Below are 57671 nucleotides of genomic sequence, written 5' to 3'. Positions count from 1 at the left end.
GGATACGCCACAAGTACGGGGAGCGCTCCAATAAAGATCTGGGTAGCCCGCAGTGAGCGCTCCGATAATCTTTTCACCTCTGTCGGATCAATACCGATTCTGGTATAATCCAGGCTTTTCACGAGCGATTGAATCATGGTGGCCAGAGGTTGAATATCCGCTTCCATATAGATCATGCCGTCAAACCAGGAATTCCAGTGACTCACGATGGAAAATAGCGAAAGCGTCGCAATGGATGGCATGGAAATGGGCAAATAAACGGTAAACAATATCCGGGCGTGGCTTGCGCCGTCAATCTGCGCCGCTTCGTCCAATTCCTTCGGGATCCCCCGGAAGAAATTCATCATCAGCACAACGTTAAAAACCGCAACTGCCCCCGGCAGAACCAATGCCCAGATCGTATTGCGCAGTCCTGTTTCATTTACAATAATATAAGTAGGGATCAAGCCCCCGTTGAACAAAATGGTGATGACAAAATACCACGCATAGACCGTTCTTCCTTTGAAAAAGCTGCCCTCTTTAGACATGGGATATGCCGCAAGAAGACATAGCAGCATGCTGAGCGCCGTTCCGAGCACCGTTCTATATACGCTGATCTGCAGAGCATGCAGAAAACTGGGACTGCCGAACGTTCTCTCATAGGAATCCAAATTGAATCCGATCGGCCAGAACGTAACCAGATTCGCGGTCGCCGCAGCATTCGAGCTTAACGAAACAGCAAACACATGCACTAACGGCATGACGCAGACCAAGGAGAGAATCGATAGAAATACGATATTGAAGCCGTTGAATATCCGGTATAGAGGATCTTTACTGTACACGCTGCTTCCCTCCTTTAAAAGATGCGGTAATTGGCATATTTGGTGGCCATACGGTACGTTACCGCAATCAGAATAAAGGAAACGACTGATTTGAACAGTCCCACCGCTGTCGCAAGACTGAACGCTCCCTGCTGCAATCCGACCGCGTATACATACGTATCGATGATTTCTCCCTTATCCGCAACCAGAGGATTAATCATGTTAAATACCTGATCAAAGCCTGCGTTCATGATGTTTCCGAGCGACAATGTCGCAATAATTATTCCCACAGGCATGATGGAAGGCAGTGTAACGTGAACGGTTTGCTTCCACCGGCTCGCACCGTCGATTTCCGCCGCTTCATAAAGAGAAGGATTGACGCCCGCAAGAGCGGCAAGATAAATTATGGTGCCGAATCCGAACTCCTTCCAGACATCGCTGAAAATCATGGTAAAACGGAACCAGTCGCCATCACCTAGGAAAAACACGGCTGGCAGTCCGATGCCGGACATGAACTGATTGATGAGCCCGGATTGGGAAAGCATATCGGTCAGTATCCCGGCTAGGATGACCCATGACATAAAGTGAGGAAGATATACCAACGACTGAATGGTTCTTTTGAAGAACATAATCTTGACTTCGTTTAATAGCAAGGCAAACACCAGCGGCGTAATCCAGCCTAAAATCATTTTACCGATTGCGATAAATAATGTATTCCAAATAATCGTAATGATTTCTTCATTTGCGAACATGCTTTGAAAGTGCTCCAATCCCACCCAATCCGAATGAAAAAAACCTGTATACGCCTTGTAATCCTGAAAGGCAATCATAATTCCGCCCATCGGTATATAACTGTACACAAAAAGCAGAATGACCGAGGGCAGCAGGAACAAATGAAGCTGCCAGGTGCGCGTCCAATTCATCCGCTGAGAAAGGGTTTGTCTTGCCGGGCTTTTCATCGTTGCAGGTATAACAGGTTCACTCATTGCGATCCGCTCCATCTTCGAATATCATTGTCCGCCCATAATTCGCCGGACCTCTAGAATTTTGAATGCGGGCGGATTGGGACAGAAGCGCCCCACCCACCGCATTCAAAGATCCGCAGCCTTCATTCTTTTACGGCTGGTACCACTCATTTACCTCTTCCGTAATTTTATCTCCGCCCTGCGCCTTCCAGTCTTCCACGAATTCGTCGAATGCGTTTACGTCCGCTTTATTGTAAATAATTTTCAAAAACGTCTCTAATTCCATTTTTTTGAGCAGCGTCCACTTCTCACCCATCGTTTCCGTTGGAGCGCCAATGAATTGGTTTCGCCGGGCGATATTCGGCTGAGACAGAGCGGCTGTAAAGCCGTCCACCACCAATTTGCCCGTTCCGGCAGCCAATTTTTTCTCGTAGACGCTTTCGATCTGGCCTTTTGCCACACGTTCATAAATGCTCGGTCCTTGAATCATACCCGGCGGCGTATTCCCGGAACCCAACAATTGATAATTTCCGATCTCCGTAGTTGGTTTATCCGGGAAATCCCACTGCGGCTTCCCGTCGACCATAATGTAATCGTAGCCTTCGGCATAGCCATTGGCGAACGGGCTGTTCGGATCCTCCAGTTGAACTCCCAGGCTGATATCCCAATAATGGAACGCGGCATCCATATATTCAAACCCTTTGCGGAATACGTAGGTGCCATAAGAAAGAGCGGAACCTGTCCGTCCGATCGTTCCATCGACGCCCGAAGGCAGCGGATACGGTTTCACTACCGCGCCAGGCACATTCACTTCCGTATCGGATAGCGGCCAGCCTCCCATCCATCCAGGGCCGAAGAGCATACCGGCTTCACCTGATGTAAATAGAGAAGCAGCCTTCTGCTCGTCATGCGCTCCGAATTCCGGATGAATGTAGCCGCTTGCATAAAAGTCTTTTAATTTCAGCAGACCATCTTTTACAGTCGGTTGAACGGCGCCGTAACGCAGTTTCCCGTCTTCCCCTTTATCCCAGATATAGGGCTGGGTTTGACCGAACATGAAGTGCACATCCCCCATATACCCGGCAAGACCGTTCTTACCCGAGAAAGCCAGTGGCGTTTTGTCCGGATATTTCTGCTTGAACGCTGCGAGAGTCGCCTCTACTTCTTCCAGAGTCGTCGGCGCTTTCATGCCTACAGCATCCAGCCAGTCCTGCCGGACCCACATAATCGGGTCGCCGACGATGCCGTCGGAAATTTGCGGCAGGCCCCATTTCTTGCCGTCTTTTTCTACATAACGCCAAACCTCCGGGTTTTTCTCATAGGATTCTCTCATGCGGTCCGTAGCATATTTTTCATATGCCTCGTCAATCGGCTCCAGCCGTCCGGCATCGATCAACTCGTTCATCAATACCGTATCCGAAATATAAAGCACGTCGGGCAATTCTTCGCCGCTTGCAAGCGCCAAGCGGATCTTAGTCGCCAGGGCGTCATTCTGGTCCGTTAATAACCACTTATATTTAAGTGTAACGCCCATGTTGTCTCTCAACCAACGACTCATCGGATTATCCTCCGGCGTATCGCCTGGAAGGAGTGTATCGCTTTCGCGCAATGCTTGTGCCGATGTAATCGTCACCGGTGCTTCGTATTTTTTAAACATGTACGATTCCGTCCCGGTGGAATTCCCTTCAGTTGTGCCTTCGCCGTCAGAATTCCCGGTTGTTGTGCCGGTCCCGGATGGGGCAGGAGTCTCGCCGGTATCGATATCTTCTGCCTTGTTGTCCCCCCCGGTGCATCCTGCAAGCAACAAGATGACCATTGTAAACATCATCGTTAATGACAACCACTTGCGAATATTACTCATGCAAATCCTCCTTTGTTTTGAAATGGTGTACTCTTAAATTATGGAACAGTCCGTGGAGGAATAAAATGATGGGATGTTCAGAAAGATGAACGGCAATTCAGGAGATGATTTACGTTAGTCGGGCCGGCAGCGATAATTTTTGGGTGTGATGCCGTAATACTTTTTAAATTCCCGGATGAAATGCTGAACGCTTTGATAGCCGACTTTTTTGGTAATCTCGTAAATCTTCATATGACTTTCTTCCAATAGTAGACGGGCCTTCTCCATTCGCTCCGCCAAGATAAAGTCGCTTATATTGATCCCCGTCGCTTCCTTGTATATTTTTGATAAGTAGCCCGGATGAAAATAAACATGATCCGCAATTGCGGCAAGCGTAACATTATCTGCCAAGTGCTCTTTAATATACGAATGGATACCCTCGATTATTTTGATATGGGAAGCGGACTGCTCGGTCGGTTGAATATGTTCCTTCAACAGGGAATAGATCAGCATCGACCATTCCTTTAAATGCTGCAGGCTGCGGAACAGGGCCGCACGCCCGGAAATGTTATGATTGCCCGTAATTTCCTCCAGCATCACGCCATTCTTGTGCGCCAGATGGACGAATCCGCCGATGATGTGAAAATAAGCTTCCGTTAAATGGGTGCGGGAGCATGGCCATTTTGTATCTATCTCCTTGAAAATAGATTCCAGTTTGTCGCCCACTCCGCCCATATGATTGGATTCTATGAGCTGCATAAGCGTGGGGGGCTGAATGACCGTTTTTAATGAATCCAGCTTCTGGGGGGGTGGCGAATTCACAGAACTGAAGCGGCTTCCGTTGACCGGCCTACCCTCTATCGGCTCGCCCGGAAACCCGGATTTCAGCAGCGGCAGATTCTGCCGGATCCATCTGTTTTTCTTTACCGAAACACTCGATTCTTCCAGTTGTTCGGTAATTTTTCCGATAACTCTGCAAATTTCTTCATCCCGGACCGGCTTGATCAAATAGTCGACCGCTCTTAGCTCAACTGCTTTCCTGGCGTATTCGAACTGGGCATAGCCCGTAAGCAGAACACATTGAATATGCGGCAGCAGCCGCTGTGCCCGTTCGATTAATTCCAGCCCGGACATTCCGGGCATGCGGATATCCGTCAGCAGAATGTGAATCTGCGTTGTCTTAATGATTTCGAAGGCCTCTACAGCGGAATAAGCCTTATGAATGCTCAGAATGTTCATGGCCTCCCAATGTATAGTGGTGTACATACTATCGACAATATGCTTGTGATCATCGACGATTAGTATCGTATACATCCACTCTCACCTTCCTTCTCCTTAATCTGGCAGCTTCGTTGGGTCCAGGACAATTGTACCTTTAGGCCCCCCAGAGAAGATGCGCCGATCTGCAGCCTGGACCCCTCGCCGAAATAATGAGATAGACGCTGCTGCACATTCCACATTCCCGTGCTCGTTCCTTGCTTCTCCGGCTGTATGACAGAATCGTTTAACCATGCAATTCCTTCTTCGTCTAGACCAACGCCGTCATCCTCCACCGTTATGATGTATTTGCCGTGAAGCCCGATTCCTGTGATCAGGATCGTCCCTTCTCCAAGCTTGGGTTCCAGGCCGTGAACAATCGCATTTTCCACAATCGGCTGAATGAGCAATCTCGGGATTATTAATTCGTTCATGGAAGGTTGCATTTGAATATCGTATACAAACTTGGTTAACTGCAGGTTCATAATGTCAAGGTAAATGACAACGAACGCGATTTCCTCTCTGACACTGGTCACCAATTGTTCGTTATGGGTTACATACTTGTAATAATCCGCCAGACTGTGGCCCATCTCGACTACTGTTTCGGTTTTCTTAAGCTTAGCCATACTCACAATAAACGCGAAGCAATTGTATAAAAAATGAGGATTGATCTGGGACTGAAGCTGCTTCATCATTGCTTCCCTGGATCGGATCTCCGCTACGTACACCTTCTCAATCAGACGCTGAATTTCAGACGCCATCCCGTTAAAGCTTTGAAACAACAGGCGAAAATCACTATTTGTTTCAATTGGCAAACGGGTGGAATATTTCCCGCTCTTGAATTGCTGAACGCCGTTTGTGAGCAGCCTGACGGGAACCTGAATGTGAAAATATAATAATAAAGCGGCGAATATACCCACCAGCATCAGAATCGCAACGGTGGAATAGAACAGATTCCTGCTCGTCGTTAAAGGTTCAATAATTTCCGCAAGCGGAATATAATCGATCAGAGTCCAGTCCATACGCGTGGATGCCATCATGTAGACGCGATATTTTTTACCTTCTACTTCCTGCACCACCGGTTCATTCACAGGAGTGGCATTGTCTAACCTGCTCATGATTTCTTTGGTCACGTTCCGGTTTGAAGAGCTGTTAAGGACATACTGCTCGGGAGAATGATAGTAGAATGGATCATTGATGCCCTCGGTTTTAAACGTGTCCAGCAGCGCGGAGATATTCTCAAGAAACAAATTGATTTCAATTAAATATGGACTTGAAAATGCCTCATGCAATGAAGTATTGGGTTTTAAAAAAATACGGGTCAAAGAGCCTTTCTCGGCGCCGTTCACGGAAATTTTTTGATACGTCCATCCGTTGGCAAGCCTTTTTCCTATCTCATGCTCATCATACTTGACAACCGGTGAATACGAGGAAACGACCGTGCGGGAAGGAGGAAAATAAATGGTAATCCTGCTGTTCCACTTATTGGCGACCGCTCCGCTGAACAGTCCCAGCTTCTCTTCGATCGTTTTGAGGACGACATACCGATCGTACCCGCTATCAGCGGGATAGCGGGTTGCGAAATAGATCATATCAGGATCATTCATGAGGATGATGGAGAAAAAAGAAGCCTGGTCGACCGTGCTATCCAGCTGGTTCAGGTAATATGACAGCCTGTTTTTGTTGACAAGATCGACTTGCTCTCCGACGACGTTCGAGCTTTCCTGCTGCGAAAATGTATAAATCACAATAATCGGCAGCATCAGGACTAGAATGAAAAGGATCGCTTTCGTAATGAGATTCATCTTCTATACCGTGCCTCCAACCTATGCAAATAGCGCATGATACGGCCCACTGCTCCAGTCGTCATCATGCGCTTTTTATATAGCAGAGCTTTACGTACTTGCCCGTGTCCAGGATCAAGCAGGGAAGGGTTTCGATGAGCTGTCTACCAGCCTGCGACCGCACCGTCGGAACGGGGATCGCATCCGCCGGCAAACACGCCCCCGGGCAGGCGCTGGATTATGTTCCCCCTGCCGAAGCCTCCGTTCAATGGAAGGCCAACGGACAACTGATGTCCTTTTTCAAGCAGGGCGCTCACTGTTTCAGGCGGAAGCGCGCCTTCCATGTGAAAGGTTCGCTCGCTCATCCACTGCCAACGGCTGGCATCGAGCGCCTGCTGCGGGTCCATGCCGAAATCAACCATATTCATCACCGTCTGAACATGTCCCTGCGGCTGCATAAAACCGCCAACGACGCCGAACGGTGCCAGCGGCTCGCCTCCCCGCGAAATGAATCCTGGAATGATGGTATGGAAGGTCCGTTTGCCAGGCCGCAGACAGTTGTCATGCGCCGGGTCCAGCGAGAAGTTATGGCCCCGGTTCTGCAGACTGATGCCCGTTCCGGGAATGACCACGCCAGATCCGAAGCCAATGTAATTGCTTTGGATGAGAGACACCATGCTGCCTTCCCTGTCCGCTGTGCAGAGATAAACCGTTCCTCCTTTCGGCGGGCGGCCCGGGGCGGGCAGGAGCGCCTTATCGCCAATCAGCTTCCGCCGCTCGTCTGCATAAGCATCGGAGAGCAGGTCGCTGACGTTGACCTTCATATCACGCGGATCCGTGATAAAGGCCTTGCCATCGGTATAAGCCAATTTGATGGCCTCGAACTGCTTGTGCAGCGTATCCACGGTATACGGCCTATCGAATTCGAAGCCTTTCAGCAGGTTGAGCGCCATTAACGCGACAAGCCCTTGGCCGTTGGGCGGAATCTCCCATACCTCGCAGCCGCGGTACGAAACGGATATCGGTTCGACCCATTCCGGCGCATAAGCCTCCAAATCGCATTTGTGCAAATATCCGCCATGCTCCTTCATGAACCGGTCGATCCGGTCCGCATAGTCGCCTTGATAAAAAGACTTTGCGCCTGTTTCCGCGATACTGCGCAGAGTGGTTCCCATGTCGCGGTAGCGAAACAAGCTGCCGGCTCCGGGCGCTTCCCCCCCGATCGTAAACGTGTCAAACCAGGTCCTCACTTCGGGAATGCCGACTCTGCCGTACATAGCCGCAGCTTGCCGCCATGCAGCTGCCGTTAATGGAGAAACCGGAAAGCCGTTCTCGGCATAAGCGATTGCTGGAGCCATGCTCTCGGCAAGCGGCAAACGGCCGAATCTTCCCGAGAGCTCGGCCCAAGCCGCAGGCGCTCCGGGGACCGTTACCGGAACGACACCGAAAGCAGGCATCGTATTGTGGCCCTTGTTCGTCAGCTCTTCAAGCGAAATGGCCGCCGGTGCGGGGCCGCTGGAGTTGAGACCATGAAGCTTGCCGCCGGTCCACAGGAGCGCAAAGGTATCGCTTCCGATACCATTATTGTTCGGCTCCACCGCAACAAGCGCAGTTGCCGTCGCAACCGCCGCATCGACCGCATTGCCGCCTTTCTTCAGCATCTCCAATCCCGCCTGCGCCGCAAGCGGGTTCGAGGTGGACACCATGCCTTCAGCTGCGTACATCGTACTGCGCCTTGACGGAAAATCGTATGGGGCATTTCGAGCTGTCACGTTAATCTCCCCTTTGTTCAAGGTAATCTACCCTTTAATGGAACCAATTAACAACCCTTTAGTGAAGAAACGCTGCAGCATCGGATAGACCAGCGCAATCGGCAGCACGGTAATTACCGTTACGGCCATCTTCAGCGTTTGAGGCGTCACCTGATTGGCGAACTCGTTCTGCATTTGCTGGTCGCTGCCCGATTGCGCCGAAACCGTCAGGTAAAGCAGATACTGAAGGGTATGGTTTTCAGGAGACATGGCGTTATAGATCTCCGTATCGATGAACGAATTCCACTGCTGCACGGCTGCGAACAGGGTAACCGCCGCCATGACCGGCGCGCATACCGGGAATATGATCCGCCAATACAGATACAGATCGTTGGCCCCATCGATCAGAGCCGATTCCTCCAGCTCCCTGGGCAGGCTTTCGATATAGGTTTTAATAAGAATCATATAGAAAATGACAACCGCTTCGGGAAGGATATATACCCAAAAGCTGCCGGTCAAATGCAGCGTTTGGGCCAAAATATACATCGGAATAAGTCCGCTGCTGAAATACATGGTAAGTACAAAAAACTTGCGGAAAAACTTCACGCCTACAAGGTCCTGACGGGTCAACGCATAAGCGACCATGGAGGTTACGGCAACCATTACAAGCGGACCGATAACCGTTCGCAAGGCGGAAACCAGGATGCCATGCAGCATATCGGGATTCTCCAGTGCCGCGCGGTACGAGTCGGCTGAGAAGCCCGCCGGCCAAAACAACAGCCCTTCGGGAAGCCGGGAGGGCGTACTGAGCGAATAGCTGACAATATACAGAAAAGGGTAAAACATGATAAAAACAAGGGCGAGCATGAAGAGATAATTGGCCGCATCGAACAGGAGGCTGCTTTGCCATCGTTTCATGTTCATCCTCCTTTACATGATGGATTTGCCGGTCGTCTTTCTGGATAGTATGTTGACACCCACGACAATGAGAATGCTGACCAATGTCTTGATGATGCCTACCGCTGTCGCGTAAGAATAGTTCGTTAACTGCAGGCCATTTTTATAAATATACATATCCAGAACCTCCATCTTCGACCAGTTCGTCGGATTCGTAAACAAGAAGTAGAACTCGAAATTGGAATTCAGAATCCATCCGCTGTTAATGATGAGCAGAACGATCAGTGTGGGCAGCAGGTTGGGAATGGTAATATGCATGATTTTTTGAATCCGGGTCGCTCCATCCATATCAGCGGCCTCGTATTGATCCGCATCAATCGACGCAATGGCTGCGATAAATATGACGCCGTTATAGCCGAGCGTCTTCCACAGCATGATGCCGATTGCCAGCAGCCAGGCATAGTTCGGGCTCCCAAGCAGATCCAGTCCTTCATTCAACACGCCGAGATTCACAAGGCTAAGATTGACGGCTCCGGTCGAGACGGCGAACAGCGAGTGCATAATGGCGTATACGATCACCCATGAGACAAAGAAAGGAAAGAATGACAGGGTCTGAACGAGCCGTGAAAACCATCCCGACCGGATCTCGTTGATAAGAACCGCAAACAGGAATGCGGCAATCAGATTTACCAGAAGCATGGATATATTCATCGCAAGCGTATTGCGCAGCAAATAGATATAATCGCTGCTTTGCATCAGAAATGACTTGAACTGATAGAATCCCGTCCATTCCGCTTTCCACAAATTGAGACCGACCCGGTAATCTTTGAACGCCATAATCCATCCTGCCAGCGTGAGGTAACTGAACGTGAAGACGACGATCAGACCGGGGATCAGCATCAGAAAAAGGTACTTCTGCCGTCGAAGCTTTATGATCAGCCGGCGCGAAGAAGCGTATTGCGTTCCTGATTCGAGCAAAGTCGCTTTGGCCATTGGCGCCTCCTTAATAGGATCGACGGGTACCGGATTCGATACCCGCTGTCACCGTTATTCACTTTTACGTTACTGCTTGTACTTCTCCAGTTCCTTCATGCCGTCCGTGTACATCTGATTGTAAGAGTCGATAACCTCTTTCGGATTCAGTTTTTCATAGGCGGCTTTAATATTTTCAAGCATCTTATCAAATTCCGCATCGCTTTCGGTCATGATCAGTTGTGCCGTATTCTTAACCCGCTGATCGATCATTTTCTGCTCGGTCGCGCCAAGCGGGGTCGTAGGATCGATAACGATGCTTGGCGCCAGGCCGATCTTCACTTCCTTGCCGTTCTCGAACCACCAATCCTTCGACGTTTTCCAGCCCATCGCCCTGTAGGCGTCCATAACGCCCTTCGGCAGCAGGTCATCTTTTACCGACTGGATGCTCAGCAGGGAGAAATGCTGGCCATCAGTCGGCGACCCGGCGTTGACCAATCCCAGCAAGGGCAGCATGCCGATACCTTGCTTGGCCGTATAAAGCGGGTCCTCCCTGACGCCTTCTCTGAATGCTTCCGTCGGTACCCGTTTGCCATCCTCGATCGTGTAGTGAACACCTTCGATACCGCTTTGCAGCAGCAGTTGCCCTTCCGTCGAGCTTGCCCATTCAACCAGTTCAAAGATCCGCTCCGGATGCTTCGCGTTCTTGGTAATGCCCACCTGGTCGAAGGCTCTGGTCAAGCCCGACAGATAAATGCGCTCGTCGCCCCGTTCGATCTGCTTCGGCGATTTGATCGGCATATTGATATATTCATATTGCGGTGTCCCGGCATTCTCAAACGCAAGGTTGACCGATGTTGCCAGACCGGCCGAATACCAGACAGCCAGCGCGCGCCCATCCTGCATCTTGGCTACGACCTGATCCACTTTGTCGGTAAAGCTTTCCTTGTCAAAGGCGCCTTCCCGGTACAATTGATTAAAGAAACGGTAGCCGTCGATATTATACTCATTCAAGAACTGGTCGACGAACTTGTTATCGATCGCATCCCACAAGGCGGTCCGGCTGCCAACCTTGATGTATCTGCCGCCCTTTTCGGTCATCGCCGTAGAGATGCCCAGAATGCCGTATGACTCGCCGAATGCAGCAGCCAGGCCAATCGTTTTCTTGCCGTTCGTCTCGGGATGCTTCTTCATTGCGTCCGATATGAGCTTCACATAATCATCGGTGGACAGTATTTCCGGCCAGCCCGCTTCCTCGAGAATATCACGCCGGATCAAAATGTCGTTATTCTCGGGGTTAAGAGAAGCGTCAATGGGCAGCCCGTAGTTCCAGTTGTATACCTTGCCGTTTCCGGCCATTCGCCAAAAAGGGAGCGCATCCTTGTACAAATTGCTGAAGTTCGGCGCACTCCTGATGTAATCGTCAAGCGGGAGGAGCGCTCCGGCAGCAATGTATTTCTCGACAGTAGTCTGTCCCTCTATCCGGAGCAGTTCGGGATAATCGCCTCCGGCAAGCATAAGGTTCAGCTTGTCGATGTAATTGCCGCTGAAAGGCACATACTCGAAGACGATATTAAACTTCTCCTTAATAATTTTGCCGACCGGCGTTTCATCACTGCGTTTAATAACCGATGCAGCCTGTGCGTTTCCACTGTCGATGAAGATCTTGATGGTGTAGAGCTCTCGATCCGCTTCACCTCCCGCCGTCTGCGTTGTTCCTTCCCCGCCGCTCTCAGGCTGAGCGTTTGCTTCCGGCTCGTTCGGGCTCGACGTGCAGGCGGGGAGAAGCAGCACACAGAACGCGAGGAGCATGATCAGTCCGGGAACCTGCCCAAGTTTTTTTGTCATGAATAATCCTCCTTTCGAGTTTACATACCGATTAAGCGATTTTCAGTTCTGCGACATGCCTTCCCGGATGTGTTCAGTACCGGATATTGTGTTCAGTATGTTAAAAATAGTTTAATATGCTGTTTCATCTGATGAAAGAGACCATTCTGAAGAATAGATGTCCGATCTAAAGATGCTCCAGAGGGAGCGCGTGCTGCATCCGATATTGACCCGGAGCCACCCCTTCATGGCGCTTGAACACTTTGAAGAAATTGCGGGTGTTCTCAAACCCGACCATTCTACCGATTTCCGCTACTGTGAGCATTTCGCCGCATGTCAGAAGCTGAACTGCCATGTCCACCCGAATTCGCTGCAGATAGTGGAGAAAGGTTACTCCCCTTTCCTTTTTGAGCAGGTGGACCAGATAGTTGGGATGAACGTTAGCCGCTTCAGCCACCTGCTCCAGCGCAAGATCCTCCGTATAATGCTGGTTGATGTATGCCAGCGCTTTCTGCACGGCTCTGCCTGCCGGCATTTCTTCCCCCGCACTGACGGGCATCTCATCGGGACGCAGCCCGGATTGCGGTTTCGATTTCATTTCCCTTGCAGGATGAAGGTGATCATATACGTTCCGAAGAAGTCTGAAGAGTTCTTCCCTGTTTACGGGCTTGAGCAAATAATCTTCCACAGACAACCGAATTGCCTGCCGGGCGTATGCAAAATCGCTATAGCCTGTCAAAATGGCGAATCGCCCGCACTTGCCAAGCCGCTTGGCCTTGTCGATCAGCTCAAGTCCCGTCATTTCGGGCATATGAATATCCGTAACGAGCAGATCCGGCGAAACGGTCCGCATTTTATCCAGCGCTTCGAAGCTGTCCTCTGCTCCAATGACCGATGAGACTATTTCGATCTGACTGGCTATCATCCGCATCAGCGATTGCAGAATTTCCGGCTCATCCTCCACCACCATCACGATCATGAAGGCATCCCTCCTTTGCATATTCGAATCATGCAGACGGCACCATTATCTCCCCCGCTTTCGAGCAGGATGCCCGAGGAAAAACCGTAATAGCTTTGGATTCTCTGGTGTACATTCAGCAGGCCGATTCCATGGCCCGCGCTGTTGAAATCGGCCTCCATGTTCCCGCTGTCCAACATTCGCCGCAGCTTGTTCAGCCTATCCGGAAGAATCCCCGCGCCGTTATCAGTGATCCTCACCCAATAACTGTCCTCGTCCTGTTGAATGGCGACAGTTACAATCCCCGGTCTCCGGCGGTTGGATATTCCGTGGCGGATGCTGTTTTCGACGAGAGGCTGCAGAATGTATTTCGGACAAGGAACAGACGGCACATCGGCAAAATCGGGCAGATTGTACGACAATCGGGGTCCAAACCTGATGCGCTGGATTTTCAGATAGTTCTCCACATTTCGGATTTCATCCGCAAGTGTGGCATCGGAGCGATTCGGGGAGATGCTGTAGCGAATGAGCTGCCCCAGCGTGCAGGACATATCTTCAATGTCAGCATCTCCATTGGCTTCGGCGCGCGATCTGATCGTCTCCAGCGTGTTGAAGATAAAGTGCGGCTGTATTTGAGCCTGCAAAGCGAGAAACGCCGCTTCCTTTTGTTTGATTTCGGCATTGGCCACCGATTGCACGAGTTCGTGAATACGGCCGATCATCGAATTAAAAGAGGCGGCGAGAAGGCCGATTTCATCCGTGTATATCTTTCCGTCATATAGAGCGGGAATCCGCAAGGGGGTTATCCTCATGTGGCGTGCAAGCTTCAATATCCGGCGGCTTACGGACAATGAAAACAAATAATAGGCGAAGGACAGAATCAGCAGGAGCAGAAAGACGATTCCCAGCATCCCATAACGATATCCGGACTTCAGCCCATACGCATTCTCAACGGGGGTGATAATAATCGCAGACAATTCAAACTCTCGAAGCGGAACTTTGGTGGCGAGCATATCCCTACCTTCGGAACGAAAAAACCTGTAACCGCCTTCCTTTCCAGACAAAACAGCGATCTCACCGCGGATGATGTCCTCGTGCGGACTATTCTGGCTCTGCTCATAAACGGCCTTGCCGGAGGAATCGACCAGGTACAGGCCTCCACCTGTTCCCGGTTTGATCCCTTCGAATGGCTCCAGAATCGAAGGGCCTTTCAGCTCCACCTCAATCAAACCGACCTTGCCGGAAAAATTGTTGTCATATAGTTTCCGGTAATAGTACCAACTGATCTCACTGCTGCTGTCAATCTGGTAATACCATTTACCACGGTCCAGCGGTAAATTGTCATTCGCTTGAAGAGCCGCACGGATATCCCGATCAGATTCCTTCAATGAGATAATCTCAGGCCGGAACGAGAGCAAGCTGTCATCTTCCTTATAGACGGTAATCGAATTGACAATTGAATTTCCCAATGCCGCGTATGAAAGCAATGGACGAATATGGCGGATAAAATGATTGAGCTGCTCCTTCTCTGAACGGATGTCTCCAGACAGAAATTCGATCAGCTCGCGGTTGAATTGAAGCAAAAAGTACAAGGACTGCACCTGTGCCAGCTTCACATCCACATTCGCCGCCACCTGTGCGGCAACTTCCTGCTGATTCATCGCATAACTGTTCTTGATATTCCGGTACATCTGCTGATAGAAGATCCACCCGACGGACAACGTCGGAATGAGGATAACGATGACGTACCCGGTAATCATCTTGCGCAGCAGACTTTGTTTCATCGCCCAGCCTCCCCATTTTGTTTGGCTTCTTCCTTCCCGATATCCGTAAGGAAAAAAACAGGACCTCCGTGAAGGTCCTGTTCCATGGTTTAATCAAAATCAACTGCTCACCCTCTCCCCACGATCGGGGGAACGAAAACAGCCTCATCTTTTGTAAGCGGGCGCAGAAAGTCCAGGTCGCAGCCTTCGTGCGCCTGCAGGACATGATCGGCGAACAGGCGCAGATATCCGCGTGCGTGGACTCGCGACGGCATCCACTCAAGGAGCCGCTCGCGGATTTCCGCATCAGGAACGTCAAGATGCAGCGTTCCCCGCTCCAGATCGACTTCGATCCAATCGCCATTCCGGACGGCTGCCAGCGGACCCCCAACCTGCGATTCCGGGGACACGTGGAGGATAACCGTCCCATAACTCGTTCCGCTCATTCGGGCGTCGCTGATGCGAACCATATCCCTGATGCCGGATTGCAGCAGCTTGCGGGGAATGGGCAGCGCTCCCCATTCCGGCATTCCGGCACCCGATGGGCCGCAATTGCGCAGAACCAGCACGGAGTTCCGGTCGACCTCCAGATCCTCGTGGTCCATTTCATCCAGCATCCGTTCATAATCATCAAATACAATGGCTCTCCCTCTATGTCGGGCCTTGCAGAGAGAGCTCGCGGAGCGTTTGAGCACCGCTCCGTCCGGTGCCAGATTCCCTTTCAATATCTGCACGCCCGCGTTGTCTTTGAACGGCTCATCCAATGTGGAAATAACATCCGGAAGCTCAGATCGATTCGGGTATGAATCGCGGATCGGGGTCCCGAGCGCAGTCAGGCATGATGTATCGAGTAAGGGCAGCAAGCTGTGAATAACTGCGGCCAGACCGCCGGCATGAAAGAAGTCATCCATCCCGTAAGCGCCGCTTGGCTGCAGATTGACGATAAGCGGAATGTTCCGGGAGAGCTGCTCATAGCGCTCAAGAGGGATGGTGATGCCAAGCCGTCCGGCAATCGCTGTCAGGTGGAGCACCGCATTGGTGGAGCCTCCGATCGCCGCCATCAGCCGGATGGCGTTGTCGAAGGCCGCTTCTGTCATCAGCCGGGACGGCGTCAGATTCTCGCGCACCATATCTACGATCCGCTTGCCCGTCTCCTCGGCAGCGGTCTTTCGCCTTGCATGTACGGCCGGTATGCCCGATGTGCCCGGAAGCATCATACCCAGCATCTCCGAGATGCTCTTCATCGTGGAGGCCGTCCCCATAACGGGGCACCCTCCCTGCGTGCAAGAAATACATTTCTCGAGCTGGCTCAATTCCTCCTCGCTCAGCAGTCCGGCTTTATAATCGTCCATATACTTCCAAAGGTCGGTTCCATAGTTGACTGTTTTACCCCTGAATACCCCTGAGGCGCGGTGTCCCGCCGCAAGCTGCAATGTCGGCAAATCGCAGCTGGCAGCACCCATCAGCTGGGCGGGGGTCGTCTTATCGCATTCGCACAGCAGTACGACTCCGTCGAAAGGCTGCGAGCGGATCGTTTCCTCAACATCCATCGCCATCAGGTTCCGATAGGGCAAATCGGAGGGCTTCATGAAATCGGAAGGTGTCGTAATGGTATGAACCTCGATCGGATAGCCTCCGTTCATGAGCACCCCCCGTTTTACGAATTCCACCAGTTCCTTATGGGGAGCGTTGCAGCTGTTCAGATCACTCCATGAATTAAATATCCCGATAATCGGTTTGCCCAGGAATGATTCGGGCGCATGCCCATTGGCGCGCATCGCCGACAAATGCTGGAATCGGGTTTCCACAGAATGATGGTTGAACCATTCCCCGCTGCGCAAATTCATCGTGGCATCCGCTCCTCGACCATAATTTTGGCTGCCGCTGTAACGCTTTCCCCCGGATGCAGAACGCGAAAGCCCGTCAGCTCGGGAGGCAGAGACAGGTTAGGTGCATTGGTAATCCATGTATAGGGCTCAGGACACAAATAGCCCTGATTGGCGTCGTCATTGTAAACAACCCAGTGCTTGAAATAGCTGTCGCATCGGTATATGATGCGGATACCGGAGCTGTCGTCGGTCAGTACCGCCTCGTTGTTTCCGGATCCGGCCGCCATGAATGCATCGTCAAGCGCGTGACCGATCAGGGTTTTCCCCTGCATCAGCTCGTCTGCATAAGGGATGTCCTGCAATTCTCCGGTAGGCAGAAAACGCCCGTCAAGCACCCACTGCTTGACGGCGTTCAGTGAGAACCGGCATTGCGCGATATCTCCAGCCGGTGCAGCCGGAAAGTTGAAGGTCGTATGATACCCAAGCCCCCAAGGGAACGGACTGGCGTCACGGTTCGTAACGGTCGTCTCCATGGTCAATGCATTCCGTTCAACAATGTAGCGGACGCGAATCGTGAACAGATGGGGAAACTGCGACAGAATGACATCGTTCCCGTCTGAGCTGATTTCCGTTTCCAGTATGAGCCGTCCCTCATCCTCTTCGGCTCTAACCAGCTCCCACCGCTTGTCGAACACAAGCCCGTGGGAATGGTTGTGCTCCGCCGGCTCGTTGATTTCAAATTGATAGGTTCTGCCGTTGAACTCGAAGCATCCATCTGCGATCCGATTGGGAGGGAACAGGATCGGAATGCCGTAGAGCACGGGAACCGCTTCATACTCCCCGCGGCTCCCTGGAACCCTGAGCAGCTCAAGCTGCCTGCTTTTAAGCTGCATGGAGACCAGATTGCTGCCCCATCCCGGCACCAGAACAACGGATATGTGCCCGTTTTGCGCTTTGACTGCCGGTTCTCCGTGGAACATGATAGATTCAATGGAATTCACGTAGGCGGTGTCTCCTTTCTACAGAACGCCGTACTTCTCGTAAACGTCCCTTAAATATTTCCCGGCAAGCAGCTCTTCCCGGGTATGATTCTCCCGCGTTGCCTTATCCAGAGCACCGGTCACCACCTCAAGCGCAATGTCTTTGGGAATAATGACCACGCCATCCCTGTCGGCAAATACGACATCGTTCGGATGGACAATGACTCCTCCGCAATCGACAGGGCAGTCATAATCGATGACCAGCCCCCGGCCCCTGGAGTCAACGGGCTTGGTTCCTGTACAGTAAACGGGAAAATCCAGCTCGACAATCATTTTCGAATCACGGATCAAGCCGTCAATGATGGCGCCCGTCGCCCCCCTTACCTTGGAGGCCGTAGACAGCAGTTCGCCCCACAGGCCGTTCTGCGTTGACTGGTTTGTGCAGGCGATGACGACCTCATCCGGCAAAATGCTGTCCACAGCGGCGATTTCCTTCTCATACGGATTGCCGCTGACATGGTAGACATCCACCGCCAGAATCGTTTTGGCCCGGCCGACAACGACCCATTCCTGGTTAAGCGGACGGATGGTTTCCCGCATCGCCTGATTGCGATAGCCCAGGTCATCGAGCGTGTCGCAAATCACTCCGGTATACAGCGACTCGCGCATCCGGCGGAACATTTCCTGATCATTCATTTCGTAAGCCTCCATTCTCTTCTACAGCCCATAATGCTTTCTCATATTGTCCAAATACGGCAGCGACAGCATATCATCGATCAATTCTCTGGCCTGGGTCTCCGAGCGCGTCCACGGGTCCATCATTATGAGTGCGAGCAGGTCATCGATCTTCCCGCTCCGGTAGGCGCAGAGCTCCTGCTCCACCGGGGCGACGCGATCGCGGAGCGCATAATGGATCACCGGCTGCGGCAGCCCTTTCGTCTTGATCCCCTCGACTCCGATTGCACTTACGTAGCAGGGAACCTCCACCTGGAAATCCAGGGGAATGCCGGGAACGAAATTCCCGTCGTTCAAAATATTAAGGATCATAATTCTCGGCACATCGCAGGCGATTGCCTCGATGAACGGAATCATCGGCTCCGTTGAATGCTTCGGCGGAAATGCGTCCGTTACTCTGCGGTCCAGATTATCCGATACATCCTTGATTAGCTTGACGTCGTCGATACCGTGGCGGAAATAGCCCTGATACCACTCTTCCGGATCTTCTCGGTACCGCTTCTCCGTCTCATCATCGGCATGATGCCAGAATGGCCACGCCCCTCCGCCCGGATTGCCCGTATCGCCGATCGGAAATACGCCGAACTTCTTGTATAAATCAATGGCCTTCGGCCCCATTCCGTCGCTGATTCGGCATGTCTTGAAATATGCCTCCGACTGCTCCTCGATCCACTTGTCTAGAATCGGGAACGCATCCTGCCCTTTATACCGGAACTCGGTCAGCCAGATGAAATGGTTAACGCCCGGCACTTCAAAGGTAATGTGCTGCGGATCGAGGCCAAGCGTCCGTGCCACATATCTCACGCCGTTCGAGCCGTGGCAGAAGCCGGCAATCCTGGCCTGCGGGTACTTGCGGCGGAGATAGGTTACGCCGGCCATGACCGGATTGGCCACCAGCATATACCAGGCATCCGGACTGATTTCCAGAATGTCGTTCAGGATGTCCTCCATCAGCTCCAGCTGGCAGTGGTTGATCCAGAATCCTTCATCATGCATCACATGCAGGCTGCCGCCGAAGCGGTAGCCGTGCTTGCGGGCGACAGCCCAGCCGTCCTTCAGCCGCTGATGCCCGCCCACAAGCGCAGCGTTGATAACGAAGTCCGCTCCCCGGATCGATTCCCGGCGGTCCAGCGTCTTTTCCAGCTTCAGCTTGATTCCCGACTCCTCGGCATAACGCAGAGCCAAGGCATAGGCACTCTCGAGACGTCCCTCGTCAATGTCCATAAAGCTGATCGTACTTCCTTCAAGATTGGGCGTCAGGCAAATATCGCGGATCAGACTTAACGAGAACATAGCTGTCCCGGCGCCGATAATACTTATTTTTGCCATGAAATAATCTCCTCCGAGGTTAATAATGAAATAATGGCTTGAAAGTTAAATCGAGGCGGAAGATGCCCCGTCGACATAAAGACAGGAGCCGGTAACAGCGGATGCCTCATCCGAAGCGAGGAACAGTACCGCATATCCCACCTCGCGTGTCGTTGCCATGCGGCCAAGCGGCTGCTGCTGTTTAATGACAGGATACAGCTTATCCATGCCGCCCATGCTTTCCGCCAGCTTCACATTCATGTCCGTCTCCACCCAGCCCGGACAGATTGCATTGCAGCGGATTCCGCGTTCGGCATAAGAGACGGCAATTTCCTTCGTAAGTCCGATAATTCCGGCTTTGGAAGCCGTATAGGCGCCATGGCCGGGCTCGGTCAGCGAGGCCATCACGGAGGAGGTGTTAATAATCGAGCCCTTGCCCCGTTTGAGCAGCTCCGGAATCGCCTTCTTGCACATCAGAAACATCGACTTCAAATTAACACTCATCACATCGTCCCAGGTTTCCTCCGGATAATCGACAATATCTCCGATCGGCATGATGCCGGCATTGTTGAATACAATGTCAAGGCCTCCGAACGCACTCACGGCAGCGCTCACAGCCCGTTCGGCCGTTAGCGACGAGGAGACGTCACCGGCTATGACAATGCATTCCCCTCCCAGCGCTTTAATCTCTTCCGCGGTTTCCAGCAGCTTTTCTTCATTACGGTCAACCAATGCCAGGCGGCAGCCCTCTTCCGCAAAAAGCAGAGCTGTGCCTTTACCAATTCCGGATGCGGCTCCGGTTATGATCGCGGCCTTCCCTTCCAGTCTTCCTTGCCGGTTTGTCATTTTTCTTGCTAACCTCCTCTTACGAATTCACGTCAGTCATTTAATCGCACCGATAACGAGCCCTTTGCGGATGTAGCCCTGCAGCAGGATGTAGATCAGCACCGGCGGCAGCGCTGTCATCAGGAGCCCTGTCAGCAGCAGCGGATAATCGGAGCTGAATCTCCCCAGAATGGTGGCGACCGCAACTGTCATCGTCTTCATCTCATCGGACTGCAGATATACAAGCGGTGTGAGCAAATCATTCCACCAGGCTGTGGCGTTGAAGATGGACACCGTCGCCAGGCCCGGCAGGCTCAAAGGAACGACCACCCTTAGAAGGACCTGCAAATAGCCGGCGCCATCGATCCTGACCGCCTCCAGAATTTCATTGGGCAAGCTGTGCAGCAGCGCCCTGAGCAGGAATACATTTCCCGGGATTGAGGTAACTCCCCAGATCACAATGACAGAAGCGAAATGATTAACCCATCCGAGCCGCGACATGAGCAGGAAATTCGGCAAGATAAAGGTAATGCCCGGCACGGTCATCATCCCGATCATGGTCATGTAGAGTGAATTCTTGAACCGGAAACGCAGCTTGGCGAACGCGAAGGCTGCAGGCACGGACAGCACAAGCGACAGGATCAATGCGCCCCCCACGCTGACGAGCGTATTGCCGAATAATCTTAACAATGAAAAACGGTAATACAGCGCCTGAAAATTATCAAAATAGAACGTTTTTGGCCAAGCGATCGGATTCCGGATAAATTCAATCGACGTTTTCATACTGCTCAGCAGCATATAGACGAGGGGATAAACGGCCACTACAGCAACCAGCGTCAGGATAACAACCAGGATGAAGCGGACGAAACGATTGGACGTACGGTTCATGTAAATCCCCCCTCAATTGCTCACCCTGTCAGAGATTTTAAGCTGCACCCAGGTGATCAGCACGACGATTACGAACAGAAACAGCGAAAGCGCGCTGGCATAGCCCATATTGCCGCTTTGGAAAGCCTGCAAATAAATCATAAATTCGATAGGAGTCGTTTCATAGCCTGGTCCGCCTCCCGTGATGGAATAGACAAGTCCGAACATTCCTACGAATACATAGATGACGTTGATGCATGTAAAATAAAACAATGTGGGGTACAAGAGCGGGATCGTGATCTTGAACAGTCTCTGCCGGAAGCTCGCGCCGTCCATGATGACCGCTTCATATATCTCCCCGGATATGGTGGACATGCCGGACAGAAAAATCAGCGTTCCCTGTCCCAGCGTCTGCCAATAAAAGCAGAAAATCAATATCATGAACTCGGTCGGAACGTAATTCAGCCAGTCGACAACCAGATGACCGAGCCCGATATCTTCAAGCAGTGAATTGACAATACCTTTGCTGGCAAACATCGATTTAATCAGAAAACCGATAACGACAGACGATAGAATAGTCGGCAGATAATATACGGAGCGAAAGAACCTCCACCCTGGAACCTCTTCGAACAGCAGAACCGAAACGATGAGCGACAGAATCAGAATTCCCGGGACGGACAGCAGGAAGATAAGATTGTTCCGGAGCATCAGAAGCAAGTCGCCGCTGTGAATAATCCGGAGAAAATTATCCCACCCGACAAAGCGGGAGCTGACACCGTCCCATTCGGTAAAGCTGTGATAGAACGTGTTGAGAGTCGGGTAGCCGATAAATACGGCCAGCAGTATAAAAGCAGGCAGCAGGGACAAATAGCCATGCAGGCTTTCCCTTCTCAAGCCCATATTGTTCCTCCTTCCGCTGGGCAATGCTCCCTCCCTCCGGACAAGCGGAGGAAGCACTCCCTTCGATTGCTTACCGGCTGCTTTTCAGCAGCTCATCGCGCTTTTGGTCGATCTTGCCCATGAACTCCTCGGCCGTCATTTTGCCTGTCAGCGCGAGCGACTGCAAGGAAGAGATTTCGCTGGTCAGCTCAGCGGGGTATACATTATCCGGCCAGAAAATGGTGCTCGGCTCATTGGCCCACTCCTGCTGCTCGAGAATCAGCGGCTCGGACGCCATCTGCGAAACATCGACATCCTTGACTACGGACAGGCCCGCTTCACCGCTCTCGATTTTGTTGACCTGCTCATCCTTGCTCATCAGAAACTTGATAAAGTCGACGGCCTCCTGCTTTTTCTTCGAATAATTGGTTACAACGAATGTAGCGCCGACTCCGCCAACCCCGCCGTCATGAATGAGGACCTGATCGTTGAAATCGGGAACCTTCATCATACCCAGATCATCCCCCAGCGCTTTGCGGGCGTTGGCGATAGCACCGTTGCCTCCGGCTACCATGGCAACCTGCCCCTGGTAGAACAGCTGCAGGGACTGATCTGACTGGTCGGAAATAACCAGGTCCTTCGCATACATGTCGTTCCACGCTTTGATGATTGGAACGAGCTGCGGGTCGGAGAAATTTTTCTTGCCGCTGACCAGATCCTCAAGACCAGCTGAGCCCACTGTCTGGGCAATCCAGTAATTAGGGATATGATAGAACGTATCCGGATCCTTCAGGCCGAGCGGAGTCACTCCTTTGCTCTTGATCTTGAGAAGCATCTCCTCGAAGTCATTAAAATTCTTCAATGGTTGTGCCTCAAGGTCGACGCCTGCATCGGCTAATATTTTCTTGTTGTACAGGAGCCCGAAGGTCCCGTCTGTCGAGAATGGCACGCCGTATACCTCGCCGCCCTCCTTGAAGCCTTCGGTTCCCGCGTCCCAGCCGACAATCCGGCTTTTCTCCTCCGGGGTAAAATAGCTGCTGAGCGGTTCAAGAAACTGCTTGAACCTCAGCATGTAGGTTCCCGACCAGATGACGGTCATATCGGGACCGTTCTTGGCGATGCCGGCAGTCTGAAACTTGGTGAACAGCTCATCTCCGGACGGCACATCCTGCACTTCGATGGACACCTCCGGGTGCGCGGTCTCATAGCGCTTGATGGCCTGATAGATGTAGAAGTCCTCTTTCTTCTTGGACTTGTTATTCTCGTCCACGGTCGGATATCCCGTATTCCAGAAGACGATGTTCACCTTCTGCTTGGACGAATCGCCATTTGCGCCGGAGCCTTCCTTCGTACCGGAAGACCCTGAACAGGCAGTCAGCGCCAATACAATGACTGAGGAAACGGCTGCTGTCAGAATGGTTTTAAACCTCATGAAATGCTCCCCCTCTTTGAGCGAATATTCAAGATGCTGATGGCGCTATCACCGGAGCAGGCGTAAGGCATCCTTCCACCTGCCACCGGCCACAGATCAACAGCCCCTTGAAGTTATCTTCATTGTAAAGGGCTGCCATCCGGATGAGAATGACAGCATCGGTGTCAGGGCTTATCACATTTCACAGGTTCTTCATGGTACTTGACCATTTTTGCACGAAGCTTGACATTTTTTACAGCGATTGCGATCCTGTGTAATAAGACGGAGCCACGCCTCTTACTTTCTTGAACATCCGGGTAAATGAACTGGGATTCAGATAACCGAGCTTATCGGCGATATCGGTCAAGGACATGCCGCTTTGCATCATTCTTTCGGCCTGCTCCACCTTGGCGGCCAGCACCGCTTCACTGAAATTCAATCCCTTTTCTTCCTTATACAGACGGCTCAGCTGGGCGGGACTCATATTAAATAGAGCGGCGACGCCGTTCAGGCTAATTTCCTCGAAGCTGTGCTCGTCCAGGTACATCTCCACAGCTTCGATCACATATTTACGATGATTGCCCCTCCCACCCCACTTTCCGGCATTTCTGATGCTGCTGCGGATGGCTTCGACGCATGCCGATAACGTACAGCAGTCTGACAGGACAGCACCGGCTCCCTCCCCTTCTTCCTGATCCGTTCGAATCCCCATCCTCTCGCGGATGCGGTTCAGCTGAAACATCACATCAGCAAGCAGATTAAGCAGCAGCGCCGGTCTGGGATACGGCTGCAATTCTGGCAGCATATCCAGCATCCGTTCAGCATCCTCCCATTGAAAACAGCTCAACTGCCGGACGATGTCCCTCTTCCAGGCAAGCAGTGACAAGGGGAGCGCCGGTTCCGGAAGCCTCTCCCGGAAGAGATTTTGTTCCTCATTGTAAAAGGACAGACTGAGCATCTCACGGGCATCTGCGTCGCGCTTGCCCCAGTCCTGCCAGCTTTCGAAGGGTTCACTCGCGGCAATGGTCACGGATAATCCCAGATAACGCTGAACGGAATCGATCAGCATTCCGGCATCGGGCAGCTCCGATTGCCCGGAGGTATGAAGCAGCAGATGCCATCTTCGTTCATGGACATATTCGACGAGGCCAACCACATGGCCGCGGTAAAGTTCTCCCGCGATCGTTTCAACAGCTCGGCCGATCTGGACCAGATCAGCCGGCAGCAGCGGGCTGCCTTGACGGGCTGCCGTATTCATCCGGATAACCCACGCTTGACATCTGCCTTCCGTCAGGATCAATCCGCATTCCTCCAGCTTTTCCCGGAAGCCGGTCCCGCTGCTGTAAACGCCCTCAAGCCATTCCCTCAGCATCGACATTTTTCTGATCTGTCTCAGCTGCAGCAGCTCCGTCTCGTCTTCCCGGACGAGCGGCTGCTTGTTCCGGAGCAAGTCCGACAACCCCAGCAGCATCGTCTGCAGCTCCTCGATCTCCATCGTCGACTTGACAAAAAAATCGCGGACGCCAAGGCGCAGCGCCCTTCTGACCAGCTCGAAATCCTGGTTGCAGGTCAAAATAATAAACTCGCCGTCCGGCCTCAAGTGTTTGACCCGCTCGATAAATTCCAGGCCGTCCATCCTGGGCAGACCGATGTCTACCAAGGCAATATCCGGCAAATGCACGGAAAAAAGCTCCAGTGCCTCCGCACCATCCCTTGCCTCGCACACAACCTCCATCCCGAGCTCCGCCCAGGCAATCATCGACTTGATGCCCAACCGGACCAGAAGATCATCTTCCACAATCATGACTTTCATGCGGATTCACCTCTTTCGCAGATTACGTACGGTATAGTCAGCACTACCGATGTGCCTTGACCTGGCAGGCTGTCAATCCGAATATCGAAGCGTTCGTTGTATTCAAGCCGAAGCCTCTGCTGTATGTTCATGAGGCCGATACCCGATCCCGAGCTCTGCCCCTTGACGGGATCACCCCTGATCAGCTTCTTGACCGACAAAGCGTCCATGCCAACGCCGTTATCCGTGACTGTTACGGTGACATACTCGCCATGTCTGACACATGTCAGCGATATCCGGAAGCTTCCGCTGCCCGCGAAACCGTGAAGGATGGCATTCTCCACGATAGGCTGCAGGGTCAGCTTGGGAATTATCGTATGCAGGACTTCGGGTTCTGCACAAATATCGGTTTCAATGGGCTGAAGCATCCTGTTCTCCTGAAAGGCAATGTAGTTCCGTACGTAAGCCAATTCTTCGCCAAGGGTGCTTCTCACCGACAATGCTTTGTCCAGACAATAGTGCAGCATGCCGGAGAGATTGACGAGCGCCTGGGCGATCGACTTCTCTCCTTTCATCACAGCCATCCAACGTATGGAATTAATCGCATTATGCATGAAATGAGGATTGATTTGAGATTGGAGCAGCGTTAATTTGAGGTTCATTTTCTCCTGTTCGTCGGTTTTTATTTTTTCCATCTGCTCGCCTATGCGGCCCAGCATGTGCTGGAAGCCGGAGAAGAGGATTTCGATTTCGTCGATGCCCCGGTAGCGAAAATTCTTCTGCTCCTCAGCCAGCTTCTCGGGATCGTTGAACCGGAGCTTCCTGACTCTTTTCGACAGATTCAGAATGGGCAGCATGACCTTTCGTGTCAGCAGCTGCAATATCAGCAGAATCAGGACAATTGAGAAAGCCGTTACCGCAAGTGTGTACATCCAGAGCGCTTTGGCTTGCCCGACAAGCATATTCATTGGAGTCATCGAAACCAGATACCATGAGAGGAAGGGGATGTTGTGGGTAGAGCAAAGATAAGTTCGGTGGTTCAAATCCATATGGAAGCTGCTGTACTCTCCGCCATTTGCCTGCGCCTGGACAATAGCCTGGCGGTAAACATTCCTGGCGTCCGGACCGGTATCAACGTTTTCGCCGGCTACCAGTACATCGCCCGATGAATTCCCGATAAAGACCGGCGTGGAGTTATTGAGCTGCAGCTGATTCAGCAGGCCTTGAATGAGCGATTCTCTCATCGCCACAACAAGCAGACCCAATGGCTTGGTGCCGCTGACTATATTTTTGGTGAAGTAGAGGGAGTGGTCGTTCGTCAAATCATGAAAATCATCGGCGACATCGTTATACATTACATCATTATCGTAAGGAATATTGTCGCCATACCATGGAAAACTGCGGACAATCCGCTTGAGGCTTTCGCTTTCCGTATCATGCAGGGGCACACTTCCGTATACACGGCCCGAGCTGCTGATAATCTGAACATCCAGCGGAACTCTCAGACGATACATTTTGGTAAATGAATTGACCCGGTCGCGGATCGCCCTGATCTGTTTGTCCTGGCTGGCATACTGCTTCTGCATGATCTGGTACAGCTGTTCGTCCTGTGAAAGAATGCGGATATAATCGTTGATGTGGTTGATATAAAAGTCCAAATTAAGAGAAAGCGATTCCATGTTCTTGGACAGAGACTGATCGTAGATCGTTTCCGTCCGATGCACGGCGTTCTTGCCGAGAACATATCCCTGCAGCAGCACAGGAATCAGAATGCAGAGCAGCAGTATGGTGAGAGCAGCCATATTCAATCTGCGCTTTTTTTTGAGCATGACGAATCTCTCCTTTTACGTTAACGTAATACCGACCGGACCATTAAGTGCTTCGGAGGAGATGATGTTCTGTATATTAAAATAAATCTTATATGCTGACTATATCTCGAGCTAAAATCGATGTCAAGTTAACTGACACTTATGATGTAAACCCTGGTAAATACCAATAATACGCATTTTTATGAATAGATGATTCGGATAACGCTTCATATTTACAACTTTACTATACTGACTTTTATTCAGTATAATGAATAATAATCTGAATGGCAATTGAAAAGGAGCTCAATTATGGAAAAAAGTACGAAAAAGGATTATTCAGTCCCCGCCCTGGACAAAGCGGTACTCATTCTGCACGCCTTGGCGGAGCAGGGCTGGCTGTCGGCGCTGGAGCTTCATGCTCAACTGAATATTCCCAAATCAACCGTTTTTGTATTGCTTAATTCGTTATCCAAGAGCCGGATGGTCGAACGGCATGCCGACGGAAGATACGGACTCGGGCATGCGACATTTTTACTGGGAATGAGCTATTTCCGTGATCTCGACATCCGCCGGATGGCGAGACCCCATTTGGAAGGCCTTGTCAGCCAAACGCCTTACACGGCTCATCTGGCCGTTCTCGCCGGACAGCAGCCTGTTTATATCGACAAGGTGGAAGGCAGCGGCTTCGTCCGCTTTGCCACCTTCATCGGGCAGTCGCTGCCCCTGCATTTGTCGGGAGTGGGCAAAGCTCTGGCCGCCGGAATGAGCCGGGAACAGGTTGCCAATGCTTTAGAGGAGTTTCCGGATATGCGGGACGCGGAGAAATCCGCTCAGCAGCTCCTTGAGGACGTTCAATTTATCCGTCAGCACGGATTTTCCATTGAAGATGAGCAGATGGAAGAAGGCATCCGGTGTATTGGATCCCCCGTTTACGATTTATCAGGCAATATTGTTGCCTCCATCAGCATAACCTCGTTGTCACAGGATTTGCCCGCCATCAAATTCAACTCGATGGGCCAAAAAGTACGCGAAGCGGCGATTCATATTTCTCAGGAATTGGGCTTCAAGCAATAGCTTCGGCTCCTTCGATCAATGACTTTCCGTTATTTTCTTGACTGAAGCGCAGGCAAAGTCCGGCCCGAACGCAAACAAGGCTCCCGGTTTTAAACCGGCAGCCTGTTTGCGTTTATACTGTTTGCAGCTGATTACCATCGCTCTAATTAATTCTTCTTTGGCGCCAGATCATCCGGCTGCTCGCCCAGAAACTCGCCGAGCCGGTCGAAGCTGCGCTCGAGGTTCACTTTCCGCTCGGCAAAAAACTTCTCATGGCTTTTTTTCATGAGCTGCAGCAGTTTTGTAAATTCATCAACAGAGATAGCTTCTTTCGTACGCATTAAGCCAAGCACGTATTCCAATTCTCCCAGAAGCTTTTGCTGAATGAGAATATTATCGTGAATACGCTTAATCTGCTGGGACACAACCTCGATGGGACTATAGTGTTGTCCGAGCAGCACCGATTTTATTTCTTCCAACGACAAATCCAGTTCCTTGAGCGCCAGAATTTGATGCAAGCGGGATATATCCTCTTCGTTATAAAGCCTGTGCCCGGATTCAGAAAATCCCGATGGGGAAAACAGGTTTATCTGATCGTAATAACGCAACGTCCGGATCGTCAACCCGGTTAGCTTCGCAAGCTCTCCGACCTTCCAAGTTTTGTTCATTATCCTCTCCTTTATTCGCGCTGGACATTTACCGGTATCTTTACTATAAAACATAACGCAGCGTAAGGCACAAGGATTATAATATTTTAGGTAAAAGGATCGGACACTTCATTTTTCTTTTTTGCGGTATCCATTTTTTCATTTAACAGCTTAGCCATTCCTGTACTGCTGGCGGCTGTTGAGTTGTTGTGTTCAGTGACACTATAGTTGTTACCTGCAAAATCCAGTATTATCAAGCTATTTCGGGTTTTTGATAAACTTTACGGGCAACACTTAAAAGTCAATAATTTCCTCTGTATCCTGGAATGCTAGTTCTTAGTCACCATCTTGTCTCAAGATTAGTTTCAACTTGACCGAATTAATGATACGCATCAATACTGGCGATGCTAGCAAAGAGACCCTCGGTCCACTATGTTTGGTACACTGATACCACGTTAATCTGTCCGTTAGCGTAACGAAAATGGAGCAGCCGCGGCCAGTAAACTGCTCCAAGATGTTTTGAACTCCCTCGGTACCCGTTAGCCATACATGCAGCGCAAGCGCTGCACTACAGATGATGAAAATGGGTAAGAATATCTTAGGGCTGGGAAAGGAAGGTCGATAAGCTATGGTGCCTTAGAGCCCATCTGTTAGTCTGACTTGGGCGGCCACGGTGCATCACAGATTGTCGCTCCCTCTCGGGAAGCACTCATGGGAGATTAATCCTACAGAGGCGCTCCTTTTTTGACAAAGGCCAAATCTTAGGCCCTACAGGAATGTTTAGGTTAATGATAAAACCTGGAAAGCCTAGGTTATTAATGCACACTCGATTATCTTCCTGCCGTTTATCAGCTCGGCGTTTGTGCCGACCGAGTCGATGCCGTCGGTCGTTCGCGCCTTTGCCGAAAACCAGTCGGTGACCTCGAACGTGGAGGCTATCCGTGCGCTACTGTCAGGGCAACCTAATTTTCCAGGGAAGTGTATTCTTTATGGTTGCTGGCCGATTTCAATGGACCCGGTTTCAGCTATCATCATTAAGCGGTTTAGACATCTATGATGGTACCGTGCCTCGGTATATCCCCCTTGGGGGTGATGTAAAAATAAATATCAAAAAAAAGCAGCCCCTTCTGCCGCAATTGCGGTGGAAGGGGCTTTCCCTCTTGTCGGGGAAGCTCCGAACTTGAAGCAAAATCTTGTAGTAGTGATCTGGAGATTAGGAGGTTTTTCAACCTTTATTATCATGACGTAGGCTAGCCAAAAATGTCTTCCACCATGAAGCCAGAAAGTACGACCTGAAAGAAAATCCAGATCATATAGCTCCATACGGTCATCTCAAATGCTCAAGCTTTTATTAGTGGTACCTAGCTTATCCTGAGCCAGTTCGATAATCAAAATTTAATCAATATCGAGAAGTTCGAGAATGACACCTAAATCGTCTGTACTTTCCACATAAGCATATTTATCGCCATTTTGAATAAGCGGGAAGCCGAATTCCTCCAGCTTAGCTGCCGTTTCAAGCATTCTGTTCTTCGCCTTAAATGCGATGTGATGGACTCCAGGGCCTTTTGTATCAAGAAATTCCTTCCATGTAGTAGGGTCCTCTGTTGGTTCAATGAACTCTACAACCAGATTCTCCATGTGAAAGAAAGATAGCCTTACCCTTCCTTTCGTGGGCTGCCCCATATAGGTAACCGTATCACTGCCATCTTCATTAGCCATTATAATAGAAGGGGCGGGAACGCCTAATAGCTCGGCAAATCGACCGGTAGCCTTTTCTACATCACGAACGATCATTGCAATCTGACAAACCAGGGTCGTGCCAAGAATAGTGTTTTCCATTTTTCTTCTCCTATCTATTTTTTAATCTAAACAATTGTAAAGTTGCTCTAACTTCTCTTTACCAGACATGGTAAACGTCATGAACCTGTTCCCCTGCAAGAATTTTGCGTGCACGATCAATGTTCCACTGAATGTGATCTTTCAGATCTTCATCCCCTTCAAAGGATAATCCGAATACAATTTCCATCTTGCTTGCATTATAATAGGATCGTTTACGTTCTTCATCCGCATTCGAAATAATAATTTTACTGGAAGAACCGGTCAAATCGATTGCAAGCTGTGCAATTTCTGCCCAGGAAACAAATTTTTTACCCAGCGCCATAAAGGTTTCGTTATTGAAGTCGCTTTCTAGCAGTTTTACGTAAAGTTCTGCAATTTGTCTACCGGAAAGGAACTGAGTGCCATCGAATTTGTTAAAAGTGAGGTCTTCATTCTGAAGAACAGCCTTTGCAAGGTTTAAGAAACGAACATCAGACTGGGATGCGCCGCCTTCATAAGCCGGATTCGAGAAAATATAGCCAGGACGAATAACATTTCTTGCTATTTTGGTTTTGGTTCCGTTAACGCCCTGGCCATTGTAATACCTATTAAAGCCCATCAGATACATTTCGGAAGCAGCTTTGGTTGCACCGTACAGGTTGCCCGGAAGCAGCTGGGCAGTTTCGTCCATGCCGTCGCGCAGATCACCCATTGCAGCAGTAGAACTGGTGTAAATAAATTTATGCAGGCCAGCTCTTTCGGCGGCGTCAGCTAGGAACAGCGTAACTTTGGTATCATGTTCAAGCATTTCAACCGGGTCGTTGCCCCAACCGAGCGCGACATGTATAACAGCGTCACAGCCCTGAAGCGCCTTTTCCATTACGTCCAGCTCAAGGATATTACCCTGTACAAGGGTTATGTTCGGAAGGGTTTGATAATAAGGAATCCGGTCCGGAGTACGGGTAAGCAGTACAATTTCATGACCTGCTGCAAGCAATGCTTTAGTAACGTTTTGTCCGATATTGCCGGTACCGCCAGTGACAAAAATTTTCATAAAAATTCCTCCGCTATATTTGATGTTATCGGGAATATAATCATCGGTGCGCAAAGGGGTCTCTCTATTCCTTCAGCTTGTAGCTGACAAAAGCCAGCTTCCTGCTGTCGGGTGACCAAGAATTGACGTTAATGGTGCCCTGTCCGCCAAACAGCTTGACCAACGTACGGAACTCTCCGCCTGCGCTTCCTATTAAGCGAATTTCTACATTTTTGTTTGCGGGATGGGCGCCAGGAGCAACATCGCCCTTGTGATAACTAATATAAACCACCAATTCTCCGTCAGGGGATACATGCGGGAACCAGTTATTGCTCTCATCGAACGTGATCTGCGTTTGCTCGCTGGAATCGACATTCATGCGCCACACCTGCATAAGGCCAGTTCGTACCGAGTTGAACCATATGTGCTTGCCGTCCGGTGAATATTCGGGGCCGTCATTCAATCCGGATGAATCCGTTAACTGCGTTTCTATGCCACCGTTTATAGGGATGGTGTAGATGTCGTACTCGCCGTTTCGCTCTGCGCAGTATGCCAGCGTGTTTCCGTCCGGTGACCAACCGTGCAGATAGCTGGGGGCCATTGGCGTGATGAGTACCGGGTTGCCTCCCTGCAAGGGGAAAATATAAATACGGGACCGGCCATCCTCGCAGGTATGATGGCTAACCGCGACATGCGAGTTATCGGGCGAAAGCACATGGTCGTTATTGCACCGAATCGCATAACCGGATTCGATCGCTGTACTCTCCCCTGTAGCGAGGTCAAAAGTGTAAAGACGGCCAAAGCTGTTATATACGAGATGCTTGCCGTCGCGGGTCCAATTAGGTGCCTCAATCAGAAAATCGAATTCGGCCAGGACGCTGCGTTCGCCGCTATAAACATCCACCGTTTCCAGGATACTGATCACATTTTTTCCTTCTGTCTTGTGGGGTTCTTTCACTGTATTCATCGTTTAATCTCCCTAGATAAGAAATAGGCTACGCCCGGGGCTTGATGTTCAAATTAACGCCCAAATCGTCCTCGCTGTCGACAATGGTCCAGCTGCTGCCGGGATAATAACCGATCGTTCGCATCTCATATCCCACCTCTTCCAGTTCACCGATAATTGCGTCACGCTTGTCGCCAACCTGGAAGCCCAGATGATGCACGCCGTTTCCATGCTTATCCAGGAACTCTCGGAATGTACTGTCGTGCTCGTCCGGTTCATGCAGTTCAATGACGAAATTGCCAACCCGTATATTCGCGAGCTTGAGTCCGTAAAAAGCGGGTTTTCCGCGATACGTCAAATCAGGGTTGCTGGCAGGAGGATTATTGCGGATCTCAGGCACGGGAATATTAAAAAATCTTGCCCAGGTCTCAGCAGCCTTTTGGATATCTTTAACTACGATTGCGATCTGAATAAAGCCGTCAAAGCTGATGTTGTTCTCCATAAAAATACCTTCCCCATTTCGTTAATTAAGTTATAACGCTTTCATGACGTTCCACATGCCGATCCAGGTAATGTGCGGGACTAAAGGTTCTTTTACAACTCCAATGTGCTCAAATATCGGATATGCTTCTTCATATACTCATCAGCCTTGAAAGCAAACCCAAAGGTATTCTTGATTTGCGAGATATCTATGGGCATGCCCTCAGGCTCGGGACGGCCCTTGTCCTCAAGAAGGATTTGACTTTTGGAACCAAGGAGGTTTACCGCCATTTGCGCGATCTGAGCCCATGTACGGAATTCAGTGCTTACAGCGGTAAAGTAGCCGCGGTCCAATTCATCGGAATGGAGCAAAGCTGAATATACTTTTGCAAGGTCGCCCGCCCAGATGAATTGCGTACCGTCATTCTTGATAAAGGACATGGGCTCGTTCGCAAGGGCGCTTTTGACCATATTTGCAATTTTTCGATCGGGATAGAGAGGCCCGCCCTCCACGCAGGGATTGCCAAAGGTATAACCCGGCCGCACGATATTTGCCTGAAGCTGATACTGAGAGGCAATAGCCAAGAGATAAGCCTCTGTCGCGGCCTTGGTGGCGCCGTAATAAGTCTTTGGCTTTATAAAGCCCCTATCATTGTTGGGTGCCGTGCCAAAGCTTGCGATGGAAGAGGTATAAATGATTTTGTTTACTCCCGCTTCCGCAGCTCTCTGGAACAGGCGAACAGAGGGCATCGTTTCGTTTACTAACATTTCCTCCGCTGACCCGCCCTGCTCCGGCCACGAAAGCGCGATATGGACGCATGCATCTTGTCCCGCAAGCCCTTTAGCGATGGCATTCGCATCGTCCATTTGTCCTGTAACGAAACGGATATGCTCATGACCCACAAAACCTGGGACCTTGTTTGCATTTCTGGCAAGGAGTGTGACCTCATGACCATGCAAAAGCAGTTCCTTGACGACATACGAACCGATAAACCCGGTACCGCCAGTAACAAATACTTTCAATTTTTCGCTCCTTCCTGCATCATTCCTTTACGCTGCCCATCACAAGCCCGGTTGTGAAATACTTTTGCAGGTACGGGTAGATACATAGAATTGGTATCATCGCTAAGAACATTTGCGCTGCGCCTGTGGTGCGGGCGCTAACCATAGACAGATATTTGGATAAATTGCCGCTGAGATCGGTGTTGTTGCGCATAAATTCCTGTGGATTCACGACAACCGTTTGCAAGTATGTCTGCAACGGATAGTTTTCAATATGGTTCATGTAGATCATGCCGTCGAACCAACTGTTCCAATGATCTACAACCGAAAACAGAGTAACTGTCGCGATCGTGGGAATCGAGACCGGCAAAACAACTCTAATCAGCGTCTGCACATGACCCGCACCGTCGATGTACGCCGCTTCCAACAATTCCTTTGGCAGGCTGCGCATGTAGTTCATCACGACCAGCATGCTGAAAACGGGAAGCGCGCCAGGCAAAACAAGAGACCATATGGAATCGATCAATCCGGTATTCCTCACCACCATATACGTAGGAATCAAACCGGCGTTGAAGAGTATGGTCACAACAAAGAACCATGAGAACATACTCCGGGCCCTGAAATCCGCTGTTGATTTCGAGAGAGGATAAGCTGTCAGGATGATCAACAGCAGATTGATCGGCACGCCAATCGCCGTCCGCTGGAGTGAGACCAGAAGAGACATGAAAAACTTCGAGGTGTTCATAATAAATTGATACGAGATTGTAGTAAAGCCAACCGGAAAAAAAGTAACCTCTCCCGCATCGACTGCAACTTTGTCGGAGAAAGATACCGCCAGCAGGTTGATAAACGGCGCTATGCATACAAATGCAACAATTAGCAGGAAAACTGTATTGCAAACTAGGAATATTTTACGTGGTATGGAAGCTTTTATTCTCATAGTCCTACCCTCCACTAGAAGACTCTATATCCTGTGAATTTGTCAGCCAAGTAATAAGACATAATGATAAAAATCATAGATACACCTGACTTAAACAGGCCTGCAGCCGTGGAGAGCGAGTATTGAGCCTGCTCAATGCCCAGTCTGAACACGAATGTGTCCAAAATATCGCCGGTGGAATAGACCACAGGGCTGTACATATTATAGATCTGATCGAAACCGCCGTTGAGGATATTGGCAAGACCGAGCACGGTCATCAGCACGATAATAGATGAAATACCGGGCAGGGTAATGTGCAATGTCTGCCGCCAACGGTTTGCGCCGTCGATAACTGCGGCTTCATAAAGCGCAGGGTTTATGCCTGTAAGGGCAGCCAGGTAAATGACCGATCCGAATCCAAAAGCCTTCCACATATCGGTCACTACCATCGTGCCGGGAAACATGTTCGGATTGCCAAGGAAATAGATCGGTTCAATTCCAAGCTTGGATAGAAGTATATTTACAAAACCCGCGCTCGGCGACAAAAGATTAATAAGGATACCGGATAATATGACCCATGACAGGAAATGCGGCAAATAGACCAGCGTCTGGAAAACGCGCTTGGTAAAAATATTCTTGACTTCGTTGAGCAGCAGCGCAAACACGACCGGAACGATGATGCCTGCAATCATTTTACACAATGCAATAATGACCGTATTTCGTATGACCGGCCATATATTCGGCATTGAAAACAAGGTATTGAAATTTTGAAAACCTACCCACTGTTGGTGTCCGAACATACCTTTTGCCGGAATAAATTTCTGGAACGCGATCACAACGCCGGCCATGGAGCCATAGCTGAAGACAGCCACCAAAACGATTGCGGGGAGCAGCATCAAATACAAGGGAAGCTCTCTTAACAGCTTGTCTTTACGTTTCAGATTTACAAACATCTTTTGTCCACCACCTGTAAATGATTTGGGCCAAGGCCAGCTGCTTCCTGCGGTTCGGATAGACACAGCGCTGGATAGCGGCAAACCTTTTTAATTAACTGAGGCGGAAATATCCCGCCGCAGTCCTTAAATGAGAATGACTTATTTTGCCGGATACATTTTGTCAAGCTCGTCGAGAGTCTGCTGACCGCCCGCCTTCAGCCACTGCTGTACAAAGGTATCGAAATAATCGACAGGCTTAGCGCCAGTTATGATATTGGTAAAGGCTGTGATCGTGAGCGTATCCAGAGAAGCAACATTCGTCAACCACTCATCGGGCCTTTGAATTCCCAGGATGCTCTGGACGATCGCCTTATCGGGAATATACTTGTTCAATACAATCGGCAGAGAGCCTGATTTCGACATCTGGCCCCAGGTACCGAAGGCATTGTCGTCTTTTGCGAGAGATCCATTTTCAAAGCCAGCGATATAATCATATAAGGGCTTTGCGGCGGGGGGCAGGCCGTCAGAGGAGCCTTTGTCGAAGGCTTCCAGCAAAGCAGCTGCGTAAACCTCGCCCGGTTGATCGATAAAGACTGGGGAGAGCCTGTACTGCTCATCCGCCCAGTATTTGAGGTAGTCCTCCTTCGTGGAGTAATTGACAGTCTGATCGTACAGATTGAGTATATTGATGGCTGCTTCGGGATGCTTGAAGTCCGCGCTGACCATCGTCATCTGGCCGACAGCGTTGCTCTCGATACCAATCTTATAATCGTAACCGGACTCCGTGGGAATGGAATACGGATGTACGATAACGCCATCCTTTTTGTAAACATTATTGTAAGGATACCAGGTGCCCCAGTTGCTGCCGTAAGCCATACCGATTTTGCCGCTGGTAATATCTTCAACCAGCGCGGATTCATCTTTGCTGGTAAATTCCTTGTTGATCAGGCCTTTCTTATACATATCTGCCAACAGGGAAAGCGCTGCTTTCATGTTCGGCTGGATCCAGGCAAAAGTCATCTTGGCATTCTCGTCGCGGTAGAACATACTTTCGTCGCGTCCGGGAACGCCAAACGCAGAGACCAAACCAAGAATACTGCCGTGGTTTTGTCTGATCAGATCCTTGTTGAGGGCAAGTCCATACGTGTCGCCATTTATGCCGTTACCGTCCGGATCGCCGGTAGCGAACTTCTCTGCAAGAGCGACCATTTCTTCGATGGTCTTGGGAGGCTGAGAATTGGTGTTCTTCAGCCAGTCCTCACGAATCCATAGGAACGGCGCCTCGTGGAAGTTGTCGTTCATGCGCGGTATGGCATACAGCTTGCCGTTTACCGTAGCGCCATTAAACGAATCAGGAAATCTTTTCTGATATTCCTTGAGCGAATCAGAAGCGTATTTGTTATAGACATCGGTGAGATCGGCCAGCTGTCCATTCTGTGCCAACTGCAGAAAAACATTAGCATCCTGCGTTTTGAATATGTCCGGCAGGTCGCCGGAAGCAATGACGGCATTCAGCTTGTTTTTGTAGGCGTCGGTACTGCTGTCGGCAGAGAAGGCAACCTGGAGATCGATATTGAGCTTGTCTTTGATTAAGCGGCTCCAGCGGTTATCTTCCCAGGTTTCGTTATCAAGGAGCTTTGAAGCTGCCGCCGTTTGAACGGCCCATGTCATTGTCACTGGTTTCTGATATTTCCCGTTAGTGTCAATTTCGGGGGTATTGCTGGTACTGGCTGCATTTTCATTGGTGCTTGGATTGGATCCCGTGGAGGCGCTTTCACAAGCTGAAAAGGTAAGCACCATGAGCGCGGCCACCAGAACGAGCGGTAGAACTCTTCTGGGTTTCATCTTTTTCACGTATAATTCCTCCTTTAATTTGCACATAGAAATTACGTTAATGTAATCTAGATAATAGTTAACTTATTGCCTTTGACGGCTTTGTGTGATCTGTCTTGCGAGGCTAGATCAGCGTGAATCCCCCATGAATGCAGTCGTTGATTACACTCAGGTATCTTCGCAAACAGTAGACGCCAACTACTACGACATCACCCCTCTCATAAGCTGCATCTTCGTAAATGCGTGTTAATTTTTGGAGATAAGAAACCTGAAAACTGCCTAAAAAGAATTATTTTGAACACGTGTTTATTTCGGGATAAAAAATCATAGATTTTTCTTTATAAGTTTCTGGAAACCAGACTGCCCGACCAATCGTGATCTCTTTAAAACCCGTTCGATGCTTTAGCATATCGTTGAAAATTGGCGCGGCGCCGAATGTCCCTTTACCCTTTTTATTGCATCCGTATTCTTGGTTTATCCGGGCTATCTCCTCGTTTTTGATCTTTGCGTTTTTCAATGATGTCAAAGATGTCAGCCTCTTTCGTGAACACGTGTTTATGTACTCATAATACATAGCTTATTAAAGCGCTGTCAATCCTTAATTTATAAAAAAAGGAAACAAACACTATTAATCGGTTCTAATATTTTTTTATAGCATTAACACGTGTTTATGATATAATTGCACAAAATAGAATATTCCGACAAATATAAGGCTGGTATCTGCGTTAGAAATGATATCCCCTTGTAACGGAAGGTGTGAACCCGCATGACAGACGAGCAGTTGTTGGAAGAATTGTTAAAGGAGGAGAAGGAATTACAATTCGATTCAATGAAACGGCACTATGTATCGGGATGAAGATCATTGACCGAGCTAAGATTTATGGCAAATCGATAGTCGATCGTTATTTTCTGGATCCGTCTCGATACGCTCCGTTTAACGGGGCGTTTCCTATAGAGTCCGCTGAGCCGGCGTAATTGGTTCGGTTTCCGTTTCCGGCTTGCCCGGAGATCAGGACCATAAGCTTGTCACTGCGGTTTTGAGACAAGTTATCGACGATCCGCAGTCCAATGAACCGCGGGTTCATCAGCGAATAATCTGACCGAACTAAACTAATTAGCCAATGATTAATACATACACTAGGAGGCATCATGTATAAAAACGACGCAGCGTTCATTCCAATCTTTGACGATAAAACACTCACGGGTTGGCATTTCGTCCCTCGCTTGCCTATTCCCCGCGCCCCCGGCGAACCTGGACCGGATACGACGACCGAGGAATACCGACGCGCCGCGCAAACATCGGGAAAATGGACTGTTGAGGATGGTGCAATCACGGGACGGCAGGATCCGCCCGGATGCGGTTACGGCGGTTATCTCCTCAGCGATGGGGTATACGGCGATTTCGAGTTGGTCTTCGAGGCACATCCCGACTGGCCGGCGGATACCGGCATTCTGGTGCGTGCATCTGCTCTCGGTTCTCAAGGGTTCCAAATCCTTCTGGATCACCGCCGTTCGGGAAATATAGGTGGTATTTACGGCAATGGCATCGGCGGCTTCCATGGCATCAATTTCACCCTCGATGCGAAATACGATGAGCAAGGTAATCCCGTGGGGCTGAGACTGGAAGACCCCGCGACCACCATCGAGCCCATGACACCAGACAAAACGGCACTTCTTGAATATGCGGCAACCGGTGAGCAGTTTCTGTCTATATGGAAGTGGAATAATTGGAATGAATTCAAGATTCGCGTCGAAGGGGCGTCTCCGCGGATCACCGTCCATATTAACGATACGAAGATTTCTGAAATCGATACGGCAACCTTGAAGCACCCCTTGTATAACGCCGCGGCGGTCCGGGATCTGCTCAGTCCGAAAGGACACATCGCCTTCGAAATCCATGATAACGATCCTGGCATGGGCGAAGCGCGCTGGGCGCCGAATGCGGCTTGCAGGTGGCGCAATATACGGATTTGCGAGTTTTAGACGACCGCAGAGCGTGATATGTTTCTTGGTGAGAACGGTCGATCATATCGACGGTGCGCGCTCCCTTCTGACGGGCACCGCGGCTAACAAGTCGATCCGTACAGGGCAGGCAGTTAAGGTGGATCAGTTGGTCAAATTTTATAAATAGAGTTACAATCGTTTGAATCATGAATAGAGAAGAATAGAGCTGCTTGCAGAATTTTCTGCAGCAGCCATATTTTTCGCCTATTGCATGCGGTATATTTGATTCCTTTCAAATAATCCCCAGACTTTTATCATGTTTTCCATTATGTCCAGTTTGGTGCTTTTAGTGGCTCTCTCAATCGAAGCGGGAGTACAAATATTCTGTTTTGTCTGCTCCTCAAAATTAATTTCCTTCTGAATCCCCTCGTCTAAGGAAGAGCTTATTCGATCCATGGTATTATTTGCCGATGGATGATATTTATGCAGAACGAGAGGGCATATGGTGAATCTCTCTCCTAAAAGGCGTTAATTCGAAAGAGATGACAAGATGGCCATCATTGAGTCATTCATCCTCATCGAAACTCGTCCATCTTTATAAAGCCCTCCCCAATTCCAATAGGATTTTCATTTTTATCACTCAATCATATACAGGAAAATTATCATTGTGGGACTTCCAAACAATTGCCTTTAATAGGAGACAGAAATTCTTGCTGCATTTTGTTAGTTGCATACCTGTCCAAGAGCAACCATTTGACTTTCATACTCCTTCACACGCCGGTAAAACGTATTGGACTTCATTTCCAACAATTTCATGGCTGCTGTAGCCGTAATCACACCATATTGAAGTGGGCGCCGCCTTACGCGGAGGGATTGGTCAATGATACTTCCTCCTTAAAATATAAGAAAGTCCCGATGTGCCTAAGCTCATCTAGTTATGTTAACTTTTTGATTTTACCTTGCAGCGATTTACGCGGCCGTTCAAGCGAAAATGAATACCCCGGAGAATTCTCTCATACATTGGAACATATGAACTGCGGGAGTTGAACGCCATGCCGGATCATGAAGCGCAATTCGAGCATCAATTTTGGCTGCAAATTTTGGGGGATCATTCGCGGTTTATTCATAACACCCTATACCCTGCCGAACACAAGGATATCGAAGCATCGGGACAATTCATTCGCCAGTTCGATTTGCTGCTTGAACGATCCCGGCGGCCGCTTGACGCTGCGCAGCTTTCGGAATTGAACCATTCTGCCCATCGTACAGCAGTCAGCCTGCGCAGCTATAAATTGAATTTGCTGGAACGATCCCTGCTTGGCGCCGTCAAAATCAACATTACGCCTTCCTTTCTGAATCATATGGTAAACGAGATAGAAGAATATATTCGCATCCTTGACGAACTGCTTGCAGGCAAATCCGTACCGCATTACCCTCCCCTTCATCATGATCTGTTATGGCTCTCGGATGCCGCTTTTCATTCTTCAGCCATCGCAAGCAACCTGGACCTGGTCGAGAGGCAGCTGTTTGCCAGGAGCAAAATATTCGAACAGCATTTTAGCGATTTTTATTTGAAAGCCATTGAACTGGCCGGTTATTTGCGGACGATGAGAAAGCAGTATCCTTCGTTTGTGCGGTTCCATCGGGACATTAATTTGGAAATGGCCATGTTTATGGCCTTTTTGAAGGAATTGGAGCAGCTTGATTTGAGCGAGGAGCTGCTAGGCAGCTTGAATCCGCTTCTTCCGGACCATATGTACCGGGAAGAATGCTATTATTTGAGAAAGCTCGCACAATCCGGGGAAATATCCGTGCCGGACTGCGATCCGACTACGCCTCGGGTAGAAAGCTGAAATCTGCGCTCTGTTCTTTAGTCCATAAACATGCTCCAAACAGGAACGGCAGTTCAAGCCCGGGCGGGTTTAGCTGCCGTTTTTGTTTTGGTAAGGGTTGATCAACGATTCAGGCATGTCACTTCGAATAAAAGTCCGTCAATTGCATTGAAATAAAGGCTGTAACCATCCCTGATTTTTCTTGGCCCATGATCAGGCCCGATATTTGCCGCTGCAAGCCGGTCATAGAAGCGGTCCACCTCTTCCGCAGTATCGACATAGAATCCAATATGAAAGTCTTTGGGATAAGTTGATGATTCACCTCCGAATGACCTTGTATTGCTCAGTACGAGGGTGAAGCTTTCTCCGTCACTCATGATGGCAACGGCATCTCCCTTCCGCTCCAGCAGATGAAAGTCAAAAATTTTCTGAAAAAAATTACTTGCCTCTGAAATGTCATGGACACATAAGTTCAAATGGTTAAGCTTCATGCGAATCTCTCCTTGGCTATTCTAATTATGTTAGATTAATCTAACATAATTAGAATAGAATACGCTGCAGCAGTTGTCAAATAGATTTTCCGACTAATCAGGCAAATGGACTTTGGCGAGTCTTCTTCTGTATAAATTTGATTCAACGGCAAATAATACCAAGTGTTCAACAGAATTGGATCATTGGAACGGGGGCTGGATGACATGAAACAAAACGAAATGATAAGCCCTTCTCAAATGGCCATGCTGCTGCTTGCGTTTACACTAGGCTCTTCGATTGTCTTTATCCCGACTCCGGTCATCGGCGCAGCCGGCAATGGAGCCTGGATGTCCATAATCCTGGCTGCAGCCGCAGGAGTTCCCGGACTTCTAAGTGTCCTGTATCTGCATCGCATCTTCCCGGACAAGTCCTCCATTCAGTATCTTGGCGATGTATTCGGCAGATGGATCGGAACAGTATTTACGATAATCATTTTTTTGGTAATGGTGTTAATGATCGCCAACATCACAGTTGGCGCAGGCGCCTTCTTCACCACCACAATGATGCTTGACACCCCCTTGTATATATTTCATTCCCTGATTCTCTTCGTTTCCGCGCTTACGGCGCTGGCGGGCATCGAAGTGGCCGCACGGATGTTCTCTCTGTCCCTTGTAATTATGCTGGTAACGATCATAATTATTTTGGTCTTCGATTTGGGGAAATACCATCCAACCCATTTACTGCCTCTGTTCGCGAGCGGCGCTTTACCTGTTCTGCATGGTGCGATTATCAGCCATGGTTTTCCTTATTCAGAAATATTTGTATTTTCTCTGCTCCTTTTTTATGTGCGCCCCGCCAGGAATGAGCCGCTGGGCAGAATGCTTATTTCCGCATACGCTGTCAATATGATCATCTTTCTTGCTGTAGTCCTATGCGCCAGCATGATCTTTGGCCAAGCGGCAGGCCAGCGTAATTTCGCCTTGTATGAGATGGCCCGCGTGCTCGAGATACCCGGTTTTGCCATAAGGATCGAAGCGATTTCCGGTATTACGCTGATTGCAGGCTCTTATATCAAATCGACCATCGCATTGATAGCGCTCAGTTCGGGAATCGCCCGTATTCTGAAGCTGAAGGACAGCCGCTCCGTCATACTTCCGCTAACACTCCTGTTGTTGTTTATGTCGTTGACGATGTTCTCGACACAAATGGAATCCATGATCTCCTGGTCCGTCATCGTGCCGGCCGTCAACGTCCTTGCTACCACACCCATAGTCCTGGGGGCGGTTATAACCCTGATAAAGCGCAGCTTCGGCAAGAACGGGAAATCGAAAGCATAAAAAGCAATGCTCGCGGCATTGGTCCTATCATCTTCCCTCCCAGGCGTAGTGCCAATCTCCTGATTTTCTTTATGTTCAGTTTATGGACAGATAAATATAGTAAAATAGATGGTGTGTAAGAAAGAGATTCTTAAAATAGGAAAGGAAGATCATGCTTTGAACAAAGACTCGACAGGCAGTGATTACCGTCCCAGAGCCACACGCACGAGGAAGAACAAAACCACCCTGATGATCCTGCTTGCAGCAGCGGCCTTGCTCATTATCATTTCCGGAATATTGTATAGTGTTTTTACAGCACCAACCGGCTCCGGACAAAAGCAGACCGCAGCAGGGAATGATCCGGCTGCCAATGAATCGGCAGAAAATAATACTTCATCTCAAAATGAAATAACAGGGAATGGACCAGCTCAGAACGACAGCTCTGGCAACGATACGCTGACCGGGGATGTACCGGCTGAGAATAATGCTTCCTCAAAAAGCGAGCCGGACGGCAATCAGGAATCCGGCAATTCGGACACATCCGGGACAACGCCCGATCCAGGCGAACTCCCTGCCGATAATGCCGGGACTGAGAATCCGGCCGAAGCAGGCCAAGGAGAACCAGCTGTCCCAGACGACAGTCAAGAGGAAATACCCGCCGGGAAGCCGGTCAATAGTGGCGGCAAGGACACAGCGCCCTCTGTTCCGGAGACGAAGCTTCCTGCTACATATGTCGTCAGAAAAGGGGATACGCTGTCCACGATATCCATGAAGTTCTATCATTCGAAGCAGCATGTCGATCTCTTGGCAGAGCACAACCATATCGTATTTATTAATGATATGAAGGTCGGGGACACCATCAAGATCCCGTCCCTATCTTCAGATGCCGGATCAACACCCGGGAAGGAGCAGGATATCGACTACACCAAGGTCACCTTGCCGGTAACCTATATGGTCCGCGCCGGAGATACCCTGTATAAAATCTCCATGCTATTCTATCAATCGAAGGATTATGTGGATCTGATTGCGAAGAATAACAAGCTGGAGAAGACCGAGGAATTGAAAGCGGGAAGCTCATTGATCATCCCCGCCCTTGCGGTAAAGACTCCGACTGGCGCCGATAACAGCAAGGACGAGGCCGCAAAAGAACATATCGTTCAGAAAGGAGACACTCTTTCAAACATTGCCAGGAAATACTACGGTTCCGACAAATACATAAAGCTCATTGCGGAATACAATCAGTTGGCGGATAACGATGACGTCAAGGTCGGCGATGTATTGAAAATCCCCCCTGCCCCTACTCCATAATAAGCAGGAGTTCGGAACGCCATAGCGAGGCTTCGCCTATCATAAAAGCTCCAACCGCGAAATTCTTCGCGGTTGGAGCTTTTACCGTTCAGCCGTGCAAGAGTGTCATACCCAACAGATCATACCCTCTACGGATATGATCAGTCACCTTCAAATAAAACAGCAATTTTTGGTGGATATTCAGCAATCAAGCACCTTTTTTTCTTCCTGCTGCTGAATATACAATAAAGGTAGAAGCGCAATAAATTTGGGGAGGAATTATTGATGGAACTGCACGGTCTGACAGTGGAACAAAAACTGAGCTGGGAGCGGGACGGTTATTTGGTGCTTGAAGACTTCCTGGCCCCTGATGAGGTATCCTTTCATAACGAGCGGCTTGATCATGCATTCGAAGTCTGGGAATCCAAAGGAGGGCACAACCCCGCCTCCGGTCAGTTGAATCACGTCCAGCAGGTATGCGGGATCATTGAGTATGATGACGCGTTTCTTGAACTGATGGAGCATCCCCGGATGATGTCGATCATGAGAGACCTTCTTGGCCATTCATTTGTCATGATCGATAACGACGGCTTGATCAAGCCGCCGCAAAAGGAAAGCCACACCGGTTGGCATCGGGATACCGGGAATCTGCTTTATATCAATGAGAAAAAGATTCCCTTCATGGCGAAAGTGTTTTATTTTCTGTCAGACGTAAAATATGATGGCGGGTGTCTCGCTTTTCTTCCTGGCAGTGTCCATATGCCAAACGAAATCCTGCCCAAAGTGGCAAAGCAGGAAGACATGCCCGGACATGTCCGGATGAGTGTCAAAAGAGGTACAGCCGTCATTTTCAACGGTTACACGTACCATTCCGCGCTGAATAATTTCACAGAGGAGACCAGGCGGTCGGTCATCTACAACTATGCGCCGTCGTTTCTGCGCACTTGGCCCGGATATGAGCCTTCTGATACGCTTAAGACCAAAGCCCATACGAACCTGCGAAAAATGCTGCTCGGCATGCTCCCGTGGACTGACGATCCCCAGGCTTTCCAGGAACCTGCAGCTGTACCTGCGGAAACAGGGAAATACTAATAGCTAACAGATGCCTTCAGGATTTATTCCTGTGGGCATTTGTGTTTTCATATGTTACATTTGCATGAATACGACTCTTATAAAGGATGCTGATCATGAAGTTTGAATGGCTTTCCACACCGAGCCCTTTTGCCAGATCCACTCTCTACTATCCGATAATCGGGGGATTTGATCCTAATTCCCAAGACTTTTTCTTCGAGCGCGATTATTATCCGGCTTACGAAATATTACGGATTACACAAGGCAGGGGCTCGTTCCGTCACGGGGAAACCTGGATCGGTCTCGGCGAAGGGGACTGTTTGCTGCATGATATGCGTCATCCCCATGCCTACCGCGCAGATCCGGCCGCTCCCTATCAAATGCGCTATCTTGTGTTTGACGGTTTGGACCTTGAGTCGTTATGGACCCGGTTATTCCATGGTCCGATATTACTGATTTCTTCACAGTCCGCCGACTGCCCGATTGACCTGACACTCCGGACCATTATCGACGGGATGCAGGATAACGATCCGCAGAACGAATGGAAGCAGTCCGCCTTGATTTATCAGCTGCTGATGCATTGTGCCCGCTTTTCAAATTACGACCGCTCGGTTTTTCGGAAACCGGACAACGTCGAACAGGCCAGACGGTACATCGACTTGCATTATTTGACTATCGCCAGCATGAAAGAAGCAGCTGAAGCAGCCAACCTTAGTTTATATCATTTTATCAGGCAGTTTAAAAAATATTACGGGTATACGCCCAAGGAATACGTTTTGCTGAAACAGATCAATCATGCCAAGCGGCTTCTTATGCAGACCGACGCATCCGTGGGCGAAGTGTCGGAACAAACCGGCTTTGAGAGCTATAATGCGTTTTTACATGCTTTTCAAAAATCGGAGCAGAGCTCGCCGTCGATGTTCCGCAAAAATTGGAAAAGGACCTGAAGATCCCGGTAAATCCCCGGCTCCTTCAGGTCCTGTTCATTACTTTTTCGAAATGATCTCGTTGACCTGCTCATCCAGCTGCTTCAATCCTTCTTCCACTGACAATTTGTTGTTGAATATCTGGTCAGTGATCGGGGATATCGCTTTATCCTGAGCCTCGCGCCAGTTGAGATGATAAATGTCTCCGATCATGCCGTAATTCATCCAGTCGAAACGGGCCTTCTCATAGCCTTCTGGTGCCCATTGCGGAAGTTCCGCGTTCTCCAGGGAAGGCTTGTGCACCGGAATCCAGGACTGCTGCCTGGCAAGAGTTTCCTGGTTTTCAGTCATTGTCCATTTGATAAACTCCCAGGCTTCTTCCGGATGCTTCGATTTTTCTGTCATGGCATAGCCGCCCACCCAGTATGGAACCACACGATTGCCATCCCACTTCGGAATCGGCGCCATATCAAAGTGAAGGTCCTTCGCCTCCTTCAGCGAGCCCAAATCCCAGTCTCCTCCGACATACATCGCAATTTTGCCCGTCAGGAAATCTCCTCCCAATGCGCTCGCCTTCGCTGCGTCCGGGGCAACGCCGTATTTAAAAATCAGATCCTGCAAGAACTGCAGCGCATTCCTCGTCTGCGGAGTGTTAAACGTCAATTTTTCCGGATCATGAATATTGTCCGTCAAGGCACCGCCCTGCTCCTGGCTGAGCGCCATCCACCCCCACCAGGCCCCTAAAGAATTGGTCGTGCCGAATTGAACGGTTTTGTCGCCATCCTTGACGGTCAGCTTCTCCGCCGCATTCAGGAAATCCGTCCACTCCCAGTCCGCGGTCGGATATGGCACACTGCCCTTATCGAACAAATCTTTATTGTAATACAAGACCAGCGTCTGGTAGTTTTCCGGGGCAACATACATGCTGCTGCCGTCGAATTGGAAAGGCTTGAACAGCTCCGCGTCATAATCGGCCATGTTTAAATCCCGGTCAAAATAGGGCTGGAGGTTTTTCATGAGTCCTTTTTTATACCAGGCATAAGCGGGAACATCCCAGTAAAACAGGTCAACCGGCGAGTTGGAGGCCAGCGTCATTTCGATTTTCTTAAACGTTTCGTCCCATGGAAGAAGCGTCATATTGACATGAATATTCGGATGAGAATCGTTAAACCGCTTGATTTTATCCTTTTCTTCTTCATCCAGTGCGGGTCCATTCGACCAGCGGATAAAATTCAGTTCGACTTTTTCCTTCGCCCCGTCCGAGGCGCCATTTTCCGTTCCTCCCCCGGAACAGCCGTACAGGATAAACAAAATCATGACCATAACCGATACGAAAGCCACCCTGCTTTTCCGCTTCATACCCAATCCCTCTTTTCGCCAATTAGTAAACTAACCTTTGACACCCGTAAATACCATCCCTTTCACAAAAACCTTCTGGCTCAGGAAGTACAGCACCACGCATGGAGTAATCGCATACAATGTCGCCGCCATCAATAGATGAAGATCCGGTGAAGAGCGGGCCGAGCCCTGAAAGTAGGATAGCCCGAGGGCAAGCGTCCTTTTATTTTCATCAGTCAGATAAATCAGAGGCCCCATGAAGTCATTCCAGGTCCCCATGAACGTAAAAACAGCGACCGTTACCAGCACCGGCTTGCTCAGTGGAACCATGATTCTCAGCCAGATTCCGTAAGCGCTGCACCCGTCAATGCGCGCCGAATCCTCCAGCTCGAAGGGAATACCCATATAAAACTGCCGCATCATAAAGATGAAGAATGCACTGCCGAACCAAGCGGGTACGATCAAAGGCAGAAACGTGTCAATCCAGCCCAGGCTGTTGAAAAACAGATATAAAGGCACCATTGTAACTGCGCCGGGCAGCATCATGGTTGAGAGCAGCACAATGAAGATCAGGTTCCGCCCCGGCGCGTTCAGCCGCGAGAAGCCATAGGCGGAAAACGAACAGGACAGAAGCGTCCCGAGGAGGACGAAAACAACGATGATGACGGAATTAAGCGTATATAATGGAAATGGGAACGTGGTCAAGGCATCCCTGTAATTGTGCCACTGTATCGGGGACGGAATCCATTTGGGAGGAAAGATATACACGTCCGTTTTGAGCTTGAGCGAGGTGGAGATCATCCATGCGAACGGCACCAGAATAATCAGCGACCCAAGGCCCAGCAGCAAGTAGCTGAAGGCGTTCCGCCATTTTTCCGACTGCCGCCTGGAGACCATTCTACGAGCAGGGACGCCAGCAGCAGTCTTGTTCGTTATCGTCTTCATTTGCCAGACCTCCTGTTTCCTTCGTAAAAGACCCACATCGAGGATGATTTAAACACAAGCAAAGTGAAAACCAGAATGATGAGGAAGAGCACCCACGCAAGCGCGGAGGCATACCCCATTTGCAAATAATCGAATGCGTTCCGGTACAGGTAAAGCACGCTGAACAGCGTGGCATTATTCGGTCCTCCCGCGGTCATGATGAAGCCTTCGGTGAACACCTGAAGGGCGCCAATGATCCCTGTAATCAGATTGAAGAAAATGACAGGCGACAGCATCGGGATCGTAATATGAAAAAATTGTTTCCGCTTGTTCGCGCCGTCGATCTCAGCCGCTTCGTATAAATCCGTTGGAATACCCTGCAAGCCTGCCAGATATATCAGCATGCTCCCTCCAACTCCCCAAAGACTCATGATAATGATAGGCGGGAGCGCCCACTGCTCCTCAATGAACCACTTCGGTCCGTCAATGCCCACAAAACCGATAACCCAGTTCGCCAATCCGAAGTCGGGGTTAAAGATCCATTTCCATAGCAGCGCGACAGCGACGCCGGACATGACCGCGGGCAAATAAAAGATCGTCCGGAAGATGAAAATTCCACGCAAGTTGCGGTTCAGCAATATCGCCAGGAATAAAGCAATAATGAGTCCTGAAGGCACACTTACAATCGAGTAGATCAGCGTCACCTTAAGCGACTGCCAAAAAAGCGGATCCTGAAACAACTCCTTGTAATTGTCCAACCCGATCCATGTCGGAGATCCCAATATGTCATATTCCGTAAAACTGAAATAAGCGGATGCTGCAATTGGCCCAATCATAAAAATCAGAAGGCCGAGAATGGCCGGACTCATAAATACATAGCAGTCTAATGCTTCTCTGCGTGTACGGGTCATCCATTTGCGCTGAGATCTCATATTTCGCCACTCACCTCCAAAATTGTATACGCTTCCATTTGTGGATGTCATAAAAATGTCGTTAATTGGTGACTAGATAACCTGATCCTTCATCACGGCGTCCTCCACTGATTCAATCCCAATTCCGGCCACACGGTCCGCTGTCAATGGCTTTTTGGTCCAGTAAACACCTGCCTATTGGTAGAATTTTCACAAAGTATACGATGGATTTGTAATATTGTCAACAATCTTATTGGTAACTGTATTTTTGACATGAAGGAGCCTCATATCTTATGATGAATGCATTAAAGACGAGGAAGGGAGAGATTTAATGGAATGAAGCCATTCAGCTTTAAAGAGCAGAAACCCGCTTCTCTTCGGCATCGGATTACCGATGATATCCGCGATGCCATTCTGAACGGGCAATTAAAACCGGGTGACCGGCTGCGGGAGATTACGATCTCCAAAGAAATGGGCGTAAGCCGCGGACCGATCCGGGAAGCAATACGTACGCTGGAACAAGAGGGCCTGCTCCTCTCCTCCCCTTATAAAGAAACGGTAGTTGCCGAATTCTCCAAAGCCGAGGTTATCGAGGTTCTTATTCCCATCCGGCTCAGTATTGAATTATTTGCGATCCGTTCTGGACTGTCCCTGATGAATGGGGATGATTTTCAGCGCTTGTCCGAATTTGTCGAGGGGATGAAGGAAGGTATTCTGAAGAAAGATTTAACCCGAATTGTAGAGTATGATATCGCCTTCCATGAATATATCATTCAGGCTTCCAACGCCAGCAACTTAATGAACATCTGGTCAAGCATCGTTAACCGGATCCGACTGCATTTCTTTATGCAGGGAACCATGTATGCTGATCAGAAGCAGATTTATGAAGAGCATGTAGTTCTTCTGCAGGCCATGAGGGACAAGGACGTAGAGCAGGTCTGCCACCTGATGAAGAAACATATATATGATGAAAATGTTTGCATACTGCAGCCGGATGAAATATAGGCAATCTTTCAAGCTATGATCTAGAGAGGGCGCAACCAAAATTAAGCTGGCGCCGATAGATTCCGGCGCCAGCTTGTTATCGAGGGCTTTTTCAATTATCCACTAATGCCTGTTCTCCACTATTTATCATAGAGCTATCCTGAGGAATGGGAACACCCAGACCGGCAGCGCCCAATTCGGATGTCTTCAATTCAGGGGCATAACGCTTCAGGAGCTCAAGCCCCAGATAGGCACGTCTTACCCGTTCCCTGCTTAGCGAGATGTTAACCGGTTCCAGATGGGATCCGCTGGGGTAGACATCGGGATGATTGCGCAAACCGAACTTGACATAGATCGGGGACAGAATCCTGATCAGCTCGGGAATTTCGTAATGACGGATAAATCCGCCCAGACCGTCCGGTGCTTCCACATAAACATCCAACGGGATATCGATGGCTGGCCGGACAGAGGCAAGCTTGGGCAAGGTTAATCCGGTCGGCACATTATACGTATCCGCTCCGAGGTCCTGCATAAGCTTGATGGAGACCGGGTTAGCCGCCATCATCTGGACAGAGACTTTCACGACAAAGCCGGGATCCAGCATGGATCTCTTTTTCATTTCGCCGGTCAATAGGAGCAAGCCCTCATCCGCAACCAGCGCCCCCCTTACACCAAGCCGGTTCGCCCTTTGCAGGTCTTCCATCGCGTATACGAGCTGATCCACGCCTTCATGCCGGAGCGCGATCACCTTACCGGCAGGAGTCAGCGGCTGCGCGCTGATATCCCAAGTTCCCCGCGGACCTACGAATAAACTCAATTCAACCCCTCGCGAGGCGCATAGATTCACCATCTCGGTAATCTCTTCATCCGTGAGCAGCATAATTCCGCTTCCCTGTGAGACGCGGTGTATCGTTATGCCATATCGGTCTGCTTCTTGAAACACGGCCTTCAGTGACTCCGGACCTTCTACACTGGGAATCTCTACCCGATATTGGGCCCCGTCAGGAAATCGCTTATCTGAATCCGGCAGATCATAGGCTTCCCGATCCAGGAAGCCCAGTTCTCTTAACAATGCTCTCGACTTCTCCATACTCATCGGCTCCTCCCCATTTTACGCTTACCTTACCCAATCCCGGTCCGCTTCCAGAGCAATTCCCATGGGAACGACCCCTCGGGACGCATCTGTGCAGTCCCGCATGCGGTTAGAAGCGGCAACAAGCTTCTGTCTCCCCCGCATCCGGAGCAATCTCTCCTCTCCAAGATCACTGCGCCCGCTTCGTATATCGCCTTTATAGCCTTCGATCAAGCCTAGTTCAAATGCCTTCTGATCCAACAGATCGATCCTGCGCGCACGGAATTGCAGATGAAGCAGGTCGCCATGCTGAAGATACAGCAGACCTCCGCCATGATAGGCTTCCGGAGTCATGTGACCCACAGCGGCACCGAAGGTTACCCCGGAATACCGCCCGTCGCTGATTAATGTGGCCAGCCGCTTCAGCTTCCGATGTCCGTTGATGTACTGCATCGGTGTGAACATCTCCGGCATCCCGAACGCTTCCGGCCCTTGTCCTGCGATGATTACCGCAAGCCGCATCCACTCCCGGTCGGTCATCAAGTCAAAGAGCTCCGGATATGCGATGTCTTCCAATTCCTTCACGCTGCATTCGGATGAGTTATAGATGGCCATACGCTTCATATGTTCCGCCGGAAATACTCTGTTTGCCTTCAGCTCCTGCATGAAATCCACGTCAAGGAGCTTCCGGTTCGCTTCTTCCTCGTTCTCGAAATAGAGAACGAATGCGGCTTTATCGTCGAAGTGGTTCAGTTGAGTGGTGGTCATTCCGCTTACCTTAACCACTGCATTATTAAAGAAATTCCCCCTAAGCACGTCTACGCCGCTGAACGAGCGCTTCGGCGAGCTGAGGATGATCGGATTATCCATGACGCCGTCTGCACTTAAACCGGTTGTATCCGATAACCGTTCCCGCCAGGTCTGCCCGGTTACGGTCGGGGCATCCAGATCCATCGGGACACCATTGCGGGTAAGCTCGTAGATCAGCGTCTCCATGCCGCGGATTTGTCCCGAGCAGCACTGCTGGGCCAGCGCATAGATATCCCGTCCCTCCGTCAGGCTGTAATCAAACAGATCGGGTATTTCACATTCTCGTGCAATCGCTTCCAAATGGTCAAGTGTAAAATTGTAACCGGCATATACCATCGCACCGATGATATGCATCATGAGGTTGGAGGAGCCGCCTGATGAGCTGTGAATGCGGATGGCATTTGCGATGTTGGCCGCCAGCAGTTCGCTTACGCCGCATTCCTGCCTGTGCATGATGGCAAACAGCCCTTCAACCGCCTGCTCCACCTGATGCAATGCCGGGGGTTCTGTCAGAAGCTCCACGGCAGGGTGAACCAGACCCAGTCCTGCCGTAATGTCGCGCGAGCTGTTTCCTGTTCCATGAAACGCACAGATGCCGCCTTTGGCGTCGCATGTACTGATGGCGAGCCGCTTCTCAAAATCCTTGTGCTCCGCATCAGTCAGCAAACCATACTCCACCGCACGCTCCAGAACACCCTGAAATGTAGTGTTGGAAGAGCACTGGAGAATATAACTGACCGCATCCCGGATATCTGCCGCGATATCGGGGTGACCGGCGGATTCGGCCTTCGCGGCAAGCTCTGCAAGGCCTGCCTTAACGTCGTCGGGTATCGTCCCCCCCTTCAATACATGAGATGGGCTGAACGTAGCAAACACATGATGCTCTCCCCGATAACGGCGAAGCCGGTCCAGCAGAGCCAGACCGCTCAGCACGCCAAGCGGCTGTTTGTCGCAGCCTTGAATGACGAACGCGGCATGATAAGAATGCGCTTCCATTTGATTGACTACGACTTCGGCTATAACATTGCGGCTCTGCAGCGAATAGGACATGCCCATATTGTTCTGCGCAGTCCCGTCGCAAAGTACAGGAGTACTGAAATAAAAAGGAATGCCCCCTTTATTCCAGATGGTCATTGCGGCTTTATAAACGGTTTCTTGGTCCAGTATGTGGGCGGGATGGTCGGAGGATCCGCCTATGATGGCAATGCGGGGAGCATTGTGTTCCAGACGGTCATAAATCCTGTCGAGGCTCCAGTCCGGAACCGCCGCTCCATAATCGGAGCCCAAGCCTTTCTTGGCACGATCCAACAAGCCTGCCACGGTAATGGGCTCGTTGGCCTTCCCCTGCACATTGCCGCGGTAAGGATTAACCGGATTTGGAATTGCGATCATCGTCATCGTTTCCCTCACTCCTTCGATCTGCCGTTTGCTTTCGGTGATTCCTTGACCCGCTGCAAGTCTTCCCTCACGTCCCTGAGATGAAGCTTCATCGTATCTCTGGCAAGCGCGGGATTGCGCTGCTCGATCGCCAGGGCGATCAGCATATGAAAATGCGAAGCCCGCTGCGCGCTTCCCGGAATCCGCATCGTTTGTCTGCGGCTTTCCAGCATCAGATCAGAGATGCCCTGCATCACGCTTTGCATCACTTCGTTGGAGCTGGCCTCTGCAATATGCGCATGAAAGGCTAAGTCAGCTGTAAAATAATCCTCTCCATTGGCCAGGTTTTCGATCATCATTGCCGCTGCGGCTTTGATGTTGACGATCTGCCCCGGTGATCCGCGTTCCGCTGCCAGCGCAGCGAGTTCCGGTTCCAACAATTCACGAAACTCCAGCAATGACGCCAGACTGCCATCCAGCAAATTCCCGATGTCCGGCGAATCATCTCTGCGCCAATGCGAGGGGCTCCTGACAAACATCCCCCTCCCTTGCTCGATGAGAAGATAACCCCTGTTCTCCAGGATGCGCAATGCTTCGCGTATTGTCGATACGCCAGCACCGTACTCCCCGGCAAGTGAGGACAATGACGGCAGCTTATGCCCCGGCTTCCATTCCTCTCCCTCAATCCTTTGCTCCAGATTGGACAAAATGGCTGCGCTAAGCGGTTTTTTTGAAATGATCCTCACCCACTCATCTGATAGGTTAATATACTCATCGTATCACTTTATCCAGTGGAGAACAACCAGATATTTCCTCCCTGCTCTATAAAAAAAACCCGGCACCGCGCAGCGGTACCGGATTTCCTCTATCATGAAACGGCTCACAATCCGGGTGATCCGATCTTTCTGCCGATCAGTTCACGATATGTTTCTCAACGGAATCCGGCCTGTACCTGTAGGGACGCGCCGTGACCGGCAGAGGCTTCTCGACGGTAAAAGCGGGATCGTGTTTTTGCTTTCTCAGGGCAGCGGTCACTTCCTTTAATGCAGCGAACAGACCCGGCCGGGCAGCAGGACAATCGCCCTTCATCTCTTCATGAAGCCTATGAAGCGCATGATACGGAACCATCGGGAACATATGGTGCTCGATATGGTAATTCATGTTCCAGTACAGAAACCGCAGGACCGGATTCATGTATATGGTGCGGGTGTTAAGCCGGTGATCCAGTACATCCTCATGGAGACCCAAATGCTGGGTGACGCCGAACAGAATAACGACAATTCCGCCGTAAAAGGAAGGCAGAAAGACGAACATGGCCGGCAGGATCGTGCCAAAATAAATACAAGCGGCGATGACCAGCAAAATAATCAGTAAATAAATGCGGGCTTCGCGGTACGTTTTCCGGCGCTCCGTCGGAGGAATATATTCCTGCTCCGCAGAATCCAGTCTGCCGAAGCAGTGCATGATGAACCGTTTGATCTCGATCGGACCGCCGTAGAGGTGGAAGATCTGCATGAGCAGTATTCGCCATACCGGCGGACGTTCCGTAATGATCTCCGGGTCGCGGCCGACAATAATGGTGTCCGTATGATGGCGGGAATGGCTCCAGCGCCAAGGCGTCGCCGATCTTAACACCATGAACGAAGCGATCTGATAGACCGCCTCGTTCATCCACATGGTCTTGAACGCGGTGCCGTGTCCGCATTCATGCCATCTGGAGTCGCCCGGAGTGGCATATAGTATCCCATATGCGAGAAACGCCGGAACGGCCCACCAGCTCCCCCAGGACAGATACGAGATATATCCGGCAAGGATCAAGAGACCGAACCAAATCAGCGTATCGCGGATGGCCGGACCGTCCCTCCGCTTCATCAGCTCCTTCATCCGCTGTCGGGGAATGGGGCTCACATACCATTCCGCAGTCGCAAGTCCCCTCTCCTGCGCCCGCTGATTCTCCGGACCGCTAATACTGTAATCCCTTTTTGCGCGGGCTTCTGCCATGATTTCGATTCCTCCTTCTCCTGCTGTTAGCCGCCAATAGCCTTTAACTTCCCGTCGAGAAACCGTTTCGCCCGGGGGATGTCAGTCTCATCCAGATGCTCAATAATAATCGGAATATTCGGGTGAAGCCTGGATAAGCGCCGCAAATACAAGTCGTAATTCAGGATGCCCAGCCCGGGCGCGGGCAGTTCAACGGCACCTGCTCCCCGGAACGTGTGCGACTCGCTGGCATCGATCGCGGCATGCTTCTCCGATTCATCCTGCGCGGGCATGCAGTCCTTGGCGTGGGCGATTTTGATTTTATCCCCAAGAATATTGAAGATCCGGTCGATCTCCTCGTCGACGCGGCCAATATTCGTATCGGTGAAATAGTTCGTCGGGTCCATCAGCAAGCCAAGGCCGGGATGGGATACATCCGCAAATAAACGGGTCAATTGATCCACGGAACCGATGACATTGTTGACGTAATTTTCTACGAGGAACATCGAGCCGTTATCGTATGCGAACTTCGCCAAGTCCTCCAACTGTCTGCACACTTCCTCGTACGCTTCCTCGGTGCCGTTCTTCGGATCCCATACCCAGTCGCTCTCGGGATTGAACGTGCCGGTTTCGCTAATCACATAGGGGGAGCCGAGATCGCGTGCGAACTCCAGAAGCTTCTTCAAATTGAAGATATTATCCGCCCGTTTGACCGGATCCGGATGAATGATATTCGTGTAGCCGGAGATGCAGACGATAGGCAGATTGGCATCCCGGAACGCATCCCGAATCCGATGGGCTTGCTCCCGGTTCAGCGCTCCCGGCGTTACGTCCATGTCCTTGAACGACAGATCAAGCTGGACGCAGGACATGCCGTCCTTCTGGATTCGGGCAATGCTCTCCGCCAGCGAATAAGGATAATAACCGTTAAAAATACCTACTGATAACATGGACGATTCCTCCTTGGAATTGGGTTTCTAACAAATCAGGAAAGCGCTTCCGAAAATGTGACCGTACGCCCTTCGGCAATCGACTTGTAGCAGGCTTCAACCAGTGCCATCGTCCGCAAATTGTCCCTGCCGCCTATTTCTGGCTCCGAATCCGTCTCGACGGCGCGGAGCAGCTGTGCCATCGTCCCTTGGAATGCATCGGGAAACCATACGCCCTCCCATGTTGGCCTGAACCATTCGTTCGGCGACTGCTTGGTGGTGAATTCCAGTGTGCTCTGCGTTCTCTTGGGATAATCCGGCCAGCCGATCGTACCTTGAGCCATGCCCTCCAGCCCTTCGACCCTCCATTTGATATAGATATCCTTCTCGGCTCCTTCGCCGGGCCAAGCCCATGTGTCATCAAGACTGGTCGCCATCAGCTCGCTGCCATACTGAAATGAGTATTGAGAAATGCCGTCGATGTGCTTGAACTTTATCCGGGGATCCCGCCTTGTAACGGCTGTAATCTTCTCCGGGTCGCCGAACAGATAGCGAAAGGCATCGATATGATGTATGCCCATATTA

Annotated in this window: 49 protein-coding genes and 1 pseudogene (2 of these 50 only partly in view); 9 read left to right on the top strand and 41 right to left on the bottom strand. The window is 50.3% G+C overall.

All coding sequences use genetic code 11. The features are described 5' to 3' along the window. The 21 genes from AC0YNV_RS06980 to AC0YNV_RS06880 all read right to left on the bottom strand — a co-directional run. Positions 1 to 821, bottom strand: the 5' portion of a protein-coding gene (locus AC0YNV_RS06980) for a carbohydrate ABC transporter permease (protein ID WP_210040218.1). The gene continues 55 nt to the left of window position 1, outside the view; the window shows 821 of its 876 coding nt (coding positions 1-821); its start codon is at positions 819 to 821; its stop codon lies off the left edge, out of view. 14 nt (positions 822 to 835) lie between these two features. Then, positions 836 to 1786: an ABC transporter permease gene (locus AC0YNV_RS06975; RefSeq protein ID WP_475766966.1), complete on the bottom strand. Its 951-nt coding sequence runs from the start codon at positions 1784 to 1786 to the stop codon at positions 836 to 838. Between the two features lie 130 nt (positions 1787 to 1916). Then, the gene (locus AC0YNV_RS06970; protein ID WP_475766965.1) at positions 1917 to 3626 is read right to left on the bottom strand and encodes an extracellular solute-binding protein; all 1710 of its coding nucleotides are present in this window, start codon (positions 3624 to 3626) and stop codon (positions 1917 to 1919) included. Between the two features lie 114 nt (positions 3627 to 3740). Beyond that, positions 3741 to 4919, bottom strand: coding sequence for a response regulator (locus AC0YNV_RS06965; RefSeq protein WP_475766963.1), 1179 nt, complete (start codon positions 4917 to 4919; stop codon positions 3741 to 3743). Beyond that, a complete protein-coding gene (locus AC0YNV_RS06960; protein WP_475766962.1) occupies positions 4904 to 6667 on the bottom strand; it encodes a sensor histidine kinase in 1764 nt (587 codons plus the stop codon). The genes AC0YNV_RS06965 and AC0YNV_RS06960 overlap by 16 nt, the downstream gene beginning before the upstream one ends. A 143-nt stretch (positions 6668 to 6810) precedes the next feature. Next, entirely contained in the window at positions 6811 to 8418 is a 1608-nt protein-coding gene (locus AC0YNV_RS06955) for a gamma-glutamyltransferase family protein (protein WP_475766960.1), read from the bottom strand. A gap of 27 nt (positions 8419 to 8445) precedes the next feature. Beyond that, a complete protein-coding gene (locus AC0YNV_RS06950; RefSeq protein WP_475766959.1) occupies positions 8446 to 9315 on the bottom strand; it encodes a carbohydrate ABC transporter permease in 870 nt (289 codons plus the stop codon). A 12-nt stretch (positions 9316 to 9327) separates the two neighbouring features. After that, positions 9328 to 10287: an ABC transporter permease gene (locus AC0YNV_RS06945; RefSeq protein WP_475766957.1), complete on the bottom strand. Its 960-nt coding sequence runs from the start codon at positions 10285 to 10287 to the stop codon at positions 9328 to 9330. Positions 10288 to 10356: 69 nt separating this feature from the next. Further along, positions 10357 to 12114 carry an extracellular solute-binding protein gene (locus AC0YNV_RS06940; RefSeq protein WP_475766955.1) on the bottom strand — a complete coding sequence of 586 codons (1758 nt, stop codon included), beginning with the start codon at positions 12112 to 12114 and terminating at the stop codon, positions 10357 to 10359. 166 nt (positions 12115 to 12280) lie between these two features. Further along, positions 12281 to 13072: a response regulator transcription factor gene (locus AC0YNV_RS06935; protein ID WP_475766954.1), complete on the bottom strand. Its 792-nt coding sequence runs from the start codon at positions 13070 to 13072 to the stop codon at positions 12281 to 12283. Beyond that, on the bottom strand, positions 13069 to 14835 hold the full coding sequence (locus AC0YNV_RS06930; protein WP_475766952.1) for a sensor histidine kinase: 1767 nt from the start codon (positions 14833 to 14835) through the stop codon (positions 13069 to 13071). The genes AC0YNV_RS06935 and AC0YNV_RS06930 overlap by 4 nt, the downstream gene beginning before the upstream one ends. Positions 14836 to 14942: 107 nt before the next feature. Beyond that, positions 14943 to 16661 carry a dihydroxy-acid dehydratase gene (locus AC0YNV_RS06925; RefSeq protein WP_475766950.1) on the bottom strand — a complete coding sequence of 573 codons (1719 nt, stop codon included), beginning with the start codon at positions 16659 to 16661 and terminating at the stop codon, positions 14943 to 14945. Continuing rightward, positions 16658 to 17644 (bottom strand): aldose epimerase family protein, encoded by a 987-nt coding sequence (locus tag AC0YNV_RS06920; RefSeq protein ID WP_475766948.1) that lies wholly within the window; start codon positions 17642 to 17644, stop codon positions 16658 to 16660. The genes AC0YNV_RS06925 and AC0YNV_RS06920 overlap by 4 nt, the downstream gene beginning before the upstream one ends. Positions 17645 to 17662: 18 nt before the next feature. Next, positions 17663 to 18319: an RraA family protein gene (locus AC0YNV_RS06915; RefSeq protein ID WP_475766946.1), complete on the bottom strand. Its 657-nt coding sequence runs from the start codon at positions 18317 to 18319 to the stop codon at positions 17663 to 17665. Positions 18320 to 18340: 21 nt separating this feature from the next. Further along, a complete protein-coding gene (locus AC0YNV_RS06910) occupies positions 18341 to 19687 on the bottom strand; it encodes a family 4 glycosyl hydrolase (protein ID WP_475766944.1) in 1347 nt (448 codons plus the stop codon). A 45-nt stretch (positions 19688 to 19732) separates the two neighbouring features. Beyond that, positions 19733 to 20512 carry an SDR family NAD(P)-dependent oxidoreductase gene (locus AC0YNV_RS06905; protein ID WP_210040232.1) on the bottom strand — a complete coding sequence of 260 codons (780 nt, stop codon included), beginning with the start codon at positions 20510 to 20512 and terminating at the stop codon, positions 19733 to 19735. Between the two features lie 36 nt (positions 20513 to 20548). Next, on the bottom strand, positions 20549 to 21379 hold the full coding sequence (locus AC0YNV_RS06900) for a carbohydrate ABC transporter permease (RefSeq protein WP_475766942.1): 831 nt from the start codon (positions 21377 to 21379) through the stop codon (positions 20549 to 20551). Between the two features lie 12 nt (positions 21380 to 21391). Continuing rightward, positions 21392 to 22258, bottom strand: a complete 867-nt coding sequence (locus AC0YNV_RS06895) for a carbohydrate ABC transporter permease (RefSeq protein WP_210040234.1) — start codon at positions 22256 to 22258, stop codon at positions 21392 to 21394. 70 nt (positions 22259 to 22328) lie between these two features. Beyond that, positions 22329 to 23669, bottom strand: a complete 1341-nt coding sequence (locus tag AC0YNV_RS06890; RefSeq protein ID WP_475766941.1) for an ABC transporter substrate-binding protein — start codon at positions 23667 to 23669, stop codon at positions 22329 to 22331. A 232-nt stretch (positions 23670 to 23901) separates the two neighbouring features. Continuing rightward, complete coding sequence (locus AC0YNV_RS06885) at positions 23902 to 25461, bottom strand: response regulator transcription factor (RefSeq protein ID WP_475766939.1); 1560 nt, start codon at positions 25459 to 25461, stop codon at positions 23902 to 23904. After that, on the bottom strand, positions 25458 to 27269 hold the full coding sequence (locus tag AC0YNV_RS06880) for a sensor histidine kinase (protein ID WP_475766938.1): 1812 nt from the start codon (positions 27267 to 27269) through the stop codon (positions 25458 to 25460). Before AC0YNV_RS06880 ends, AC0YNV_RS06885 begins: the two co-directional genes overlap by 4 nt. A 288-nt stretch (positions 27270 to 27557) precedes the next feature. On the opposite strand from AC0YNV_RS06880, the gene AC0YNV_RS06875 reads away from it, so the two are divergent. Beyond that, a complete protein-coding gene (locus AC0YNV_RS06875) occupies positions 27558 to 28322 on the top strand; it encodes an IclR family transcriptional regulator (RefSeq protein WP_475766936.1) in 765 nt (254 codons plus the stop codon). Positions 28323 to 28468: 146 nt separating this feature from the next. On the opposite strand, the gene AC0YNV_RS06870 is transcribed toward AC0YNV_RS06875, so the two are convergent. After that, complete coding sequence (locus tag AC0YNV_RS06870; RefSeq protein ID WP_475766935.1) at positions 28469 to 28969, bottom strand: MerR family transcriptional regulator; 501 nt, start codon at positions 28967 to 28969, stop codon at positions 28469 to 28471. 799 nt (positions 28970 to 29768) lie between these two features. On the opposite strand from AC0YNV_RS06870, the pseudogene AC0YNV_RS06865 reads away from it, so the two are divergent. Further along, a pseudogene (locus AC0YNV_RS06865) lies at positions 29769 to 29912 on the top strand (ABC transporter permease); the annotation flags it as partial. Positions 29913 to 30343: 431 nt separating this feature from the next. Here AC0YNV_RS06865 and AC0YNV_RS06860 read toward each other — a convergent pair. The 9 genes from AC0YNV_RS06860 to AC0YNV_RS06820 all read right to left on the bottom strand — a co-directional run bounded on the left by AC0YNV_RS06860 (position 30344) and on the right by AC0YNV_RS06820 (position 38440). Further along, positions 30344 to 30787, bottom strand: a complete 444-nt coding sequence (locus tag AC0YNV_RS06860; protein ID WP_210040240.1) for a VOC family protein — start codon at positions 30785 to 30787, stop codon at positions 30344 to 30346. A gap of 58 nt (positions 30788 to 30845) precedes the next feature. Next, entirely contained in the window at positions 30846 to 31820 is a 975-nt protein-coding gene (locus AC0YNV_RS06855; RefSeq protein WP_210040241.1) for an NAD-dependent epimerase/dehydratase family protein, read from the bottom strand. Between the two features lie 64 nt (positions 31821 to 31884). After that, positions 31885 to 32766, bottom strand: a complete 882-nt coding sequence (locus tag AC0YNV_RS06850) for a TolB family protein (RefSeq protein WP_475766933.1) — start codon at positions 32764 to 32766, stop codon at positions 31885 to 31887. A gap of 28 nt (positions 32767 to 32794) precedes the next feature. Beyond that, positions 32795 to 33247 carry a VOC family protein gene (locus tag AC0YNV_RS06845; protein ID WP_475766931.1) on the bottom strand — a complete coding sequence of 151 codons (453 nt, stop codon included), beginning with the start codon at positions 33245 to 33247 and terminating at the stop codon, positions 32795 to 32797. 92 nt (positions 33248 to 33339) lie between these two features. Next, the gene (locus tag AC0YNV_RS06840; RefSeq protein ID WP_475766930.1) at positions 33340 to 34248 is read right to left on the bottom strand and encodes an NAD-dependent epimerase/dehydratase family protein; all 909 of its coding nucleotides are present in this window, start codon (positions 34246 to 34248) and stop codon (positions 33340 to 33342) included. Positions 34249 to 34267: 19 nt separating this feature from the next. After that, complete coding sequence (locus tag AC0YNV_RS06835) at positions 34268 to 35167, bottom strand: carbohydrate ABC transporter permease (protein ID WP_210040245.1); 900 nt, start codon at positions 35165 to 35167, stop codon at positions 34268 to 34270. A 14-nt stretch (positions 35168 to 35181) separates the two neighbouring features. Then, on the bottom strand, positions 35182 to 36099 hold the full coding sequence (locus tag AC0YNV_RS06830; protein ID WP_475766928.1) for an ABC transporter permease: 918 nt from the start codon (positions 36097 to 36099) through the stop codon (positions 35182 to 35184). Positions 36100 to 36240: 141 nt separating this feature from the next. Continuing rightward, positions 36241 to 37926, bottom strand: coding sequence for an extracellular solute-binding protein (locus AC0YNV_RS06825; RefSeq protein ID WP_475767321.1), 1686 nt, complete (start codon positions 37924 to 37926; stop codon positions 36241 to 36243). A gap of 277 nt (positions 37927 to 38203) precedes the next feature. Continuing rightward, positions 38204 to 38440 carry a hypothetical protein gene (locus AC0YNV_RS06820; RefSeq protein WP_475766926.1) on the bottom strand — a complete coding sequence of 79 codons (237 nt, stop codon included), beginning with the start codon at positions 38438 to 38440 and terminating at the stop codon, positions 38204 to 38206. Positions 38441 to 39063: 623 nt separating this feature from the next. Here AC0YNV_RS06820 and AC0YNV_RS06815 point away from each other — a divergent pair. Together AC0YNV_RS06815 and AC0YNV_RS06810 are read left to right on the top strand one after the other, a co-directional pair. Then, positions 39064 to 39897, top strand: coding sequence for a 3-keto-disaccharide hydrolase (locus AC0YNV_RS06815; RefSeq protein WP_475766925.1), 834 nt, complete (start codon positions 39064 to 39066; stop codon positions 39895 to 39897). A 1013-nt stretch (positions 39898 to 40910) separates the two neighbouring features. After that, a complete protein-coding gene (locus AC0YNV_RS06810; RefSeq protein ID WP_475766923.1) occupies positions 40911 to 41711 on the top strand; it encodes a DUF2935 domain-containing protein in 801 nt (266 codons plus the stop codon). Between the two features lie 101 nt (positions 41712 to 41812). Here AC0YNV_RS06810 and AC0YNV_RS06805 read toward each other — a convergent pair whose 3' ends face one another. Then, positions 41813 to 42181, bottom strand: a complete 369-nt coding sequence (locus tag AC0YNV_RS06805) for a VOC family protein (RefSeq protein WP_475766922.1) — start codon at positions 42179 to 42181, stop codon at positions 41813 to 41815. 204 nt (positions 42182 to 42385) lie between these two features. Between AC0YNV_RS06805 and AC0YNV_RS06800 the strand changes: the two genes are divergently transcribed. The 4 genes from AC0YNV_RS06800 to AC0YNV_RS06785 all read left to right on the top strand — a co-directional run bounded on the left by AC0YNV_RS06800 (position 42386) and on the right by AC0YNV_RS06785 (position 46782). Continuing rightward, a complete protein-coding gene (locus AC0YNV_RS06800) occupies positions 42386 to 43498 on the top strand; it encodes a GerAB/ArcD/ProY family transporter (RefSeq protein ID WP_475766920.1) in 1113 nt (370 codons plus the stop codon). Positions 43499 to 43654: 156 nt separating this feature from the next. After that, complete coding sequence (locus tag AC0YNV_RS06795) at positions 43655 to 44785, top strand: LysM peptidoglycan-binding domain-containing protein (protein ID WP_475766919.1); 1131 nt, start codon at positions 43655 to 43657, stop codon at positions 44783 to 44785. 264 nt (positions 44786 to 45049) lie between these two features. After that, a complete protein-coding gene (locus AC0YNV_RS06790; RefSeq protein ID WP_475766917.1) occupies positions 45050 to 45856 on the top strand; it encodes a phytanoyl-CoA dioxygenase family protein in 807 nt (268 codons plus the stop codon). A gap of 95 nt (positions 45857 to 45951) precedes the next feature. Beyond that, positions 45952 to 46782 (top strand): helix-turn-helix domain-containing protein, encoded by an 831-nt coding sequence (locus AC0YNV_RS06785; RefSeq protein ID WP_475766915.1) that lies wholly within the window; start codon positions 45952 to 45954, stop codon positions 46780 to 46782. A 39-nt stretch (positions 46783 to 46821) separates the two neighbouring features. Here the strand turns inward: AC0YNV_RS06785 and AC0YNV_RS06780 are convergent, their stop codons facing one another. The 3 genes from AC0YNV_RS06780 to AC0YNV_RS06770 are packed head-to-tail and all read right to left on the bottom strand — an operon-like array spanning position 46822 to position 49955. Beyond that, on the bottom strand, positions 46822 to 48120 hold the full coding sequence (locus AC0YNV_RS06780) for an ABC transporter substrate-binding protein (protein WP_475766914.1): 1299 nt from the start codon (positions 48118 to 48120) through the stop codon (positions 46822 to 46824). Positions 48121 to 48150: 30 nt separating this feature from the next. After that, positions 48151 to 49044: a carbohydrate ABC transporter permease gene (locus AC0YNV_RS06775; RefSeq protein ID WP_475766912.1), complete on the bottom strand. Its 894-nt coding sequence runs from the start codon at positions 49042 to 49044 to the stop codon at positions 48151 to 48153. After that, a complete protein-coding gene (locus AC0YNV_RS06770) occupies positions 49041 to 49955 on the bottom strand; it encodes a carbohydrate ABC transporter permease (protein WP_475766910.1) in 915 nt (304 codons plus the stop codon). The genes AC0YNV_RS06775 and AC0YNV_RS06770 overlap by 4 nt, the downstream gene beginning before the upstream one ends. A 315-nt stretch (positions 49956 to 50270) precedes the next feature. Here AC0YNV_RS06770 and AC0YNV_RS06765 point away from each other — a divergent pair, with 315 nt between their 5' ends. Further along, positions 50271 to 50939 carry a GntR family transcriptional regulator gene (locus AC0YNV_RS06765; RefSeq protein WP_475766908.1) on the top strand — a complete coding sequence of 223 codons (669 nt, stop codon included), beginning with the start codon at positions 50271 to 50273 and terminating at the stop codon, positions 50937 to 50939. A gap of 91 nt (positions 50940 to 51030) precedes the next feature. Here AC0YNV_RS06765 and AC0YNV_RS06760 read toward each other — a convergent pair whose 3' ends face one another. From AC0YNV_RS06760 to AC0YNV_RS06735, 6 genes are all read right to left on the bottom strand, one after another. After that, positions 51031 to 52008 (bottom strand): U32 family peptidase, encoded by a 978-nt coding sequence (locus tag AC0YNV_RS06760; RefSeq protein ID WP_475766907.1) that lies wholly within the window; start codon positions 52006 to 52008, stop codon positions 51031 to 51033. Between the two features lie 27 nt (positions 52009 to 52035). Next, positions 52036 to 54198: a dihydroxy-acid dehydratase domain-containing protein gene (locus AC0YNV_RS06755; protein ID WP_475766905.1), complete on the bottom strand. Its 2163-nt coding sequence runs from the start codon at positions 54196 to 54198 to the stop codon at positions 52036 to 52038. 8 nt (positions 54199 to 54206) lie between these two features. Further along, positions 54207 to 54923 (bottom strand): FadR/GntR family transcriptional regulator, encoded by a 717-nt coding sequence (locus AC0YNV_RS06750; RefSeq protein WP_475766904.1) that lies wholly within the window; start codon positions 54921 to 54923, stop codon positions 54207 to 54209. A 166-nt stretch (positions 54924 to 55089) separates the two neighbouring features. Beyond that, positions 55090 to 56178: a fatty acid desaturase family protein gene (locus AC0YNV_RS06745; RefSeq protein WP_475766902.1), complete on the bottom strand. Its 1089-nt coding sequence runs from the start codon at positions 56176 to 56178 to the stop codon at positions 55090 to 55092. Positions 56179 to 56204: 26 nt separating this feature from the next. Beyond that, entirely contained in the window at positions 56205 to 57107 is a 903-nt protein-coding gene (locus AC0YNV_RS06740) for a sugar phosphate isomerase/epimerase family protein (RefSeq protein ID WP_475766900.1), read from the bottom strand. 35 nt (positions 57108 to 57142) lie between these two features. Beyond that, a protein-coding gene (locus AC0YNV_RS06735; protein WP_475766899.1) for a Gfo/Idh/MocA family protein crosses the window boundary here: on the bottom strand, positions 57143 to 57671 show its 3' end. Its footprint extends 563 nt past the window's final position; the window shows 529 of its 1092 coding nt (coding positions 564-1092); its start codon lies beyond the right edge, outside the window — the gene reads right to left on this strand; its stop codon occupies positions 57143 to 57145.

The sequence above is a fragment of the Paenibacillus sp. JT31N11 genome (assembly GCF_056269285.1).
The sequence above is the reverse complement of the archived record's forward strand: the minus strand, read 5'-3'. Positions and strand labels throughout refer to the sequence as shown.

Coding starts and splice junctions, on each gene's coding strand:
- AC0YNV_RS06785 (WP_475766915.1), top strand. CDS start 45,952: ATGAAGTTTGAATGGCTTTCCACACCGAGCCCTTTTGCCAGATCCACT.
- AC0YNV_RS06945 (WP_475766957.1), bottom strand. CDS start 10,287: ATGGCCAAAGCGACTTTGCTCGAATCAGGAACGCAATACGCTTCTTCG.
- AC0YNV_RS06855 (WP_210040241.1), bottom strand. CDS start 31,820: ATGAAAATTTTTGTCACTGGCGGTACCGGCAATATCGGACAAAACGTT.
- AC0YNV_RS06815 (WP_475766925.1), top strand. CDS start 39,064: ATGTATAAAAACGACGCAGCGTTCATTCCAATCTTTGACGATAAAACA.
- AC0YNV_RS06940 (WP_475766955.1), bottom strand. CDS start 12,114: ATGACAAAAAAACTTGGGCAGGTTCCCGGACTGATCATGCTCCTCGCG.
- AC0YNV_RS06900 (WP_475766942.1), bottom strand. CDS start 21,379: ATGAACCGTACGTCCAATCGTTTCGTCCGCTTCATCCTGGTTGTTATC.
- AC0YNV_RS06875 (WP_475766936.1), top strand. CDS start 27,558: ATGGAAAAAAGTACGAAAAAGGATTATTCAGTCCCCGCCCTGGACAAA.
- AC0YNV_RS06775 (WP_475766912.1), bottom strand. CDS start 49,044: ATGAAGACGATAACGAACAAGACTGCTGCTGGCGTCCCTGCTCGTAGA.
- AC0YNV_RS06965 (WP_475766963.1), bottom strand. CDS start 4,919: ATGTATACGATACTAATCGTCGATGATCACAAGCATATTGTCGATAGT.
- AC0YNV_RS06780 (WP_475766914.1), bottom strand. CDS start 48,120: ATGAAGCGGAAAAGCAGGGTGGCTTTCGTATCGGTTATGGTCATGATT.
- AC0YNV_RS06910 (WP_475766944.1), bottom strand. CDS start 19,687: ATGGCAAAAATAAGTATTATCGGCGCCGGGACAGCTATGTTCTCGTTA.
- AC0YNV_RS06845 (WP_475766931.1), bottom strand. CDS start 33,247: ATGGAGAACAACATCAGCTTTGACGGCTTTATTCAGATCGCAATCGTA.
- AC0YNV_RS06950 (WP_475766959.1), bottom strand. CDS start 9,315: ATGAAACGATGGCAAAGCAGCCTCCTGTTCGATGCGGCCAATTATCTC.
- AC0YNV_RS06745 (WP_475766902.1), bottom strand. CDS start 56,178: ATGGCAGAAGCCCGCGCAAAAAGGGATTACAGTATTAGCGGTCCGGAG.
- AC0YNV_RS06895 (WP_210040234.1), bottom strand. CDS start 22,258: ATGGGCTTGAGAAGGGAAAGCCTGCATGGCTATTTGTCCCTGCTGCCT.
- AC0YNV_RS06740 (WP_475766900.1), bottom strand. CDS start 57,107: ATGTTATCAGTAGGTATTTTTAACGGTTATTATCCTTATTCGCTGGCG.
- AC0YNV_RS06915 (WP_475766946.1), bottom strand. CDS start 18,319: ATGAATGATCAGGAAATGTTCCGCCGGATGCGCGAGTCGCTGTATACC.
- AC0YNV_RS06905 (WP_210040232.1), bottom strand. CDS start 20,512: ATGACAAACCGGCAAGGAAGACTGGAAGGGAAGGCCGCGATCATAACC.
- AC0YNV_RS06935 (WP_475766954.1), bottom strand. CDS start 13,072: ATGATCGTGATGGTGGTGGAGGATGAGCCGGAAATTCTGCAATCGCTG.
- AC0YNV_RS06830 (WP_475766928.1), bottom strand. CDS start 36,099: ATGTTTGTAAATCTGAAACGTAAAGACAAGCTGTTAAGAGAGCTTCCC.
- AC0YNV_RS06770 (WP_475766910.1), bottom strand. CDS start 49,955: ATGAGATCTCAGCGCAAATGGATGACCCGTACACGCAGAGAAGCATTA.
- AC0YNV_RS06760 (WP_475766907.1), bottom strand. CDS start 52,008: ATGGAGAAGTCGAGAGCATTGTTAAGAGAACTGGGCTTCCTGGATCGG.
- AC0YNV_RS06970 (WP_475766965.1), bottom strand. CDS start 3,626: ATGAGTAATATTCGCAAGTGGTTGTCATTAACGATGATGTTTACAATG.
- AC0YNV_RS06885 (WP_475766939.1), bottom strand. CDS start 25,461: ATGAAAGTCATGATTGTGGAAGATGATCTTCTGGTCCGGTTGGGCATC.
- AC0YNV_RS06800 (WP_475766920.1), top strand. CDS start 42,386: ATGAAACAAAACGAAATGATAAGCCCTTCTCAAATGGCCATGCTGCTG.
- AC0YNV_RS06805 (WP_475766922.1), bottom strand. CDS start 42,181: ATGAAGCTTAACCATTTGAACTTATGTGTCCATGACATTTCAGAGGCA.
- AC0YNV_RS06890 (WP_475766941.1), bottom strand. CDS start 23,669: ATGAGGTTTAAAACCATTCTGACAGCAGCCGTTTCCTCAGTCATTGTA.
- AC0YNV_RS06870 (WP_475766935.1), bottom strand. CDS start 28,969: ATGAACAAAACTTGGAAGGTCGGAGAGCTTGCGAAGCTAACCGGGTTG.
- AC0YNV_RS06860 (WP_210040240.1), bottom strand. CDS start 30,787: ATGGAAAACACTATTCTTGGCACGACCCTGGTTTGTCAGATTGCAATG.
- AC0YNV_RS06835 (WP_210040245.1), bottom strand. CDS start 35,167: ATGAGAATAAAAGCTTCCATACCACGTAAAATATTCCTAGTTTGCAAT.
- AC0YNV_RS06975 (WP_475766966.1), bottom strand. CDS start 1,786: ATGAGTGAACCTGTTATACCTGCAACGATGAAAAGCCCGGCAAGACAA.
- AC0YNV_RS06810 (WP_475766923.1), top strand. CDS start 40,911: ATGCCGGATCATGAAGCGCAATTCGAGCATCAATTTTGGCTGCAAATT.
- AC0YNV_RS06960 (WP_475766962.1), bottom strand. CDS start 6,667: ATGAATCTCATTACGAAAGCGATCCTTTTCATTCTAGTCCTGATGCTG.
- AC0YNV_RS06790 (WP_475766917.1), top strand. CDS start 45,050: ATGGAACTGCACGGTCTGACAGTGGAACAAAAACTGAGCTGGGAGCGG.
- AC0YNV_RS06930 (WP_475766952.1), bottom strand. CDS start 14,835: ATGAAACAAAGTCTGCTGCGCAAGATGATTACCGGGTACGTCATCGTT.
- AC0YNV_RS06825 (WP_475767321.1), bottom strand. CDS start 37,926: ATGAAACCCAGAAGAGTTCTACCGCTCGTTCTGGTGGCCGCGCTCATG.
- AC0YNV_RS06925 (WP_475766950.1), bottom strand. CDS start 16,661: ATGAATTTGCGCAGCGGGGAATGGTTCAACCATCATTCTGTGGAAACC.
- AC0YNV_RS06755 (WP_475766905.1), bottom strand. CDS start 54,198: ATGACGATGATCGCAATTCCAAATCCGGTTAATCCTTACCGCGGCAAT.
- AC0YNV_RS06880 (WP_475766938.1), bottom strand. CDS start 27,269: ATGCTCAAAAAAAAGCGCAGATTGAATATGGCTGCTCTCACCATACTG.
- AC0YNV_RS06765 (WP_475766908.1), top strand. CDS start 50,271: ATGAAGCCATTCAGCTTTAAAGAGCAGAAACCCGCTTCTCTTCGGCAT.
- AC0YNV_RS06850 (WP_475766933.1), bottom strand. CDS start 32,766: ATGAATACAGTGAAAGAACCCCACAAGACAGAAGGAAAAAATGTGATC.